This window comes from Streptomyces sp. NPDC051909 (assembly GCF_040681095.1).
Classification (GTDB): domain Bacteria; phylum Actinomycetota; class Actinomycetes; order Streptomycetales; family Streptomycetaceae; genus Streptomyces.
The window spans coordinates 113,314-169,434 of record NZ_JBFAYA010000014.1 but is presented as its reverse complement, the minus strand read 5'-3'; the positions used below and the strand labels follow the sequence as shown (position 1 = coordinate 169,434).

The window sequence follows — 56,121 nt, the reverse complement described above, 5'->3', positions numbered from 1 at the left end:
AGCACCCTCGTCCGGGCCGGCCACATCCGCGCCCACCACCCGGCCGCGGCCCACCGCGCCGACACCCTCTTCCGCGCCGACCGCTCGCCGCACTGCCTGCACTGGTTCTGACCGGCGCATGGTTCAGGGCGCGGGCACCGGCCCCGCGTAGCAGTGGATCGTCACCGTCCGCCCGGGGGACCAGCACTGGGTGGCCGTGGTGAGCAGTCGCCAGCCCGCGCGCTCGTAGAGGGCGATCGCCGCCGTGTCGGAGGCCACCACGTCCAGGACCGGGTGACGACCCAGGCGACGGGCCTCCGCCGTCACGTGGCGGAGGAGGCCTGCGCCGACTCCGTGGCCGCGTGCGGCGGGGGATACGAACAGACGTCCCACGACGGCCGGTTCGGCGCCGGTCCGCTCCCTCCACAGCCGCGCCGCGAGGTCGTCGTCTCCGGGCCGGGACAGGACCACATGGCCGGCGACCCGGCCGTCGAGCTCGGCCACCCATGAGCCGACGGTGTCTCCGGACGCGAGCCAGTCGGCGGGCCGCGCGGGCCAGTTCACCGGGTAGCCGTCCCGGTGGTGCACATCGGCGAGGAGTCCGATACAGGAGGGCAGGTCGGCGGCGGTGCGGGGGCGTACGGAGCAGGCGGTCCGAAGGGTCATCCGGGAAGGAAACCACATCGGCCCTCCGGCCCCGCGGCCGATAGGATCACCCACCCCGGCCGCCTGAAGACCCCCACGAAGGGAACAGCCATGCCGAAGCGGTTCGCCGAACTGTCCACACCCCTGATCGCCGACGCCTGCGTACGCCTCGGGGTGCCGCTGCGCGCCGCGCCCGCCGGCGTCGTGCCCGTCGTCCCCGGACAGCGGCTCGCCGGGCGGGTGCTGCCCGCACGGCACTACGGCAGCGTGGACGTGTTCCTGGAGGCCTTCACCCTCCACGCCGCACCCGGCGACATCCTGGTCATCGACAACGCGGGGCGCCGCGACGAGGCCTGCGTCGGCGACCTCGCGGTCCTGGAGGCCGAGGCGGCCGGCGTGGCCGGCCTCGTCGTGTGGGGGCTGCACCGGGACACACCCGATCTGGTGGAGATCGGGCTGCCGGTCTTCTCCTACGGGGCTCACGCGCCCGGCCCCGTACGGCTCGACCCGCGCGGGCCGGAGGCGCTGCGCAGTGCCCGCGTCGGCGAGCACACGGTCGACGCCGCCGACCTCGTGTTCGCCGACGACGACGGCGTCCTGTTCGTGCCCGCCGACCGGGCCGACGCGGTGCTCGGCACCGCCGCGGACATCTTCCGCACCGAACGCGAGCAGGCCCGGCGGATCAGGGCGGGGGAGACCCTGCGCGACCAGACCCGCTTCGCCGAGTACCTGGAGCGGAACGCGCAGGACCCCTCGTACACCTTCCGGAAGCACCTGCGCCGGATCGGCGGCGCCATCGAGGAGTGATCCGGGTCGGCCGACCGGGACCCCCGCGGGCCCACCGGGGGCCCGGTCTCAGCCGGCCCGGAAGCCGATCGAGCCGTCCGGCAGCACCGCCTCCACCTCGGCGCCGTGCTCCACGGTGCGGCTCACCGTGCAGTACTTCTCATGCGTGAGGCGCACGCCCCGGGCGAACACCTCGGCGGCCCGCGGGTTGTTGTCGGGCAGCTCGAACTCGTAACTCACCCGGATCCGCCCGACCCGGCCGTCGTCCTCCGGACCGACCACGCCCTCCACCACGATCCGCAGGTCGTCGTGGTCGACGGCCCGTGCCGTGCGGTCGATGACAAGTCCGCCGCAGCCACCCATCGCCGCGAGCAGCAGTTCCACCGGCGTGAACGACGGCTGCGCCGCCGTGTCGTCGGCGGCGGCGATCCGCACCTCCGCGCCCCGGTCGTTGCGGGCGGTCCAGGTGCGGTAGCCGGTGCGGACGGTCTCGATCCGGTACTCGTCGGCCATGGGGGCGGATCCTCCTCGATGCGGGGGCACGTGGGCGCGGTGCGGGCCCGCGGCTCAGGCGCGGGCCCGCACCCATCCCATCACTCCGGGCCGGACGGCGCCGGTACGGGCACGCGCGCGCCCCGAACGACGGCCCCCCACGCCTCCGCCACCGCGCCCCAAACCTCCCGCAGGCGCGGCTCCGCCTCCCGTACGGACAGCACGGCGGCCGACGGATCGAGCCCGGCGTCCCGGACGTGCGCGTCGTCGGCGTCGGCCCACACCGCCACCGTCGGGGCGAGGACCTCCGGATGGAACTGCACGCCCCACGCGTGCGGGCCGACGCGGAAGGCCTGGTACGGGCAGTCGTCACCGGCGAGCACCGGCACCGCCCCTGGCGGCAGGGCCTCGATCTCGTCCCAGTGCCACTGCGCGGCGAGCGCGCCCTCCGGTACGGCGCCGAGCACCGGGTCGTCGTCGGCGGCGGGCAGCCGACGCAGCGGTACGGCGCCCAGCTCGGGCCCCTGCGCGCGGCGGACCACCCGGCCGCCCAGCGCGTGGGCCATCAGCTGGCCGCCCAGGCAGATCCCGAGGACGGGGGTCGGGGCGGGGCCGGCGACCGCCTCGCGTATCAGCTCCCTGACGTGGGGCAGCCAGGGCGCGGCGACGTCGTCCTCGCAGTTCGCCGAGCCGCCCAGGACGAGCAGCCCGGCCCAGCCGTCGAGGGAGCCGGGCAACGGCTCGCCGCGCCAGGGGTGCACGGTCCGGACGTCGAGCCCGGCCGCCCGCAGCCGCGCGCCGACGAGGCCAGGCCCGGCGCCGTCCTCGTGCTGGACGACCAGGACGGGGGGTGTGGTGGTGTGGGTCAAGGTCGTCCCGCCTCCGCGCAGTGAGAGTGACCGGTGATCGGAGCAGCCTCCAGGGTCGCCGAGGAATCGTTTCCGCGAGGCCGATTTCGCGTACTTGTCGCCGGCCCTTGGCCGCGATCGACTGAGCCGATGGACATGCGGCACGGCAGGACGGCGGAGTCGGGACCTCTCGGCGCGGAACGGCCCGAGCAGAGCGCGTACATGCTGCGCACGGCGGCGATGGAGGCAGGGCGCGCGTACAAGGAACAGCTGCTCGGGCTCCTCGACATCCGGCCCGGCCAGACGGCCCTGGACGCCGGCTGCGGCCCCGGCACCGACCTGCCCGCGCTCGCCGCACGCGTCGGCGCGACCGGGCGGGTCATCGGCGTCGACCACGACCCGGCGATGCTCGCCGAGGCCCGGCGCCGGACCGCCGGAGTCGCGCACGTCGAACTGCGCGCGGGTGACCTGAACGCCCTTCCCGTGGCGGACGGTTCGGTCGACCGCGCCAAGATCGACCGCGTCCTCATGCACGTGCCCGACCCCGCCGCCGTCCTGGCCCGGCTGCACACGGCCACCGCGCCCGGCGGGCTCGTCGGCCTCGTCGAACCCGACTGGGACACCCTCGCAGTCGACTCCGAGGACCTGGACACCAGTCGCGCCTTCACCCGGTACACCGTCACCGAGGCGGTCCGCAACGCCACCGTCGGCCGTTCCCTGGGGCGGCTCGCCGAGCGGGCGGGCTTCACCGTCGAGACGGTGTGCGCCACGGCCCCGGTGTTCCGGGACTTCGAGGTCGCCGACTACACGCTCGGCCTCGCCCGCAACATCCGCAAGGCCGTCACCGCCGGATACGTGACGGAGGCGCGCGCCGACCGCTGGCTCGCGAGCCTCGCGGAGGGTCCCTTCCACGCCTCGTTCACGCTCGTCACGGTCCTCGCCCGGCGCTGAGCACCCGTGAGAGGCCCGGGACCTGAGTACCGGGCGTGAGTACCAGGCGTGGGTACCTGACGTGAGTACGGGGAGCGCGGCCGAGTGAGTACGGCGTCCGATGCCGGGGCCACCGCCCCGCTGCTGAACTGTTCCCATGACCGACGACGCCCCGCGCACCGCCCGCCCCCTCCGCACCGTCACCGCCACGGCCACCGCCACCGGTTCGGCCCTCGCGGTCGCGCTGCTGCCGGTCGTCGTCGGCGCGCTGTTCGCCCGCTCCATGGGCGGCGACCCGATGGTGTCCGTGAACGCGCTGATCGCGGGCGGCGGCCAGCGTGCCCGCCTCTCCCGTTCGCAACTGCGCGTCTCCCGGGGCCGCGCCGTCGCGCGGGCGCGCGGCGCATGGGACCGGTCCCCGCTGCGGCCGAGGCCGCGTCATGACGAGGTGGCGCGTCCCGCCTGCCGCCGGTAGACAATGGCCCACGCCCGGCGGAGCGCCGGGGAGGGCAGCGGAGGGCAGGGGTGGGGACGGAACCGATCGTGTGCGCGTCCGTGACGTACCCGGAGGCGTGCCCCGACTGCGGAGCGCGGCTGGTCGGCCACGGCGTCCAGGCGCTGGTGGGCGACCGCCTGCGCTGGGACGTCGAGTCCTCCTGCGTCGCCTGCGGATACGCCGTCGCCGCCTGCGACACCGGCCCGCCGCCGCCCGGGCACCGGGTACGGCTCCTCGCCGAGCACGGACCCGCCGTGCTGCGGCTGGGCGACGAGCCGGCCTCCGGGCGGGTCTCCGTCTCCGTCGTCATGCGGGTGCTGCGGGCCCTGCCCGGCTCGCGGCCGGACCTCGCGCAAGCCAGGGACGAGGCCCGGCGGATCCTGGCGGGGGAGTGGACGGGGACGCTCCCGGAGACCGAGCGCCTGGCGCGCGGGCTGCGGGCGGCCGGCGTCGCCGCCGAGGCCGTGCCGGCGACGGAGCCCGCCCAGCGGTCGGGGTGACCTGACGGGCGCCGCCCCCGCCGGCCCGCGCCCCGGCCACGTGTGGACTTGACGGTCCAGCGGTGAAAGCTGCGCGGTTCCGGCCCCGGCACGCACCCGAACGGGTGATGATCATCCCGGTCGCCGGACCGCCTTCCGCACACCCCGTCCCCGTCGAAAGGCCACCCCTCATGGCAGAGCAGGACCGCTCACCGCAGCCCGAACAGGACGCGCCGCCGCCACGCGACGGCCTGGGACGGCGCAGATTCCTGGGTTACGTCCTGGCGGCGCCGACCCTGACCGTCGCCGCCCGGATCGGCGCCGACGCCCTCGCGCCCACACCCGCCGCAGCCGCCGTCCCCGAGGCCGCGCCCGCCGTCGTCCCCTCGCTGCCCGGTCCCGCCGAGATCCTGGACCTCAACGACCTGCTCACCGCCGCGACCCTGCCCACGGCGAACCTCATCACCATCCGCCTCGACCCGGACGGCACCGCCCACTTCGCGCTGCCCCGCGCCGAGGTCGGCCAGGGCATCACCACCTCCACCGCGATGATCATCGCCGAGGAGCTGGACCTGCCCCTCGACCGGATCCGGGTCACCCTCGCCGACGCCCGCCCCGAACTGCTCTTCAACCAGCTCACCGGCGGCTCCAACACCACCGTCTCCACCTTCACCCCGGTCCGGGTCGCCGCCGCCGTCGCCCGCGGCCGGCTGCTGCGCGCCGCCGCCCTCGAACTCGGCGAGGCCGTCTCCACCCTCACCGCCAAGGCCGGAGTCATCACCTCCGCCGCCGGAGTCTCCCTCACCTACGGCGAACTCGCGGTCAGGGCCGCCACCCTGACGGACACCCAGGTCTCCGTCGCCCTGAAGGAGTCGGGCGACTTCACGGTGATCGGCACCCCGCAGCGGCGCCTCGACGCGCTGGAAGCGGTCACCGGACGTAAGAAGTTCGCCATGGACGTGCAGGTCCCCGGCGCCCTGCCGACGATGGTCTGCCGTCCGCCGACGATCAACGGCACCGTCCGCTCCGTCGAGAACGCCGCCGAGGTCGCCGCCCTGCCCGGCATCACCGACGTCGCCGTCGTGTCCACCGGAGTAGCCGTCCGCGGCCGCACCTTCGGCCAGTGCATCGACGCCGTCCGCGCCCTCAAGGTCACCTGGGGCCCCGGCACCGCCGAGGGCGCCTCCGACGCGACCGTCCTGGAGAAGCTGCGCCGCGCCGAACTCCCCCTCGTCGTCCCGCCGCTCGATCTCCTCACCAAGTCGGTCGACGTCCGCTTCACCTTCGCCTTCGCCAGCAACGGCGCCCTGGAGACCAACTGCGCCGTGGCCGACGTGCGCCCCGGCTCCGCCGAGATCTGGGCCAGCCTCAAGTCGCCGATCGTCGCCCAGGAGAAGATAGCCCTCCAGCTGGGCCTGCCGGTGAGCGCCGTCACGGTCCATGTCACCGAGGGCGGCGGCTCGTTCGGCCGCAAGCTGTTCCACGACGCCGCCGGCGAGGCCGCCGAGATCTCGCAGGCCATGGGCAAGCCGGTCCGCCTCATGTGGCACCGCACCGACGACTTCCGCCAGGGCCGTACGCACCCGATGGCGACCTCCCGGGTGCGTGCCACGTACGCGCTCGGCGAGGTTCTCACGTACGAGCAGCGGCACACCTCCGTCGCCACCGACTTCGGGCACGGCGTCGGCGAGATCATCACCTCGGAGGCGGCCAGGCTGCCGGTCGCGAACCTCACCTTCTCCGAGACGATGTTCCAGCTCACCCAGACCAGCCCCTACCACTTCGGGGTGACCACCCAGCTCCTGAACGAGGTCGACCACGGCTTCAACACCGGGTCCATGCGCAACATCTACTCACCCAACGTGCGCACCGCCCAGGAGCTGGTCGTCGACGAACTCGCCGAGCGCATGGGCCTGGACCCGCTCGCCTTCCGCCGCCGCTTCCTCAAGGACGAGCGGGCCCGCGCCGTACTCGACAAGGTCGCCGAACTCGGCGACTGGGGACGGAGGATGGAGCCCGGCACCGCGCAGGGCATCGCGATCCACCCCGAGTACCACTCCGTCGTCGCCGTCCTCGCCGAGATCGACTGCCGCCCGGCCACCACCGGCCGCCAGATCCCGAACGCGTACACCGGACCGCGCGTCACCAAGGTCGTCTGCGCCGTCGACGTCGGCCTCGCCGTCAACCCGCGCGGCCTGGAGGCCCAGATGATGGGCGGCATCAGCGACGGCATCGCGATCACCCTCAGCTCCGGACTGCACCTGAAGGACGGGCACTTCCAGGAGAGCAGCTGGGACAACTACTTCTACACCCGGCAGTGGAACACCCCGCCGGAGCTGCGGATCGTCGTCATGCCCTCGACCGGCGACACGCCGGGCGGCGCGGGCGAGCTCGCCGTCGCCGCGTCCGCGGCCGCCGTCGCCTGCGCCTACGGGCGGGCCACCGGCACCATGCCGACCAGCTTCCCGCTCAACCACACGGCGCCGCTGCCCTTCACCCCGACGCCGACCGTCCCGCCGATCCCCGCCGCCCCCGCCGACGGCCGCGACCAGATTCTCTGACGCGTCCCACGGCCCTATGACTCACTACGGAGCCACCGTGCCCCAGCACACCTTCATCCTCAACGGCAAGGCCGTCACCGCCGAGGTCGAGGACGACGTCCGGCTGCTCTGGGTGCTCCGGGACGTCCTCGGCGTCACCGGACCCAAGTACGGCTGCGGGGTCGGCGTCTGCCGGGCCTGTACGAGCCACCTCAACGGCCGGGCCTTCACCCCCTGTTCCGTCCCCGTGAAGGACCTCGCGGACACCGACGAGGTCACCACCATCGAGGGCCTGCCCGGCACCGTCGGCAAGGAACTGCACCCGATGCAGGAGGCCTGGCTCGACATCGACGTCGCCCAGTGCGGCTACTGCCAGCCCGGCCAGATCATGACCGCCGTCGCCGCCGTCCGGCGCGCCCACGAGGCCGGACGGGAGGTCGACGAGGCCGATCTCGACCAGATCCGCAACATCTGCCGCTGCGGCACCTATAACCGTATCCGTGAGGCCATCAAGGAGGGCGCCCGCCGCATGGCCTGATCCGTGCGCACACGCCGGCACGGCCGGCGGCCCTCCGCCACAGCAGGAGCCTCCGCGACCGCAGGGGAGAGCCGCCGGTGTCCGGAAAGATCGTCCAGTTCATCTCCATCTCGCTCGACGGGTACATCGAGGGTCCCGGCCACGACATCTCCTGGCACCGGGTCGACGAGGAGCTGCACGCGTACTTCAACCAGGAGATCGCCGCCATGGGACGCCTGATCAGCGGCCGGCGCACCCACATGCTCATGGCGGACTTCTGGCCGACCGCCGACGAGGACCCGGAGAACCCCCCGGTGATGCGGGAGTTCGCCGGGATCTGGCGCTCGAAGCCCAAGACCGTCTACTCCACCACGCTGGAGCGGGCCGACTGGAACACCACGGTCGTGCCCCGGGTGGACGCCGCCGAGGTCCGCGCCCTCGCGGCCGCCACCGACGGCGACCTCTGCCTCGGCGGCGCTGAGATCGGCGCCGCCTTCCGCGAACTCGACCTGATCGACGCCTACCACATCTGCGTCCACCCCGTCCTGATCGGTCGCGGCACCCCGCTCTTCCCGCCCACCGACACCACCGCCGACCTGCGGCTCGACCGCACGCGCACCTTCGGCAGCGGTGTCGTGCTGCTCCGCTACGAGCGCGACCGCGGCGAGTGACGGCCCGTTCCCCTGCCGGTTCCCTCGACCGGGCAGGGTAGGCTCCCGTGATCAACGATCACGGGGGGACCACCATGCTCACTTCTTCCTTCACGGCGTCGATACGGGGCGGCGCCGTCGCCCTCGCGGCCCTGGCCGCGCTCTGCGTGTCCTGCGGCGCCGAGCCCGAGCCGCAGCCGCTGCCCGGCGCCTCCGACTCGATCGCCACGGTGCCCACGTCCGCCGCGGAGGCGGCCGAGGCCGCTGCGAGCGCGGAGGCCGCGGCCGGCCAGACCACCCCGCCCGCCGAGCCGGATCCCACGCCGGCGCCGGAGAAGGTGCGGGACGCCTTCGCCGGGCTCCAGGCCACGCTGGACGACTCGTGCGCGACGAGCGGATGCGCGTACTTCCTGGGGCGGGTGCACGACGAACTCCTCCGCCTCGACCGCGCCATGAAGGCCGACCCCAAGGGGCCCGGGCACTTTCCCCGGCCGATCGAGCTGATCGCCGAGCTGGAGGCCGAACTCGGCGGGGACAGCTCCTTCGAGAACCTGAAGAAGCACGAGACCCTGCTGGTCGGCACCCGCGACAAGATCAACACCTGGATGCAGGACCACCCCGACGACTACCGCTGACGGGAAGCGGGCGGCGGCGGGACCGCGCGCTGCGGACCGGAGAAGGCCGCTGACAGCTTGCGGGCGTGGACCACTTCTCACGCGCGTGGAGCGCGCTGCGCGCGGCGGTCGCCGGACTCGCCGAGGAGGACTTGGGGCCTGGCCGGCGGATCATGGCCGTGCCCGCGTCGCCTGGCACGGCCCCTCGCCGCGTTGCCGATGGCGCCGGTGTACCCCCGATCACCCGTCATACCTGAGAGCCACCCTGGGAGTTGGCTCTCCGGCGGGACGCGGACCACACGCCCCGCTTCCTACCTTCCTTTCGCAGCGGAACTCATGCCGCCGACGCACCCCCGCTACGGAAGGAACCGCCCATGGCGCCGCCCCTCGCCCGGACCCCCGGCGACGCCCGCCCCCGACGCACCGCACGCCTCCGCCGCGGGCTGCTCGCCGCCCTCGTCACCGCCGCCGTCGCGCTGCCGGTCGCGGGCGCCGCGGGCCCCGCCGAGGTACCGGCACCCTCGCCGCCGCCCACCACCCCGCTGACCGCCGGAACCCCGGCCGAGCTCACCGCCCGGCTCGACGCCCGATACGCCGACCGGCGCGCGGCCCTGCGGGCCGCCGAGCAGACCGCCGACGCCTACGGAGCCCACCGACGGGCCGCCGCACTGCACGCCATGGCGCAGCCGGGACGCCGGATCCTCGCCTTCGACGGACGTGACGGCGGCCGCAGCGCCGAGGTCGTCGGCGACCTCGCCCGTGCCGACCGGATCGCCGTACTCGTCCCCGGCGTCGACACCGGCCTCGAACACTACGCCCGCTTCCGCGCCGGCGCCCTGGCGCTCCAGGACACCCTGCGCGAGGACACCGGCGGCGACCGCACCGCCGTCGTCGCCTGGCTCGGCTACCGCACACCCGCCACCGCCAGCGCAGCCTCCCTCACCCCGGGCCGCGCCGAAGAGGCCGCCCCCGCGCTCACCGCCTCCGTCGCCGAACTGCACCGCATCCGGCCCGCCGCCCGCATCACCCTGCTCTGCCACTCCTACGGCTCCGTGGTCTGCGCCCGCGCCGCCGCCGGCACGCCCGCCGCCGCGATCGTCCTCTACGGCAGCCCCGGCACCGGCCACGACGACGTGGCCGCCCTCCACACCCGCGCCACCGTGTGGGCAGGACGCGCCACGGACGACTGGGTGGCGCGGGTGCCCCACGTCCGCATATCCCTCCCGTCGCTCGCCCGCTGCGGCAGCGAACTCGGCTTCGGCGCCGACCCGGCGGACCCCGCCTTCGGGGCCCGCCGCTTCGCCGCCGGGGACGGCGGCCACAGCGACTACCTCGTCCCCGGCTCCGTACCGCTGCGGAACCTGGCCCGGATCGTCGAGGGCGAGGAGCCGGCCGATGCGTGAACTCGCCCGACGGATCGACGCGGCCACCCCACCCGGGCGCGACCGCGCCCTCGACGCGCTGCGCGCCCTCGCCATCCTCGGCGTCGTCCTCGGCCACTGGCTCGTCACCGCCCTGGTCGCCGACAGCGGCAGCCTGCGGGTCGAGAGCCCGCTCGGCCGGATGCCCGAACTCACCGGCGTCTCCTGGGTGTTCCAGACCCTCGCGGTGTTCTTCCTGGTCGGCGGCCTGGTCGCCGCCCGTGGCCACGCCGCCGCCCGGGCCCGCGGCGAGAGCCACCGCCGGTGGACCGCCGCCCGGCTCGCCCGGCTGTTCCGGCCGGTCCCGCCACTGCTCGCCGTATGGACGGCGGCGTCGGCCGTCATGCTCGCCTGCGGGGTGCCCTGGCAGACCCTCTGGACGCTCGGCAAGCTCGTTCTCTCCCCGCTGTGGTTCCTGCTCGTGCTCGCCGCCCTCACCGCCGCCACCCCGCTGGTCGCCCGCGTCCACCCGCTGTGGCCGCTCGCCGTCGTCCTCCACGTCGACCTGGTCCGCTTCGGCCTCGACGGCCCCGACTGGCTCGGCTGGATCAACCTGCCCGCCGGCTGGCTCGTCCCGTACACCCTCGGCGCGCTCGTCGCCCGGCGCGGCACCCCCACGCCGGGTGTCGCCTGGACCCTGCTGCTCGGCGGGGCCACCGCGACCGGACTCCTGGTCGCCTTCGCCGGCTATCCCGGATCCATGGTCGGCGTGCCGGGCGCCCCGGTCTCCAACCTCAACCCGCCCACCCTCGCCGCGGTCACCTTCGGCCTCGCCCAGTGCGGCGCGGCGGTGCTGCTCCTCGACCCGCTCCGCCGCGCCCTGCGCCGGCCGCGCGCCTGGGCCGCCGTCGCCCTGCTCAACCTCGGCGCCCTCACCGTCTTCCTCTGGCACCAGACCGCGATGATCGCCGTCACCACCGGCGGACTGTTCACCGCCCGCCTCCTCGGCCGCCCGCCGCTGCCCGGACTCCACACCCTCCCCGACGGCCCCACCTGGATCCTCGCCCGCCTCGGCTGGCTGCTCCTGTTCGCCTGCGCGCTGCTCGTCTGCCGGGCCGTCTTCCACCCCTACGAACGCACGCACACTGCCCGCGCCCCGAAGCCGCGGCCCGACTCGGGGAAGGAGACACGACATGCCTAGGCTGTGGCAGCGGGACGCACAGACGAGCGGGGGCACCACGGTGACGGACATCGCGCGATGGGAGGCGGCCCTGCGCGCGGTGCCCGGCGTCCTGCGCGCCGACCTGCGGCCGGGGCGCCGCGACCCGCTGCCCCGGCACCGCCATCTCGGCCGGCTCGCCCACGGGCACATCGTCCTGTTCTGCGTCGTCATGGGCATCTGGGACGCGAACGACTACGAGAGCTTCATGCAACCCGCCACGGGCGCCGTCTCGTTGCTCGTCGTCTTCCAGAGCGCCGCACCCGTCCTGGCCCTGAGCAGGCCCGTGGCCGCCCTGTGGGTCTCCTCGGCCGCGCTCACCCTGACCGCCGTGCTGACGTCAGCGGTGTTCGGCCTCGCGTGGCCGTGGAGCGTCCCGGGCATCGCTCTGCACACCCTCGTGCTGCTCCTGCTCGCCCTGCGGGTGCGCCCCGCCGCCTCCGTCGCGGCCCTCGGGATCTCCGTGCTCACCGGCATCGGCGCCGCCGTCCCCCACCCGGTGCCCGGACTGAACACCCTTCCCCAGGGCGTCGTCTCCTTCGCCCTCGCCGTCGTCCTCGGCTGCTCCCTGCGCGCCACCCGCGTCTCGCGCACCAAGCTCGTCGAGCAGGAGGTGCTCACCTCCGAGGAACGCGCCCGGCGCGCCCTCCTGGAGGAGCGCGGCCGGATCGCCCGCGAGCTCCACGACGTCGTCGCCCACCACATGTCCGTCATCTCCATCCAGGCACAGGTCGCCCCGCACCTGGTCGCCGACCCGTCCCCGGAGCTCCGCGAGAACCTCGCGGGCATCCGGCAGAACGCCGTCGACGCCCTCACCGAACTCCGCCGCGTCCTCGGCGTGCTGCGCGGCGAGGACGCGCGGGGCGATGCCGCCGCCGGCGTACGGCACGCCCCGCAGCCCACCCTCGACCGGCTCGGCGAACTCCTCGGCAACGTACGGGCCGCGGGCCTCGACGCGACCGCCGAGTCACGCGGCGAGCCCCGCCCGCTCTCGCCGGGCACCGAGCTCTCCGCGTACCGCATCGTCCAGGAGGCCCTGAGCAACGTGATGCGGCACGCGCCCGGCGCCCGCGCCACGGTCGCGACCCACTACCACCGCGAGGGCCTGACCGTACGCGTCACCAACACGGCCCCCGACGGAACGCCCGCCCCCGCCCCCACGGCCCCGCGGGCCGCGGGCGAACCCGGCCACGGACTGCTCGGCATGCGCGAGCGCACCGCCATGCTCGGCGGCGAACTCGCCGCCGGACCCACCCCCGAAGGCGGCTGGGACGTCACCGCGTTCCTGCCCGCTCCCCTCGACCCCAAGGACGGTTCATGAGCGACGCCGGCACCGGAGACATCAGGGTGCTCATCGCCGACGACCAGGTGATGGTCCGGCAGGGCTTCACGGTGCTGCTGAACGCCGAGCCCGGGATCACCGTCGTCGGCCAGGCCGTCGACGGCGCCGACGCCATCGCCAAGTCCGCCGAACTCGCCCCCGACGTCGTCCTGATGGACATCCGGATGCCCGGCACCGGCGGCATCGAGGCCACCCGGGTCCTCACCGCCGACGACGGCTCCGGGGCAGCGGTCAAGGTGCTCGTCCTCACCACCTTCGACCTCGACGAGTACGTGTACGAGGCGCTGCGCGCCGGGGCCGCCGGATTCCTCCTCAAGGACGCCTCGGCCGAGGAACTCGCCGACGCGGTACGGGTGGTGGCCCGCGGTGACGCGCTGCTCGCGCCGGGCGTCACCAAGCGGCTGATCGCCGAGTTCTCCCGGCTGAGCGCCGCCGCCCCGCGCGCCCCGCTGATGGACCGGGTGGGCGCCCTGACGGAACGCGAGACGGAGGTGCTCACCCTCATCGCGCACGGTATGTCCAACGCGGAGATAGCCGCCCGCCTGGTGGTCGCGGAGCAGACCGTGAAGACCTATGTCGGCCGCATCCTCACCAAGCTGTCGCTGCGCGACCGCACCCAGGCCGCCGTCCACGCCTACGAGACGGGCCTGGTCCGCCCCGGCGGCGGGCGCTGACCGGAGCCCGGAGCGCCACCGGCCCCCTGTCCTCCCGGCACGGGAGGACAGGGGGCCGGTGCTGGGCCACGGACCGGTCAGACGGCCGGCGGGACCCGGGGCGGGCGGCCGGAGCCGCGGGTCAGGACATAGCCGCCGATGCCGGCGAGGGCGGCGAGCACGCCGCCCGCCGCCGTCCACAGCCAGCGGTCCGACCACCAGCCGGAGGACCAGCCGTCCTCCGGGGCGCGGGCCTCGACGGCCTCCGGCTGCGTCGCGCCCGGCACCAGCGGCACGGCGAGCGCGCCGTCCGCGGCGTAGGCGCCGTCGAACTCGCGCGAGGTGGCGCCGACCAGGGCCGAGAACGGCTGGCCGGAGTCCTCCTCGGGCAGCCGGGTGGCGGTCAGCCGCACGAAGTAGGCGCCCGGCAGCGGGTCGTTCGACCAGGTGTCCGCGGCCGCCCGGACCGGGCGCAGCACACAGGCCAGCTCCACGGTCGCGGCGTCCTTGGCCGCCACCCGGGACTGCATCCCGTACATACACGGCTGGCGCCTGCGCAGCCCGTCGTACACGTCGATCCGCCAGGTCGAGGAGCCGTGCCGCAGCGCGGCCTCGGGCAGCGTCACGGTCGCGGTGACCGTCGGCCGCTCGTCGGTGTCGGCGGGGAACATCCAGTACAGGTAGTCGCCCGTGGACGCCTGCGCGGTCGCCTGCTGTCCCTGCTTGAAGAACGCGGCGGTGCGGAAGGAGGTGCCGGCCTCGGTCGGACCGGCCTGCTCGGCGGCCTCGCCGCTCGCGCTGCCGCTCGGGGTGGGGCCGGTCGGCGTCGCGGTGTCGGCGAGACCCGGCGCGGCGGCCGGGCCGAGCAGGGCGGCGCCCGCGAGCGCCACGGCCGCGAGCATTCTGCGTACGGTACGCATCAGTGGGTCCTCCAGACAGCGACGCGCCAGCGGGACAGCCAGCCCCAGATCAGACCGCCGAGGAAGCCGGCGAGGGCCAGGGCGCCGAGCAGCCACCAGCCGCGGCCGAGGCCGAAGGCGGCGAGGTCGGAGGCGGAGCCGGGGCCGTCGACGACGTCGATCGCCAGCTCGACCGGCATGCCCGGGGTGGTCTTCACCGACGGGGGAGCGGAGAAGGAGTTGCTGACCTGGAGGCAGACGGTCTCGGCCGCGGGCTTGGTGTCGTCGGCCAGGGCGTCCTCGTCCTCCTTCGTCGGATATCGCAGACCCGTCGAGATCACGTCGGTGCGTCCGTCGCCGGCCTCGGAGCCGCGGACGATCTCGCGGCCGTGGAGGGTGACGGCCCTCAGCAGCACGCCGTAGTCGTCGTTCACGGCCCGGTCGGCGGAGACGCTGACCGAGGCGCGCAGTTCCTGACCGGGCAGCACGTCCACCCGGTACCAGCGGTGCTGACCGAAGCTCTGCCGGTCGGTGTAGAGACCGGGCTTGAGGACGGGCGCGTCGGCGCAGCGCTCGGCGCCGTCGGTGGCGACCGGGGTGACGACCGGGTCGGCGGCGCGGTCGACCAGCTGCCGCACGCGGCCCGACAGCTCCTCGGTGCGGTGCACCGAGGTGTAGGTGCCGCCGGTGGCCTCGGCGATGCACATGAGCTGACGGCGGGTCTTGACGTCGGGGACGAGACCGAGGGTGTCGATGACCAGGTGGATGCCCTTGGCGGCGATGTCCCGGGCCACCTCGCACGGGTCGAGCGGGGCGCAGGTGTCCTCGCCGTCCGTGATCAGCACGATCCGCTTGGTCGCCTCGCCGCCCTTGAGGTCGTCGGCGGCGCCGAGCAGCGCCGGGCCGATCGGCGTCCATCCGGTGGGGGCCAGGGTGGCGACGGCGGTCTTGGCCTCGGTGCGGTCCAGCGGGCCGACCGGATAGAGCGCCCGGGTGTCCTTGCAGCCGCGCTTGCGGTCCTGGCCCGGGTAGTCGGCGCCGAGGGTGCGGATGCCCAGCCGCACCTCCTGCGGGACCGCGTCCAGGACCTCGTTGAAGGCCTGCTTGGCGGCGGCCATCCGGGACTGCCCGTCGATGTCGCGGGCGCGCATCGAGCCGCTGACGTCGAGCACCAGCTCGACCTTGGGGGGCTCCTTCACGGTGTCCGCGGCCACCGGGCCCGCGTCTGCGGCGGCGGTGGCGGCGGTGGCCGGAAGAAGTCCGACGGTCAGGGCGGCGAGCAGCGCACAGGCTCCGGTCGCCAGCCGTTTTCTCGTGATCATCGGAGGATCGTAGGGATGATCGTCCGAAGAACCAAAACGGGGTGGTGAACCCGTGGTGAAAGCCTCCTGAGCGGGGGTCAGGACCGGCTGTCGAGGAAGCCGATGAGGGTCGCGCCCCACCAGTCGAGCTGGCTGACGCCGGCCGCGGCGGCGGAGCGCGGCAGCAGCCGGCGCGGTACCGCGCCGCGCGCCCGGAAGTGGTCGAGGAGCTGGCCGATCCGGTGTGCCTGCAGAGCCGGCGTAAGTGCGGGTCTGTTCCACGCCTCCGCGCCCCATCGCCTCTCAGATACCTAGGGGGGTATTTGACAGCGCCGACGGAAGACGCTTACCGTCGAAGGCGTAATACCCAGGGGGGTATATGGAGGTGGATCTCGCTCATGGCTCGTGAAGTGGACCTGGATACCTTTGCCGCCGCCTGGAGTGCCGGCGCCGTCGTTCTCGACGTGCGGGAGCCGGAGGAGTATCGGGCGGTGCACGTGCCCGGTGCGCACCTCGCTCCGCTGTCGACGCTGGCCGCCGCACCGCCCCGCGTTCCCGAGGGGCGAACCGTGTATGTGATCTGTGCGAGCGGTAACCGCAGCCAGTGGGCCGCGGACCGCCTTGTCGCCGCAGGGGTGGATGCCCTCTCCGTCGCCGGCGGGACCCGGGGTTGGGTCGGTGCGGGGCGCCCGGTCGTGACGGGCTCCGCCCCCGGGGCGGTCTGACCTTCCCCTGTTCATGCGCCCGCCCCTCCGGGGAGCGGGCCACCTTTTGACCTCTCCGATACCCCCCAGGGTATCTGAGCCATCTCTGACGGAGGTTTCCGTGTTCTTCGCGCAGTACTACCTCGACTGCCTCTCGCAGGCGTCCTACATGATCGCCGACGAGACGACCGGCCAGGCGGTGGTGGTCGACCCCCGCCGGGACATCTCGGAGTACCTGGCGGACGCCGAGGCCCGCGGCTTCACCGTGGTCGGCGTGATCAACACCCATTTCCACGCGGACTTCGTCGCCGGGCACCTGGAGGTGGCGGCCGAGACGGGCGCGTGGATCGGCTACGGCCGCCGTGCCGAGACCGAGTACCCGATCCGCAAGCTGGCCGACGGCGAGACCATCAGCCTCGGCGATGTCACTCTGGAGATCATGGAGACGCCCGGGCACACCCCGGAGTCGATCAGCGTGCTGGTGTACGAGCGCGGCGCGGACACCGTCCCGTACGGCGTGCTCACCGGCGACGCGCTGTTCATCGGCGATGTGGGCCGCCCGGACCTGCTCGCCTCCATCGGCGTCACCGCCGACGAGCTCGGCGCCATGCTCCACGACAGCGTGCAGAACAAGCTGATGGCCCTGCCCGACGAGGTGCGGGTCTTCCCCGCCCACGGCGCCGGATCCGCCTGCGGCAAGAACCTCTCGACGGAGAAGCAGTCCACCATCGGACAGCAGCGCGCCACCAACTACGCGTGCGCGCCCATGTCGCGGGACGAGTTCGTGGCCCTCGTGACGGCGGGGCAGTCCGCCGCCCCCGGCTACTTCGTCTACGACGCGATCCTCAACCGCCGAGAGCGCCCGCTGTTCAACCCGGCGGCCGCGCCGAGGCCGCTGACCGTCGAGGACTTCACCCGCCTTCGTGCCTCCGGCGCTGTGGTCGTCGATGCCCGCGACCCGCAGGAGTTCGCCGCCGGACATCTGCGCGGCTCGGTGAACGTGCCGGCCGACGGCCGCTTCGCCGAGCAGGCCGGAACCGTCCTGCCCACGGACACGGACCTGCTGGTCCTCGCCCCGCAGAACCGCGAGGAGGAGATCGTCACCCGCCTGGCCCGGATCGGCTTCGACCGCGTGGCCGGCTACCTCCGCTCCCCGGACGACGCCCTGACCGCCCTGGCGGACGAGGTCGCCCCGGCCAGTCGCCTGACCGCCGCCCAGGTCCGCACCGCCCTGGCGGGCGACAACCCGCCCGTCGTCATCGACGTCCGCAACTGCGGCGAACGCGCCGAACACGGCTTCATCGACAGCGCCCTGCCCATCGCGCTGGGCGAACTGCCCCGGCGCCTCGATGAGATCCCCCGCGACAAGCCGCTCGTCCTGCACTGCGCGGGCGGCCACCGCTCCTCGATCGCCGCGAGCCTGCTGCGCCACCACGGCTTCACCGACGTCTCCGACATCCTCGGCGGCTACGCCGCCTGGGCCCTGTCCACCACCCCCGCCGCCGTCTGATCCGGCAGACCGCAGCAGCCGGCGCACCCGCGACGGGGCCCTCGACGCCCTGACGGGCACCGCCGGGGGCGCCGGCCCTCCCTACCCCCGCATATACCCCACCCCGTATTTCTGTTCGGGGTCGGTTCACCACGACGGAGATTTCATGACGACCGACGCCTCCCGCGCCGCAGGCCTCACCCCCGCCACCCTCCAGCAGCTGATCAAGGACGGACACGGACCTCGTGTGCTGGACGTGCGCACCCCCGGCGAATTCCGGACGGTCCACATTCCCGGCTCCTACAACGTCCCGCTGGACACCCTGCGCGAGCACCGCGCCGAACTCCTGGCCCACCTCGACGAGGACGTGGTCCTCGTCTGTCGCTCCGGGGCCCGTGCCGCCCAGGCCGAGCAGGCCCTCGCCGAGGCCGGTCTGCCCAACCTGCGCGTCCTGGACGGCGGCATGATGGCCTGGGAGGTCGCCGAGGCCCCGGTCAACCGGGGTGAGGCGCGCTGGGACATGGAGCGCCAGGTCCGCCTGGTCGCCGGCTCGGTCGTCCTGGTCACCGGCCTCGTCGGTGTCCTGGTGCCCGGTGTGCATCTGATCGGTACGGCGATCGGCGCCGGCCTGACGTACGCGGCGCTCAGCAATTCCTGCATGATGGGCGTCCTGCTCTCGAAGCTGCCCTACAACCGCGGCCCGCGCATCGACATCCGTACCGTGATCGCCTCCCTGCGGGACCGCTCGTGATCGCCCTCGTCCTCGTGGCGTCCGTCCTCATCGGCGTCAGTCTCGGCATCCTGGGCGGCGGCGGTTCCATCCTGACCGTGCCGATCCTGGTCTACCTGGCCGGGATGGACACCAAGGAGGCCATCGCCACCTCCCTGTTCGTCGTCGGCGTGACCAGCCTGGTCGGGCTCGTCCCGCACGCCCGGGCCGGCCGGGTGCGCTGGCGCACCGGCCTGATCTTCGGCGCGGTCAGCATGATCGGCGCCTACGGCGGCGGACGCCTCGCCGAGTACATCCCCGGCACCGTCCTGCTCGTCGCCTTCGCGCTCATGATGCTCGCCACGGCCTTCGCCATGCTCCGCAGGTCCCGCAAGCCGAAGGCGGCCAAGCCCGCCCACACCGAGCTGCCCGTCAAGCACGTGATCGTCGAGGGCCTCGTCGTCGGCGCGGTCACCGGCCTGGTCGGATCCGGCGGTGGATTCCTCGTCGTCCCCGCCCTCGCCCTGCTCGGCGGACTGCCCATGAGTGTCGCCGTCGGCACCTCGCTGCTCGTCATCGCGATGAAGTCCTTCTCCGGACTCGCCGGACATCTCTCCGGTGTGACGATCGACTGGAACCTGGCCCTGATGGTCACCGCCGCGGCCGTCGCCGGCAGCCTCATCGGCAGCCGCTTCGCCGGACGCATCCCCCAGGACACCCTGCGCAAGGCGTTCGGCTGGTTCGTCGTCGTCATGGGCGTCTTCGTCCTCAGCCGGCAACTGCCCACGGTGATCTGGGTCAGCCCCATCACCTGGACCGGCATCGGCCTCGCCGCGGCGACCACCATGGTCTGGGGCGCCGTACGGGCTCGCCGCCCGCGACCCACCACGGACGCGCCGCAGGCAGGCACCCGGGAATCGGCCGTACACCCCTAGCGTTATACCCCAAGGGGTATTCTTGAGTCGATGGTCGGTGAGAAGGAGGAACCCGGTGAAGGTGGAAGAAGAGGCGGCGACCGCGGTCCTCAACCGGCTGCGGCGCGCTCAAGGACAGCTCGCGGGCGTCATCGCCATGATCGAGGCCGGCCGCGACTGCAAGGACGTCGTCACACAGCTCGCAGCCGTCTCCCGCGCCCTCGACCGGGCCGGTTTCAAGATCGTCGCGAGCGGCATGCGCCAGTGCCTGGCCGAGAGCGAGGAAGGCGCACCCCCGATGAGCGAGCAGGACCTGGAGAAGCTCTTCCTCACGCTCGCGTGACACACGACGGCGGCCGGCGGACATCCGCCGGCCGCCGTCGCTGCGCACCCCGGCAGACGCGTGCGCGCCCGGCTTGCGACGGCTGGCGCCCTGACCGCATAGGTTCGCCGGTTGGCGGCGTCGGTGCTCGGACCGGCTGGGCTTGGTGTGGGAATAGTTGGAGCGTTCGCGGAGCCGAACGAACTATGCTCCCAGCGTGTCTGGTCCGACGTTGGTGATCGAGTTGACGGAACCGCCCTCCCCGGCTGCGCTGCGGCGGTTCCGTGCGTTGATGGTGGACCTCTCCTCCCACTTCGTCGAGAAGCGGCCCGGGTTCTTCGACGTCAACGTGCCCGCAGAGCGACTGGGTGTCGAGGGCGGGCGAGAGGGGGATCGGCGAAAGCCGTTCCCGCTGCCACTCCTCGGCGACACCTCCGCCTCCGTGGACGAGGAGCTCACGGCGCTGGTGGGATTCGATCCGCAGCGCGAGGACTGGCGTCGGCCCTTCCTGGTCCACTTGATGGGGCCGGGTGTCGGCGATGAGAGCCTCTTCGAGGCTGAGCACGCGGACGAGCCCGAGGTGGAGGCCAAGCTCGGCTTCAAGCCGACCCATGCCGTCAATGTCAGCGCCGGCTGCAATCGCGAGATCGACCACGTGGCCACGGCCCTGCTGACCGCCGCTGTCATGGATGTCATCGGGGGCGTGGCCAAAGCCGAGCTGCTGGACGGACAGGCGTCGGTCGTCGCGAGCCTTCCAGGGGTGGTGGGGATCGCGGACGACGACTGGATGGCGCTGGGGACGGCGGAGTTTCTGCGGGCCTGGGTTGGGCATCCCGCCTTCCGGCTGGTCAAGTAGCAGACGAATCGGCGGCGGAGCTGGTGCTGTGACCTGGAACATTCGCCCTGTTGCCTGATCACGCGGCGAGAGCGGGTCGCCCGCCCCAGCGGATGCCTTTCGCGCTGCGGATTCGGGCTCGTTCCGTCGCCCGGGGCGAGACGATCGCCGAGCTCCGCAAAAAAACGGCTTCGTGAGGCAAAGGCCGAGATCCCCGAACTGGCCACCTGCGCAACGTCGCCGCATCGTCCGTTCGGCGGATGAGCCGGAACGATCTCCGTGCCGAGGAAGGGAACGTAACGAAGACGCGCACGACACCGGTATCGCGGTCTTGGGCTCGGATGGTGTCCTGATCAGCCAGGTGCACTTCGAGAATATCTGGGGTGACGCCGTGGAGGCGGACCCCGGCGGAACCTGGGACTCGCAAGGCAGAGGCGTGGAGCGGCGACGTCACGCTCGTGAGGAACACGTACAGCAACGTGTACCTCGGACTCCTGGCAGCGGCAAGCAACATCGGCGTGCAACCCGGCCCCTTCGTGGTGCGTGACAACGTGCAGCCGGAAACCGACACCCCCGTCACATGCTGGCCCCAGATCTACATGGCCGCACCGACAAACAGCCTCGGCCCGGCGACGATCACCGGAAACAACCTGAGGACGCTGGCCTGGGGCATCGTGCTCGGCCGTGTGTCCCATGCCGACGTCGAGAGGAACACGACCACCTTCATCCCCGGCTTCGGATGCGGGGTCTCGACTGGGGTGGAACTGAACGATGTGCCGAGTGGCCTGATCACCCACAACACGTTCATCGGCGCGAATCCCGTCGCAACCCTCAACTCGTCGGCGGCCACCGTGTGCGGAAACCGCACGACCGCAAAGGGCAGGTACGACCAGCCTGAGCCCTGCTGAGGTGCCCGTCCGGAGGGGCGCCGAGGCGGCGGGGCTGTCGCCGACCCGGGTACACCGGCTCACAAACGGCGCCCACCTCGACGCCCTGGACGCCGCGCTCGGGCTGCTGCTTGCGGCGGGTCGGCCGGCCCCGGAAGACCCGGATGGCAGCGACGACGTGGAGCTGTCCGGCCGTGCGAGCCGCTGAGTGACAGACGTTCCTGAAACTCGGCAGCCCAGCCCAGCCCAGCCCAGCCCGACCCGGCGAACCCATGCGGTCACAGCAGTAGGTCACCGGTTCCCTCCCCATGACCAGACCGACAACTGACCGCCCAGCCCTGGGAAGGCCGGGCCCACCACGGTGGCACCGACCCGTCCGCGCGTGGGACTTCCGCCCCGCCGGCTACGTCACGCCGCACCGGACGAGGGTCCGTTGCCACCAACGGCCGGACCTCGCGGCGTACAACGGAAGTGTCGGGACCCGTGGGGTCACTTCAGGCATCGCCCGCCACCGGTCCAGCTACAGACAGCTGCCGCACCGCAGCTCGGACCGCGTCACCGACGGCACCCCGAGCCGGGCCTTCCTCGGTCGTATTCCCCAGGTCCGCGCTCGTCGCTCAACGGTGCTCGGGGTTCTCGAAGTCGAATCGGCAGCCGGCGTCCCACCCGGAGCGCTGGTTGCCGTACGCCGGGATGCCGCCGGCGTCCTTGAGCATCCGGGCGAGGTGCAGCAGGTTCCACGTCATGAACGTGGTGCTGCGGTTGGTGAAGTCGTTCTCCGGGCCACCCGAGCCCTCGTCCAGGTAGGACGGGCCTGGCCCGGCCGGGCCGACCCAGCCTGCGTCCGCCTGCGGCGGAATGACGTACCCGAGGTGCTGCAGGCTGTAGATCACGTTCATCGCGCAGTGCTTCGCGCCGTCCTCGTTGCCGGTGATCAGGCAGCCGCCGACCCGGCCGTAGTACGCGTACTGGCCACGATCGTTGAGGATCGACGAGCAGGCGTACAGACGCTCGATCACCTTCTTCATGACTGAGGAGTTGTCTCCCAGCCATACGGGTCCAGCCAAGGTGAGGATGTCCGCGGCCATCACCTTCGAGTAGATGACAGGCCACTCGTCGGTCTCCCAGCCGTGCTCCGTCATGTCCGGCCACACACCGGTCGCGAGGTCGAGGTCCACCGCCCGCAGCACCTCGACCTCGACGCCCTGCCGCTCCATGATCCCGGTGCTGATGTCGATCAGCCCCTGGGTGTGGCTGCGCTCCGGCGACCGCTTGAGCGTGCAGTTGATCACCAGCGCGCGGAGATCACGGTAGGACGTGTCGGTTTCGGTCATCGATGTGTTCCCCTGCGGACGAGTGGGCGTGGGGCGGCGAAACGCGCCCGGCTGTCGACGTCGATAGGGCCCCGGGTCGGTCCGGCCGAAAATCCGGTCCACTGTCTCGCCTCGTCGAGCGGAATGACCGGACGCCGCGCCAACGGCGGCGAAGTCGGCCGCCCGATCACCCGCGTGGCCCGCACCGCCGCACGTCGCCGAGGATCCGGCTACACGAAGAATCGGTTACGCAGTGTAACCCTTTGGTAGCGTGAAGTGACTTCATGCTGTCGGGCGGCGTCGGGCAAGAGCGTCCACGGCTGCCCCGGTCCAGAGGAGATGAGCGATGGTTGACCTCTTCCGCTACATCGAACACGACTTCGCGGTACCTGCGCGGACCGACGCGATCGATGCCACGAACCAGTCCACCTTCCAGGAGTCGCTGGAAGATGCCGCGGGCGGCGGAGGGAGTGGTACGGACGAGGGCCAGGACTCGGCGGCCGACGAGCCACCGCCCTCGCCGGCCGCGCAAGTACGGGCACTCGCCGAGAAGTTCCTGAAGGAGAAATTCCCTTCGCCCACGTCCGACCCCACACAGTTGGGTGCGAAGCTGGGCGGGCTGAAGGCCGCGATCGAGCAGCTGCCCATCGTCAACACCCAGAAGGTCCGCCAGTTGGTGGAGGAGATCTTCGGCGCGCCTGTCGGCCAGGTGGTCGCCGGACCCGCCTTCAAGAGCGACCTCGAACTCCTGCAGAACACGGTCGTGGCCGTGAAGCTCGCCACGGGGTACGGCTCGGTCGACACGGCGACAGTGGTGCGACAGCTGCGTGCCGCGTCCTTTCTGAAGCACCTGGCCACCGACGTCTCCGCCGCCGCAGCGGCTCCGGGCACGCCGGCCGATTCCACCCCGCCACCGGACAAGCTGAACCTCACGGAGGTACGGCGTCTGCTGGCCAGGCCGCTGAGGATCCCGCCCGGTCCGCTGGCGGCGGTCGCGCACCCGGCCGGCGAGCCGCGCCTGCGCCGGGCGCCCGACGAGGACACGGCCGCGGAGTACGAGCGCACCCACACGCTGCGACGGGAGCGGGACCGGCTGCAAGCCGCCTACGGCAAGCTGCTCGCCGTGCGCCCCGAGGAGTTGGAGGTCGTCATCTCCGAACCTCCGCCGCAGGGCACCGCCACGGCCCCGGGGACCGCCACCGGAGAGGACGGCCGCCCCGACGGGGGCGACGCCTCGGCGGCCGCCGCCGGTCCGGCCGTGCTGCTCCTGGCCGAGGCGGCGCGGAAGCGGTTCGGCGAGGAGGAGCGCGCTGCCATGGCGAAGCTGGGGATCAAGGTGGACCGGACCGCCGTCCCGGTGGCCCTCGACCGGATCGGGCAGCGACTCGTGCGGCTCAACGAGGAACTGCTGCCCCTGGAGGCGCCCACGACCGCCAAGGTCTACCGGATCGGCGGCCAGCTCTTCGCCGAGACCACGCCCGTGATCCCCACGGCCGACGTGGCCCGGGCCCGGGTCCCCGACTTCAGCAAGGCGATCACCCGCCCGGCCGGGGTGGGCGACCTGTTCGTCGTCCGCCAGGAGACCGTCGGGTACCGGGCGGGCGAGATCTCCCACATCGAGAACGTCCTGGAGCACGAACAGCTTCGCCGGTGGACGCGGCGCTCCGAGAGTTCGGAGATCATCGAGACCGACGAGACCTTCACCTCACAGACCGACGAGCGCGACCAGCAGTCCACCCAGCGCAACGAACTCGCCGCCGAGACCCAGCGGGAGTCGGGCCGGCAGAGCAGCAGGGCCGGCGAGGGCATGACCTCCTCCGACTACGGCCGGCTGGTGGAGAACAGCAAGACGAACTTCGCCCAGACCGTGGTCGCCAAGTCGGTCGAGCGGCGCACCTCGGAGGTGCGCCGGCAGCGGGTGAGCCGCGAGAGCCGCAGCTACGTCGAGCGGGTCGGTCACGTGCTCGACAACCACCAGGGCGTGGAGAAGATCCGCGGGATCTACCAGTGGGTCGACAAGGTCTACAACCTGCGGGTCCTCAACTACGGCAAGCGTCTGATGTACGACGTCGTCGTGCCCGAGCCGGCCGCCGTGCTCGTGCAGGCACTCAAGGACGCCGCCAAGCCCGAGCACTTTCAGCTGGTCAAGCCCCTCGACCCGGGCCTGACCCCCGAACAGATCAACGCCTCCAACTACATGTGGTTCGCCACCCAGTACGGAGTGACCGGCTCCGTCGCTCCGCCGCCCGCCGTCTACGCACGGATGGTCTCGCAGCCACAACTGATCGAGGGCAGCAAGAAGGTGGCCGCCTACGGCGGTGAGTCCCACGTTCCCCAGCCGGCTGTCTTCAAGTTGCCCGTTCCCGAGGGGTACAAGGCGGTCAGCGGCTATGTGCACACCACCAATACGTACTTCCAGAATCCGGCACCCGGAGCGACCCTCGAGGTCTTCGTCGGTGAGAACACCTATCGGCGGATCCAGGACGCGGCCAACCCCTACCTCAACGCCTCGTTCCCGATGGCGGGGGAGACCGGCGAAGTCCCTGTCAGTGTCAGCACGTTTCTGCACGTCACCTCCATGGCGTACGCCGTCGCGCTGGTCTGCCAGCGCACCGACGAGGCCTACGCCCAATGGCAGCTGAAGACCCACGCGACCATCGTCAGCGGCTACCAGCGCAAACTCGCGGAGTACGAGGAGAAGCTGGCCCGCTACGTCGCCGCCGCGCGGGCCCAGCTCGCCGCCGCCGGCGGCCTGGGACACGACCCGGCCGTCACCCTCCAGGAGCTCAAGCGGGCCTTCGTGTTCCTGCTGCTCGGCGAGCACCCGCCGACCTGGCTGCCGACACCGGCACCGGCACCAGCCCCACCGGGCGCGGGACTCCCCGATCCCCTCGCCGTGCGCGAGTGGGGCTCCGTCGTGGCGTTCTTCGAGCGCGCCTTCGAGTGGGAGAACCTGATGTACACCTGCTACCCCTACTACTGGGCCAGCCCCCAGCGGTGGCAGGAACTGTTGCTCACGCAGGACGCCGACCCGCAGTTCGAGGCCTTCCTCAAGGCAGGCGCGGCCCGCGTCGTCGTACCCGTCCGGCCCGGCTTCGAGGCGGCCCTGGCCCACTACCACGAGACGGGGGACGTGTGGATGGGGGAGGAGATCCCCGACATGTACGGCGACCACTACCTGTCGATCATCGAGGAGATCAAGGCCGCCAACCGCGCTCCCGGCGATGAGGTGTGCGTGGATCAGTGGGAGGTCACCCTGCCTACGACACTGGTTCTCCTCAAGGAGGACGCCACCCTCCCGACCTGGCCGGCCACGTCCTGCGGTCCGGAGTCCTGACGCCATGGCGGAGGACCTGCGCAAGGCGGTGCGACGCCGGGCTCTCTGGTTCTACGAGACCCAGATCCGCCTGCTCAACTACGACCACTTCCGGTCCCTGCGGCCCGACTCGCAGGACCCCAGGCTGGACCTGATCTCGGAGCAGCAGTTCACGGCCACGTTCGGGGGCGGCCCGAGCGGCCGGCTCAAGGAGACCGGCCGGGTCTACCTCGACAGCGGACAGCCGGTGTGGACCCAGGACGAGGAGGCACGTCACGGCACCTTCGGTGCCTCGCTCGTCGGAAGGATGGGCGACTGGCTCGGGGCCCACGAGCCCCGACGTCTCGCCGAGCGTCTCGGGGACCTGCGCACGGCGTACGAGGCGACCACCTACGCCTCGGCGTGGGACTCGCCGTCCGTGCTGGACCCCTTCCCGCGCGAGCACCTGGCCATGCCCACCGAGGCGAAGCCGGAGGGCGAGCGGGTGGCCTACGCGATCGCCCGTGCCGAACTCGCCGCCGAGAAACCCTGGCTGATCCCCGAGCTGTACAAGTCCGCGGGTGAGGACGTGAGCAAGGCTCCGGGCTGGCTCGACAGCCTGGAGCGCTACGTCGACGAGTTCGAGATCGAGCTCGGGCTGGCCGTGGGAGGCATCGGCGGCGTCCGGCCGCCGTTCGACCCGGACGCGCCCGGGGCGTACCAGGCCTTCCTCGCCGCCATGCTGGCCGCCGGCACCGAACGCCCCACGGGCGATGCGGTGAAGGTCCGGCTGCTCGACCTCACCAAGTCGAAGCCCGAGGACGCGGAGGCGACGTACCGGCACCGGCACTCGGTGGCGACCAACGGCGCACCGATGGGCCCGGTCACGGCGTTCCCGTTCTCCAAGCGCGTGGCCTATTGGAGCGGAGCGATCCACGCCCCGCTCGGTGAGTGCCTCTGCCTCAAACCCAACTCGGACATGGGCCTGTGCCAGCTGGTGCGGCTGCTCTACCGGTACGGGCCGCTGCCGTCCGGACTCGCCCGAGGGACGACCCCGCGCTGGCGCGTCCGCACACCACCCGACGAACGGTTCACCCGCTTCATGGCGGCCCGCGCCGCCGACGTCTCCGCCGACCCCGGACTGTCCGCCCGGTTCCGGTCCGCGGCGACCCGCCTCCGGTTCATCCTGGAGGCGACCGCCGCCAACCCGAGGAGTCAGGACCCGAGCTGGTCCCCGCTGGCGGGCGAGATCCTCAAACAGGGGCTCCTGTCGTACAAGTTCTGGCTGGACGAAAAGCCCCGTGCCCAGGACAACGAGCGGCTCAACAAGGTCAAGACCGGGCTTGGCGAAGGGAAAGCGGTCGACCAGGAGATGGAGTTCTGGTCGGAGAACCACTACATCATGTTCGCGTCCTCGGAGTACCTCCTCGGACAGCTCTGGGAGGACGACACCTTCCAACCGTGCGGGCTGTTCGCCGACCCGGGTGACCGGACCGGTGCGAAGACCGGGGCGCAGCGCCGCGAGCGCGGACGTGCCCGGGTGCTGAAATGGCTCAACAACCGTCTGATGTTCGGCTGGATGGAGTACAACTCCTCCGGCTACTACCGCGAGCACCTCTGGGCCCTGCTCAACCTGGTGGACTTCGCCCTCGACGACGAGGTCCGCAAGAAGGCCGAGATGGCGGTGGATCTGATGCTCTTCGACGTGGCGCGGTTCTCGCATCACGGGTCCATGGGCGCGGCCGGTGGGCGCAGCCAGTTCAAGTCCAAGAGCCACGGATTCGACAACGGCCTCACCGATGTCGTGGAGATCCTTTTCGGCTCGAAGGGGGTCTTCAACGAAGGCAACGCCCAGGTCGGCGCGAGCTTCGCCTCCTCCACGTACGCCACGACCGTCCCCCGGGTGCTTCTGGAGATCGGTTCCCACCCGCCAGGGTTCGCCTTCACCGACCGGTCCCGCGTATCGGTCACCTTCGACGAGGCCCCGAAGTACGGCATCACCTGGTCACAGAAATCGGTGGTGAAGGACTCGCTGCTGCGCGGATACGCCTCCAAGCGCGCCCGCCACTTCCCCCATCTCGCGGAGGTGAACCGCGACATCGCCCGCACCCACGAGGGGTACGGCGCGGTCGAGGACGACACCGTCTTCTTCTGGGGCATGTCGGCGTTCTTCAACAAGCAGGTGCTGCGGAACTCGCTGCGCGTGGTCCACCGCTTCGGCCTGGAGAAGTCCAAGGCCTTCGGTGCGATCCGCTGGATCGTCGAGACGATCATCCCACTGCTCCGAGCGCCGGCCGACGGCCTGCTCGATCTGCCGGCACTGGTCACGGCACCCTTCACGGGAGGCGAGGGCCCCGACCAACTGGACGAGCGGACGGCCGACGACCTGTCCCTGCTCCTCGAAGGGTCGACCCGGAGCCGCGCCAACATCGTGACCTACCGCTCACCCGGGGCGATGCTCTCCACCACCCAGAACTTCCGCTACGGCCAGCTCAACTTCCAGAACAGCGTCCAGCAGGCCACGCTCAACGGCGCGGTCAACGTATTCGTCACCGCCGGATTCGGCGGGTTCGACATCCCCGACGCGGCCGTCTTCGGAGCAGGCGCCCTGATCGGCGGACTGGTCCTCGGGCCTGTCGGCGCCGTCGGCGGCGGCATCGCCGCGGTCGCCCTGAGCAACGAATTCCTCGAGGGCGAGACAATCGACGACACGGACGGACCCGACTGGTGGACGGGGTACTGGGCGCTGCCGCGCGTGGTCCAGCACGGCGGCGCCGCGATCATGCTGTCCGAGTTCCACGACATCCAGGACTTCCTGGCCGAGACCGGCTCGCACGCCTGGTTCCCCAAGGCAGGGTTCGACCAGGTGGTGGAGCGGCGTACCTCCGCGTACGACGACGCCGATTTCCCGCTGCTCGACATCGGCCACATCGGACCGAAGGGATTCTGGCTGTTCGGCAAGGTGGTGCACCCGGTTCCCGAGGGTTCCACCGCCGAACCCGAAGAGGGGTATGTCGGGGTCTTCTCCAACAAGCGCCCCGAGTGGCTGACGAAGGAGTCCGACCCCTACGCGGTGCGCCTGGAGAAGCAGGGCGAGGAGGGGATCTGGAAAGACCCGCCGGACCTCTTCGCCGACAAGGACTGGTATGTCAACGGCAAGAACGTGTGGATCGTGCAGATCGGCTCCAAGAGCGAGTTCGGCAGCTTCGAGGCGTTCATGGACCGCGTCTCGTCCGCCCGCGTGCACGTGGACGACACCGGCGACCTGGAGTGCACCTACGACGTGCCCCGGCCCGGCGGCGGGTCGGACCGGCTGCGCATGACCAACGGGGACGGAGGGGAGTTCGAGCTGAACGGCCGGTCTCTGGGGACCGACCTGTTCCCGCGGTTCGAGAACCCGTTCGTGCGGGGCGGCCTCGTGGAGTGGGGGCAGCGGGCCTACTGCCTGGAGTGGAACGGGCGCACGCTGCTGCACGACTTCGGCGATTTCCGGAGTCCGGTCCGGCTGGAACAGCCCGAGCAAGGGCCGCGTGACGCCGATACGATCATCGCCCTCGTGATCCATCTGCGCACCGGCGACGAGGCGATGGAGGCCTTCACGGTGGCGACGGCGACGGTGGAGGTCGGCTGCCACCGCCTCACGACCGACCAGGTGGTCGCGGCCGGCCCCATCGGTGAGGACACCACCCATGACGCCGAGTGGATCTTCCTGGACCGGCCCGTGCGCCGCAGCCCCGACATGACCATGACGCTGACCCACCCCGCGTCCGGCGGTGACCCCTTCGACCCGAGCCTGCTCGGCCTGCGGGAGCCGCAGCTGCCGGACCTGTCCGACCCGCTGGACCTGCCGGACCTCGACCCGGCCCTGCTGCTCGGCCCGCTGGCGCTCTTCGGCGAGCTGGGCGACCCCGAGTGGAAGGCGTCGTACTCACTGAAGGCGCTCATGGGCGACTGGCGGCTACGGGACTGCTCGGTGCCCTTCGGAGGCGTGGACGTGGCCGGGGACCGCCGCGACACGGGGCCGCGCCCGTTCGCCGTGCGCGTGGGGGCGTGGGACGACTGGGCCGAGGTGCCGGGTGCGGTGCGGGCCCGACGCTGGCTGCCGGCCCGCCAGCCGGCGGCCGGATCCGTGTGGCTGGACCACCTCGACCTGTTCCTCGTCGACGGCGACGGGGAGCTCTGGCACAAGCGGGCGTCGTGCGGGATGAGCGTCGGCGTATGGGCGCGGGTGCGACCGGACGGGGACGCGCCGGTGTGGTCGCGCACTCCCTCGTGGGCCGCCGTCTCGGACGCCGGAGGGCGGGCGATCGTGTGGGCGCTGAGCGAGAGCCGCCTGCTGGCGCGGGTCAGCGACACGCAGGGCCACTGGGGAGAGGGATGGTCCGATCTCCGGCCGAAGGTGCGGAACGGACTCACCCTGGAGCCGGTGCCCCTCGGCCCGGGCAGCGCGCTGAGCGCCGTGCCGGGCGACGGCCTGCTGTCCGCCACGGCCGTCCTGTGTCTGACCGGCGCGGACGGCGAAGTCTATCTGCACAAGGGGTGGAACCCCGGTGAGAGCGGTGTGTGGGAACGCGTGGAGACCACCGGGTTCGACCTCGCGGCTGGATCCCCCGTGGGACTGGCCGGTGAGTGCCTCGTCGCGCGCTCGGCGCAGGGCGGGCTCTGGCTGCGGGACCCCGGCGCGGTGGTCCTGTTCGGCGGCCCCTGGCAGGAGCTGGAGGGACCGGGACACACCGTGACGCGCTGCGCCGTGGCGGGCGGCGGGGGCGAGCTTCTGATCGCGGCCTCCGGGGCCGCGGGCCGGATCAGTCTCGGTCGGCGTCGCGGTGCCGAGCCGGTGCGCTGGTTGCCCGCGCAGGCCGAGGACGGCTGGCAGCCGCGCCCGGGGGGCGAGGTGACCTGGGCCCTCCCGGAACCGGGCGTGGCCTGGGCCTTCGCCACCGGGACCGACGGGACGGTGCGTTCGGCCTCGGCGACGGACGGCGTGTGGCGCCCGGTCGGGCGCGTGCAGGGCCCGAGCGAGGGCTCGGGCGGCCGAGTGGGTGCCGTCTGCCGGATCCCAGGACAGGTCGAGGTGATCACCGACACCGAGGAGGGACTGCTGCGCTGGACGTGGTGGTCGTAGTCCCGCTGGGTCGACAGCGGCATCGTCGCCGGTCGGGGCCGCGGCGGCCGTCGGACGTGCGCGCCCCGGGCGGAACCGGGGCGCGCACGGCCCACCCCTGGTGCCTGCCGCCGCAGGTCCGGTCTCACAGTCCCGCGAGGAGACGCCCGGTGTAGCCCAGCATGACGGTCCAGAACAGGCCGGTGTACCCGCGTTCCCCGAGCTTGTAGTTGAACCGCCGGCCCAGGAACGTCGCGACCAGCATGAGGGGCACGCACGCCAGGGCGACGAGGTAGTCGCCGCCGGTGAGCAGGGCCGCGTCCGTCCAGACCGCCGTCTTCGTGACGTCGCCGACGAGTGACACCAGGGACAGGGCACCCACGAGGTGCATGCGGTCCAGGTGCAGCGCGCGGACGGCGAGTCCCTTCAGGGGACCTGACGTGCCACTGAACCCGGAGGTCGCGCCGGACGCGAACGCCAGCAGCGGGGACCCGATCCGCCGGAAACGGCTGAGGTCGAGGGATTCGACGAGGAACGCGAGGGCGAAGCTCAGGATGACCGCGATCGTCACCCACCGCTCGGGCGCCGAGACGAGCAACGTGGCACCCAGGAAGGCTCCGGCCATGACGAGCACGATCACCGGCGCCGTCTTGCGGTAGGGCAGGGTGTTCCGGTACGCGATGACCTTCACCAGGTTGTTGGCGGCCAGAAGCAGCGCCGCCAGGGCCACGCCCGACTTCGTGCCGAGCATGAGGGCCAGCGTCGGCACGAGGATGAGACTGCCTCCGAACCCTGCGGAGGCGGACAGCGCGAACGCGGCGAAGACCGCCGCGAACACGACCGGAAGCAGATACGGTTCCATCGGCGCTCCTCAGTCGGGTCGGCCCCCCACACAAGGCCGCCCGCCCCTCGTCGCGGTCGACAGCCTGAGCGGTGTGACCTCCTTCCTCCACGATGAAACCGTCCGCGCCGACGCGCCACAGGGGCGGCGGTCCGGGAAGTCGATCGCCCGAGGCGACCAATTCCCTTCCAGTCGAGCCCTGTTCCGTCCGTGGTACGGCCGCGGCGGGAAGCCTCGCCCTCTGCTCCACTCGGGCCTGAGGAATCGTTTCGGATTTCCCCGCACGGGTGACCCATGGCCTCAAACGCGCACCGAACCGCTCGATGTGGGGCACAACTGTCACGCCAGCGAAACGCTCCGCCGTGAGGGAATCCGCCGCATTGCCACTGCCGTCCCTGCCACCGAAGGTTCCAGATGGACGCTGACCCGAGGCGTGTCGTCGTCGTAGGAGACTGCCCGCTGATACGGCTCGGCATCATCCAACTGATCACCGGCGAACCGGATCTCCTCCTGGCCGCGGCCGTGTCCTCCGTCGAGGAACTGGACACGCATCCCGTCGACGCCGGAATGGTGGTGATCAACCTCCGGCTCGCCACGCTCGAACTGGCCCGTACCGTGTCCCGGCTCTGTGCCCGCGGCTACGCGGTCGTCGTCGTCTCCGCCGCGGCACACATCGACCTCGCGCCGGCGATCCGCGCCGGCGCGCGTGGATGCCTGGACAGCCATACCGAACAGGCGGAGCTCCTCTCGGCCTTACGGACTGTGGCCGCGGGCGAAACCTATGTGCCGGGCCCGCTCGCCGTGCATCTGCTCCTGGCGCCCCTCCACATCACGGAGCGGGAACGGGAGATCCTGGGGCGGGTGGCCAGCGGTGACACCGATCGGGAGATCGCCGTCCTGCTCGGCATCAGCGAACACACGGTGCATTCGCATCTGGACCGGCTCCGCGACAAGATCGGTGCCCGCCGGAGGGCCGATCTCACCCGCTTCGCCATCGAATACAGCCTCGTTCCACCCACACCGGGCCGGGGTAGATCTACCCACCCGGCACGGGGTGATTAGGCCCTTGGCAGAGCACGCCCCCTGACGAAGACTGAATCCGGACGGCCGAGAGGCTCATTCGGTGCTGAGGGACGGCCCTTCCGGTCCGCCATCGCGCCCCGTCCCCTGGAACGTCCCGTCCACGCGCAACTCGCGTGCTCCCAGCAGGCGTTCTCCTCAGGGGCCTCCTTCACCTTCATCCGCACCACAGCGGGGAGGTCGAGTTGATACGCAAACCCGCCGGTGTCCCGGACGACTCCGAAGAGGACCGCGCGGCGCGTCGGCTGGAGGAGTTCCTGCGGGCCAGAGGGCTCCAGGACGAAGCCGAAGCCGACGAGTCGGACGAGACGGACGAGACGGACGACCAGGCCACGGAGGAGGAGGCTGACGCCTCCGGGGCTCCAACGGACCCCGAGGACTGCCCAGATCCCGCCGAGGCCGGCCGGCCGAGTCGTGACGCGGGACCGTGACGGCACGAGGAGAACAGTGATGCGTGGGAATCCCCAGGACAACACAGTCGCGCAGGGCGATCGCCAAGAGTTCCCCGGTGGCAAGGCGTTGGCACGCCTCATGCTCGAACTGGCCCGCACCGGCCACGCCGACGCCGCCGTGGAGGCGGCCGTCCAGGCCCGCCCCGACATGGACGAGGCGGCGGCCCAGGCCCTGCTCGAAAGCGTGGCGGGCCCCCAGGGCGGCCCCTCCGGCGGCCATGAGGACGGAGACGGCGGCGAGCCGGGCGGCGGAGGCGACGACGGGGGAGACGGGGGAGGCGGCTCGGGGAGCTCGCAGTCAGCCAAGCCACCTCCCGCCGGTGGTGGCGGCGGGCCCGACGCGGGGATGGAACAGCTCGCCGCGAACTACATGGCCGTGGCCGAGACGCTGTCGACGACTCCGCCGACTCCCAGTGGCCCCAACTGGCGTTCGCTCGGACCGTGGACGATACCCAACGGACAGACCTACGGCACCGGTAGCGGCTCTCGGGTCAATGTCTCCGGACGGGTCTCCTCCGTGGCCGTCGACCCCGGCAACGTCAACCACCTGCTGGTCGGAGCGGCCCACGGCGGCATCTGGGAGAGCCGTAACCGCGGGGCGTCGTGGGCCCCGCGCACCGACCACGCGGCGACCCTCACCACGGGTGCCATCGCCTTCCATCCGACCACTCCGACCACCGTCCTCGCGGGCACGGGTGAAGGAGACTGGTGGTCCGGCTTCGGCACGGGCATCCTCCGGTCCACCAACGGGGGACTCACCTGGGCGAGCCTGTGCACCAACCCGTTCGTCGGCCAGGGCTTCTACGACCTGAAGTTCGACCGGGCCACCCCCACCCGGGTCTTCGCCGCGACGAGGGGCGGCCTCTACGTCTCCACGGACACCGGAGCGACATGGACGCAACGGCGCACCGCGAGGACCTGGTCCGTCGCGGTGGCCCCGTCGGGCGCCGAGGCACTCGCCGCGTGCGCGGACGGCCTGTTCCGTTCCACCGACGGCGGCGTCACCTGGAACGCCGTGACCCTGCCGAGCGCGCCCGCCACCTACAACAGGCTCGCCGTGGCCATCGCCCCGTCGGACCCCACCGTCGCCTACGTGTGGGGCGCCGGGACCACCGCCTATCTGGCCCGGCGCGCCGGGGGCACCTGGACCGCGATCGGCGCACCCACCGGGGTGAACATCGGCCAGGCCTGGTATGACTGGTTCCTGGCCGTCGCGCCGGACAACGCCGGCCAGATCTACTGCGGAGCCATCAGCGCCCACCGGGGCGACCTCTCCGGCACCACCTGGACCTGGACGGACATCGCCAGCAAGGCCTCGCCCGGCCAGTCCATCCACCCCGACCAGCACGCCATCGCCTTCGAGCCGGGCCAGCCCCAGGTCGTCTACATCGGCAACGACGGCGGTCTCTACCGCAGCCCGGACCGCGGCATCACCTGGCAGCACCTGAACAACGGCCTGGAGATCACGGAGTTCGAGTACCTCGGGCAGGACCTGGGTTCGTCGCGGTGGCTCCTCGGCGGCACCCAGGACAACGGCACCGAGCGGTGGACCGGTTCGCCCACCTGGCTGCACTCGCGGGACGGTGACGGCGGCGACTGCGGGGTCAACCGCACCGACCCGCGCACGGTGTTCCACAGCTTCTTCAACATGGGCGTGGAACGCTCCACCTCCCGGGGCGACTGGGGCAGCTGGAACTGGCTGCCACCGCCGGTCCCCTCCGGAGAGGGGTCGCTCTTCTATCCGCCGTTCGAGTCGAGCGCCACCAACGGCAACACGGTCGCCCAGGCCGGCGGGGCCCTCTACGTCTCCCGTAACAACTGCACCAACTGGACGCGGCTGGCCTTCCCGACGGCCGGCACCGCCTCGGCGATGTACATACCGACGGCCGACCAGGTGTACGTCGGAACCACCGGCGGCCTGCTCTACGTCACGCGGTGGAACGGGACCGCGTGGGGCGCGCTCACCGCGCTCACCACGCCCCGCGCCGGCGCCTGGGTCAGCGACATCCACGTCGACCCGACCGACACGAACCGCATCTGGGTGACGCACGCGACGCGCAACGGCGGCCGCGTCTGGCGGTCGACCGACGGCGGCACGAACTGGGCCGACCGCACGGCCGCACTCCCCAATCTGCCGCTGAACGCCATCGAGGTGCACCCGGGAAACCGCGACCGTGTCTGGGTTGCCGCCGACCTGGGCGTCTACCAGTCCGTGGACGGCGGCGCCTCCTGGCAGATGTTCTCCAACGGCCTGCCCAACGCCTTCGTCGGCGATCTGCTCTATCACCGGCACGCCAGGGTGCTCCGGGCCGGCCTGCGCAACCGGGGCGTCTGGGAGATCCCGGTGGACGGCTGGATGACCCAGCCCGTGTGCGGCGTTCAGTGGACGGGCACCGTCGCGGCCAACTCGACCGGTCGCTGGTTCACCTGGGGCTGGCCCGCCACCTGGCACGTCCTGTGGACGGTCATGCCCACCACGATCCGCCCAGGTGCCGAGGAGCTGACCTGGAAGGTCCAGGTGGAACGAGGGGACGCCGAGTACGTCACGTACTGGATCTCCGTCACCAACCTCACCCCCGTCCCGGTCGCATTCGAGGGCCGGTTCGCCATCCTCAGCCGCTACTGAACCGGGAGAAGCGCGATGTGGACCAACGTTCATTACACCGGATCGCTCGGAGCCAACGCGAGCGTACGTCTCTTCACCTACGGATGGCCGGCGTCCTGGCACGTCGTCTGGTACCTGGTGCCGACCAATCCGCAGTCCGGTGCTCCGCAGGTGGACTGGGACGTGGCCGTCGAGCGCTATGAGGCCGGCTACGTGACGTACTGGATCACCGTGAAGAACCTCACCGCGGCCACGATGACCTACGAGGCCAGGTACGCCGTCCTGAACTGAGCCACTCCCCGCCGTACACGGAAGGACCGAGCCATGCGCATCACCATCGACATCGACGGCGCCGCCGAGCAGTCGTCCTCCCAGGAATGCTCCCCTCCGGTGCCGCGTCCCGAGCCCGCGGCGGGAGTGGACATGGGACCCGCCCCGAACTCCGGTGCCCCCATGGGGCAGCCGCCCACCGACCCCGGTCAGTCGCTGCCCTCCACCGACCAGCCGTACACGACCGACACCTCGTCGACCGGGACCGACCAGGCGGCCGGCGCCGCTCCCGCGATGTGACCGTGGATCGCAAGAGCCGCGGCCGGAGTCTGCGCCGAACGGGTTCTCGCGCCCCCGGCCCCGCCTGTCGGGCCGGGGGCGCGGCCGGCCCACGACTAGGGTGCCGTCCGTGGTCCCCATCGACGAGGAGACGTTCCCCGGCGGTGTCCTCCACGGAGGCACGGCACGGGACATCGCACGGCTGACCGACCCCGGGCTGGCCGCGGTCATCCTGGCCCCGCCCGAACGACCGGACTGGCTGGCCGAGTTGGCCGAGCTGGTGGTCTCACGGCGGCTCGTCATCGCCCGTACGACTCTGACCGCGGTCTCCCGCGACGAGTTCGCCGACTGGTCCCGCACCGCCCTGGCCGACGCGGACAGGGCGGTCGCGCATGCGCTCCTGGACGACATGGCGGGGATCGTGGAACAGGTCATGGCCGCGGCGGACGTCACGCGCGTGATGGTGCGGGTGTTCACCGAGGCCCCCACCCGGCGCTGCGGATTCCACGTCGACACGGTCCCGCCGCAGGCCCCCACCACCGGTGCCGTACGGGTCTACAACGGTCCGACGACCGAGTACGTGTCCCGCGACGACGTGCGGAGCACGCAGGACTTCTACGCCTACCTGTCGCGCCGGGAGCGGCTGTCGCGGGAGGCGGGGGCCGGGACCTGTGGCGACGAACCGGCCGGTGCGGCGCTCGGCCCGCTGATCGCCATGGACGAGACCCCTTCGTTCCTGCGGCCCCACGCTCCTGTCCACCGGGTGCCGCCGGACGCGACCGTCTACTTCAAGCACCTCGACGTACGGCGCCACTGGTCGCCGCATCCCGTGACGGACGCGTGGATCCACCGCTCGCCCATGGAGGGCCCTCCGAGGCTGGTCCTCAACGTGTCCCCGGCAGAGCGGGTTCCCGCCGCCCCCCGTCGGATGCCGGTCCCCGGTCGGGGGCCAGCAGCACATGGCTGAGTGCGGGCAGCGAGGGATCCAGGGAACGCAACAGCCGCAGGACGCGCTCGCCCGCCCGCGCGGGCCCGTGATGGGCCGTGAACCAGGACCTCGGTCCGCCCGCGGCACCGATCGTCCCCAGAACGGCCGGCACCACGTCCTCCACGCCGTCGAAGAAGGCCCCGGTGAACGCGTTGACGTACTGCCAGCCGCCGAGGATCGCCCGGTTGACGACGACGGGCACGTCGAGGCAGAGCGCCTCCGCGAGCACCCTCGGCGACGCGTCGAGGACTGCCGGTACGAACAGGCAGCGCGCGGCGGCGATCACGGCGAGCAACGACGGCCACTCCAGCGGACCGGACGATCTGACGCCCGGCAGCGTCCCGGCGCCGGGCGGGGCGTCGACGACCAGGACGCGCAGGTCCGTCTCCTCGGACAGCCGGCGCAGGCAGCGTGCGGCGAGCGGCCAGTTCTTGGCCCGTTGCCGCCAAGGTTCCGCGCCGGACACGTGGACCACGTCCGCGACCAGTTCCGGCGGCAGGGCCCGTGCCACCAGGCGGGGGTCGACACGGCGCGGGTCGGTGAAGTCGGACTCGCTCACCCGAACCCGTGGCCCGTTCGGCGGCAGGTGGCGTTCCGGCTCACGGAAGCAGTGCAGCCACGCCTCGCAGAGCAGCCCGTAGTCGCGCTCGTCACGGAACCCCGCCCCCGGGAAGCCCAGATAGCTGGTGGCACCGACGAAACGACAGCCCTCGTCCGCGAGCCGGTTCAGGCGTGCGTGCTGGTCCCGGGTGACGACGGGAGCCCGTACCACCACCCACGGCAGTACGTCGCCGCCCGGCCCGGTGACGCGCAGGAGCGGCGCGCCCGCGGAGAAATCCACCCGTCGTCCTCCCCACCGGGATCGATCGACACAGCGACAGGACAGGAGAGGCCATGACCGAGCCCATCAGACGCGACTTCTTCACGGAGCGCAACGGCGCCACGCGGATCGAGATCTTCGACGAACTCGGTGACACCGCGAAAGCCGCCCTGCACACCTTCTTCCGGCGGACCGGCGCACCGCACCTGATGGACGAGGTGGTCCTGCCGCAGTTCCGCGACGGCGACTCGCAGATCTTCGCCGCGGTCCGCGACCGGCCGTGGCCGCCGTGGGGCCTGGGCGCGCGCAACATCATCGGCGTCCTGCAGACGCACCTGGTCTCCGACGGATGCTGGGGGCTGAGCCCGGTACACGTCGCCGACGAGGACCTCACCAACACCGGCCTCTGCGCCGCCCTCTACAAGGAGGCCCTGGAGACACTGGCCGTCGACCCCGGCGCCGAGGTGCACTATCTCCTCGCCGAGGAGTCGAGGCTCGCCGACCTGGTCATGCGCCGCGTCGGCTTCGAGCGCACGGAGGACGTCTTCCTCACCGAGGCGGCGCGGTACCTCACCTATCGCGCCCCGGCCCGCGAGCTCCTCAAGAACCTGGGCCTGGCCGGGGCCGACTCGGTCGACCTTCTCGCGGGCGCGGTCGACGACGAGGTGTACGAGCGCAACGCGCTCTTCCACGGGACCGTCTACCTGGGATCGCGCTTGGAGTGGACGGCGGACCGCGTCACCGTCCCCTCCGAGATCGCCCGGCTGGTCCGCGGCGGCCACTACAGCAAGCCGGCCGGGGTGCCCACGGGGACGGGCCGGTTCGAGCGAGACGTGATCGCCGAGGTCGCCCAGGGCGTACGGGAACTCCTCACCGACGCGGAGCAGGACGATCTCCTCCGGTACGTCCTCGACAACGAGTCCGCGTTCTCGGCGGCCACGATCCAGCCGTACGGGACGGGAGCGGCGGTGGTGGACGAGCGGGTCCGCAGCAGCGCGGTCCTCCACGACCTCGGTCGCTTCGAGGCACTGTTCACGGAGCGCATCAAGGAGCAGTTGGAGACGGTACGCGCCCGTCTGGGCCACCCGGCGTTCCCGCTGGACCGCATCGAGCTCCAGGTCACGGCCAACGGCGACCGGGACTACTTCGGCATGCACCGTGACAGCGACGGCGGGGACACCCGCGAGCTCACCTTCGTCTACTTCTTCTCGGCCGAGCCGCGCCGGTTCTCCGGCGGGGAGCTGCGCGTCTTCGAGACGGTCGTCGAGGACGGGCGGGTCGTCCCCACGGACCGCAGCCAGACCATCGTGCCGCGCGCCAACCTCGCGGTGTTCTTCCCGAGCCGGCACGACCACGAGGTGCTGCCCGTCCGTGTGCCGGCCAAGGCCTTCGCCGACAGCCGGTTCAGCGTGACCGGCTGGATCCACCGCAAGTGAGCGGCCGACCGGGAGGGAGGGAATCCGGCGGGCGGGCCGGGCGCGAGGAGCCGTGGGAGGAGCCGTGGGAGGAGCCGAGGGAATGCGCCGCGTGGTCCGTGGAGGGCCATGTGGCGCTCCCGTCCGGCCGCGCACGGCGAGCCGTGCGCGAGACCCACCACGGCCCCTTCCCCGACGCGCCGGAGCTGCTGTCCCGCGCCGTGCGCGCGGACGCTCACGGAGTACGCGCCCGCTACCTCTTCGCCTCGGGCACGGCAGCCGCCGAGTTCTCCGCGGCCAGGGACCCCGCCCTGACCCGGCTCGGGACGGTGCTCACCGGACCGGTGCGCGCCGTCCCCGAGGCCCCGCTCGCCGCGCCCGTGATCGTCGTCTCCCCGCCGCGCTCGGGCAGCACCGCGCTGTTCGACGCCCTGGCCCGCAGCCCCGCCCTGTGGACGGTCGGCGGAGAGAGCGAGGGAGTGATCGAGGGCGTGCCCGGACTCCACCCGGCGGCCCGCGGCTACGCCTCGCACGCGCTGGACGCCGACGACGCCGACACCTGGGGACATGCGGTACGGGCCGGTTTCCTCGCCGATCTGCGCGATGCCCGAGGGCGGCGCCCGCCCGGGAGCGGTGTTCCCCGGGACCTGCCCCGCAGGCTGCTGGAGAAGACCCCCGAGAACAGCCTGCGACTCCCTTTCCTGCTGCGGCTGTTCCCGGACGCCACGGTCGTCCGTCTGCACCGCGACGCCCGTGACACGGTGGCCAGCATGGTGCGGGCCTGGACCCACCCGGGCTTCGTCAACATCCCGGACCTGCCCGGCTGGCCACGGCGGGCCTGGCACCTGCTGCTGCCACCGGGCTGGCGATCCTGGACGGGCGAGGATCTCGCGCGGATCGCGGCCCGGCAGTGGGCCGCCGCCGTGGAGGCCACCCTCGACGCCCGTGACCTACGGCCCGACGTCTCCTGGGTGGACGTCGACTACGCCGAGCTGAGCGCCGCACCGGCGCGGACGCTGCGGCGGCTGGAGGCCGCACTGGACCTGCCCGCCGCGACGTGGGGCAGGGACCTCCCCCTGTCGGCCACGACGATCAGCCCGCCACGCCCCGGCAAATGGCGCGACACCCCCGGCTTCGCCCCGGCGGCGCTCGACGTCGTGCAGCCCACCCTGCGGCGCCTCACGAACGGACGCACCACGATGCCCCAGTCCACCCCGGTCCCCCGGGCGACCCGAGCCGCCCCGGAGGCCGCGCGCCGTCGCCCCGCCTTCGCCTGCTGGCTCCACGACGCGGACGCCACCGCATCGGGCACCGACGATGCCTTGGGCGGGGGCGACGGCGCGGTGCTCGATCCGACCGCGTTGCTCCAGACCGGGGTCACCATCCCTCTGGGGATGGCGCGCCGGGCCCGCTTCCGGGACCGCTTCCTGACCGGCAGCCCCCTTCTGTGGACCGATGAGCCCGAGACGGGGGCGCTCGTACCCTTCTGGGTACGCTTCGAGGACTTCTGGGCGCTTCGCGAACTCGTCCCGGGCCGCCCCCTGCCACACGGCTTCCCGCCCCGGCTGCGCGCCGCACTCGCCCGGGCCGGTGCGCTCGGGACGACGGAGCTGCGCGCGCGGCGCACGGCCCTGGCCGATGCCGCCGTGGCCGACGCCGCCGGGGAGTTCGCGCGCTCGGACGTCTGCGGCATGGGCCGCCTGGTGCGCCCCGGGCACCGCGAGGCGCTGCTCGACTACTACGAGCGGCTCATCTCGACCGGCTCCTGGCCGCTCGGCGACGCACAGGTCAAGGGGCGATACGGCTGGTACAACGAGTCGTTGTCCCGCTTCTTCCACCATCAGTTCCGCACACTGGTGAGCCGCCTCGCCGGACGACCGGTGCGACCCTCGTACTCCTACGTCTCCGCCTACCGCGCCGGCGCCGTCCTCGACCGGCACGTCGACCGCGAGCAGTGCGAGTACACCGTGTCCCTGCTGCTCGGGGAGTCGGGACCGGCCATCTCGGACGGTTGGCCGCTGCTCCTCGACACCGCCCACGGGTCGCTCTCCCTGGTCCAGCGTCCCGGCGAAGCCGTGCTCTTCCGGGGCACCCGCGTACCGCACTGGCGCCCGCCGCTGCCCGACGGGAGCACCCACACGTCCCTCCTGTTCCACTACGTCCCGGCCGAGTTCTCCCGGACCCTGTACTGAGGCGGCTACTGCGGATCGAGGAGGCCGACGTGCCGGGCCTCGGCCTCCGAGACCCTGGGCGCGATCCGTTCCCACCGGGTGACCGTCCGCCGGCCCTCGGGACGTACGGCGCGCAGACGGGTACGGGTGAAGCCCTCGGGCGCCGGTCCCGCCCCGAACATCACCTCGGTCGCGGGGGCGGTCAGCAGCATGTCCCACACCAGGTGGATCCGGTCGGTGGCCCCGGCGTTCTCCGCCGCGTGCACGCACCCGTGATTGACCAGGTAGACGGTCCCGGCCGCCAGGTGGTGGAGGTCGCCGTCGAGCACCACGGTGGCCTCGGGGCCGGTGACGAGCGGCAGGTGGAAACGGGCCCGCACCCCCACGGTGCCGGAGTCCGACCGTACGACGCTGTGCTCTTCGTGCGGTGCGAGCGCGGCACCGGGACCGAGCACGTTGATCCGGAAGTTGACCAGATGCGGCAGCGCCTGCGCCAGCGCGGAGAGCGCGGGGCAGTACGTGCGGTGGTGGAACCGCTTGCCGAAACAGGACAGGTCGTGGTCCCGGGAGAAGTCGTCACAGCGGCCCGACGCGTTGAACAGACTGAACTGCTCCACACGGCCGCGCGGACCGGTCCAGGCCGTGACGTGGCCGGGGTCGCCCGCCAGCGAGGGGGCGTGCCGGGTGCGCAGTCCCTCCGCCTCCGCCACGAGTTCCCGCAGGGTCGCGGCGTGGGCGGAGAACAGTCGCATGCACCGGATGCCGGGGCGATGGTAGTTGGCGTCCCGGATGCCGCGCAGGAGCGACAGCGGATCGTGGTGGGTCATCGGAACGGACACCTCTCCAGAAGGAGGTCCAGGTCGGGGAGGTCCGCCGGGAGCGTCGCGAAATCGGCCAGCGCGACCGGGTCAAGGCCGGCACCGACGGGGCCGACGGGCACCGGCGGAGGTACCGGCAGGCCGACGGAGAGGAAGTAGTCGTGGAATTTGCTGTCGTCGCCGCCGGGCAGGGGCCGAAACCGGACCCAGGCGGCGGGAATCCCGTACGCGTGACTGAGGATGATGCCGTGCAGGCTCGACGAGGCGACCAGACTGGCACCCGTCAGCTGTTCGACGACGTCCTCGACACCGCCCTGTACGTCGACGATCCGCCAGCCCTCCGGAACACCCCGCCGGGCCCGGGCCTTGTCCGCGAAGTGCGGTACGACCGCGGGCCGTCCGCCCGCCCGGACCGGGCGCACTGGCAGGAACCTGGGCACCAGCAGCCCGGGGTCACCGTAGACCGGCGGGCAGACGACACCCGAGCGCAGGGCCGCCTCCCGGGTGAGCGGCCCCCGGACGGCGAGCAGTTCGACCCGCGGATCGACGGACTCACCGGCCTCCATCACGCCCGCCCCCCACACCACGGCGCCCGCGCTCGCGAGCGCGACCACGCTGCCGGTGACGAAGTGCTTCCGGCCCGGGGCGTGCGGAGCGACCCACCGGGCCGGCGCGCCGGAGATCCGGCGGATCAGCCAGGGAGTGAGCCGGTCACCGACATTGCCCTGACTGGGCACCCGGCACCAGAACGCGGGGACGGACTCGGACACGTCCGCCACTGTAGCGAGCGGACGGCGCTTCTCATCCGCACCTACCACCGGGATGTCGCGTGGTTGCGCTACGCGCTGGCGGCCGTCGAGCAGTGGTGCCACGGGTTCGCGGAAGTGGTCGTGGTGTCGCCGCGCACCGGATCCGCCGCGGTACGCCGGGCGATCGGCGGCGACGTACGGCTGACGGTCTGCCCGGACTACCGGGACGACTACCTGGGCCAGCAGGTGACCAAGTTGTACGCGGACGAGTTCACCGACGCCGATCTCATCTGCCACGTCGACTCGGACGTCGTCTTCGACCGTCCCGTCTCGCCTGCCGACCTGCTGGACGCCGGCCGCCCGTGGATCGTCCGCAGGGCGGTCGCCCTGCTCGGTCGGCACCGGCCCTGGCTCACCCCGACGGAGGAGTTCCTGGGCCGGCCGGTCGCCTACGACTTCATGCAGCAGCCGCCGTTCACCTACCCGCGCGCGCTCTACCCGGAGGTACGCGCCCTGTGCCTGGAACGTCACGGAATCCCGCTGTCCCGCTACGTGGCCGGGCGACCGCCCCGAGGCTTCTCCGAGTTCAACGTCCTGGGCGCCCACGCCCACACCGCCCACCGCACCGCTTTCGCCTGGTACGAGGCGGACACGCCGGCGGTTCCGCGCCTGTGCAGGTGGTACTGGAGCAGGGGCGGCCTCGACGGCGCCCTGCGTCGGGAGCTGGACGGGATCGTCAGCGGCGCGAGCGACACCGCTGAGCACGCCTGAACACACTTGGGGCGCTGGTCAGGAGTGGGACAGCAGCGGGAGAGAAGGGGAGTTGCACCGCACGGCCCTTCTCGCGATGGCCGACGCGGCTGATGGTCGCCTGCCACGTCGAACACAACGGTCGCCATTCGCCGGATGCCGGACGGCAGGACGATGAACGGGATGGCGTGAGCGACGGCCCGGGCCCAGCGCGGGACCCCCGCGACAGGCCTGTGAGCAGCCCGCCACGCGCCACGCCATCCGGTCCGCGGTGTCTCGTCGACGGCGGTCGGTACGGCGGGCGTCCGAGGTGGTTCTCCTCCGGCACGAATCGGTTTGACGTCGGGGTGGTGGGTCGACCGTTTGCGTCCTGGCGACGGCCTACGGGGTGGTGCGGGCGCGGATGACGTCGTAGAGGTGGGCGCCGTGTGCCCATCTCTTCAGGTCCTCGCGGCCGACGGTGATCAGACGGTGGCGGGAGGCGAAGTCGAGGGCAGGCTGCGTGAAGCCGTTGCCGACGGCCAGGGCCAGTACGGCGTACAGCAGGAACTTCAGAGGCGGGTCGAGAGAGCCGTCTTCATCGAACACCGTCCGTCCTCCCTTCGGGCGCGTTCCGTTCGTACGGCGCGGCGAACTGGGGCCGGCGAGCGCCGGGGAGCCGTCGGCGGGTGAGGGCGGGAAGCTGCAGGATCTGGTGGAGCGGGACACCCAGCTCGGCCCATGCGCGCAGCCGTTCACGGTCGGTCCAGCCCACGGCGTGCCGCTCTCCCCACTCCCTGGCGTCGCGGGTGAAGCCGCCGTTCGTCACGACCGTCGCCGCATTCGCCCGGTGGGCGGGGCCGGCTGTCCCCTTCACCTGGTACATCACCTGGGAGCCGACCTTCGCGGCGACCTTGGTGTGCTTGGCCTGGACGACGAGGCGCCCGTACGCCGGGTGGTCGGCGATGACATCGGCGGCCTGATCGCCCTGCTGCCCGACCTGTCGGGCCGACCAGCCGTCCCGGATCAGCAGGTCCCGCAGCGCGAACTCGAACTGCCGATCGTCCATCGCGTCGAGCTCCGCCAGGCTGAACCGCAGAACCGACAAACGCCGTGCTCGCGCTGAGTGTTCGTGCGAGGCCGCCACAGCACGCCAGACGCCGGCCGCGAATCCCAGTAGAGCGAGCACAGCCACGATGGGCCACCACCGCACCAGCACCTCGCCCACCCATACGAGCAACCGCACCACCAAGGAGGCCACCGCCGCGGCGACCAGGGTCGCGGCCCCGTACTCGACCGCGCCGCGCGGCCGACGGATCGCTAACCGCCGCCGCACCATCAGCGGCCCGCCGACGGCGTTGCCGTCACCCCGGGCGCGGGGGACTGTGCCGGCGCCGCCCCCTCGAGTCCGAAGAACTGCGCCCACAGCACCACCACGGCGGCGATGCCGCCGATCAGCCACGGGCTCATCTTCTTCGCAGACCGACGGGTCGGATTCCGGCGGATGTGGCCCCGCACCCGGTGATAGCCCTCAGGCGTCATGAACTGTCCCCTCCCGACATGAGGGCCGCACCGACGCGAACCCCCTGACATGGATGTAGCAGCGGCCACCGACACTGACCCGGGAGAACCGCACCGCGATCACTCCAAACCGGCCATCCCCGTCAACGACCTCCCCTGAGCGGTCGAACATGAGGTGAACGGCCAGGTGGCCACGGAGAACCGATCGCCGCCCCGGCCGAGTCCGCACCGCCCGGGCACCACACCGCAGCTGGAGAAACCCCTGTTCACAGCACCCTGCCCGGTGGAGCGAAGTTGGCGGGAAAGACAGGGGGCACGCTCCCCGCGTACGCGCGTGTGCGCCCCCACGCGCGGCCGGCTGGACGCAGTGCCGGGCAGATCTTCTCTGCAGGACGGGCGCCCGGTGGGGGTGGGTGCCGCAGTACAGCGGATCGCGGGATCGCGGTGAACCTATACGAAAGAGGCGTAGTAAGTTGAAGGTCATGACTGCGGGCAATCGGACAGAGGCCGCTGCGACGGACCCGCCGATGGTGACGGTGGGCATCGACCTGGCCGGCTACTCCGGCTGGCTGTGGCCAGTTGGTCGGACTGGGTTCCGCTGGCCGCCGCCGAAGCGCCGACGTCGCCGGGCGTCTACCTCGCCCGACGGGGGGCGAACGGCCCGGTGGTGTACGTCGGCATGGCCGGGGAACGCCAAGGTAAAGGGCTGAACGGCCGGTTGCGGCGCTACACCAGCGGCAAGGCGCTGGCTTCCGGACTCGGCGAAGCGGTCTTCGACCGAGCCCTGGCGGATCCCGCCTGGCTGCGGGAGAGGGTGGCGGAGGTCGAGAGCGGTAAGCCGATGCGAGCGACCGGCTGGGGCAAGGCTGCGCTGGCATGGGCGGACCTCCACGTCTGCTGGGCCACTACCGACAGCCGCGAGACAGCCATAGCCCTGGAGAAGAGGGTGCTGGCTATGGAAACCGTGGACTGGTGGAACCGCGACCGCTGACCTTGCAACAGCCGACCAGCGGCATCGGACCGAAGGCCACGCCGAATCCCCCATCGACGATGTTGATCAATCTCGGTGCTCCTTCTCTGCAGCGCAACCACTCACACCGGGGAACGCTTGTCGCGTGCCCCGGCGCGAGCCGGTGGGGACTACCAGATCGCCTCGACCCACTCCGGGTGGTCGACGAACGGATTGCGGTTGCCCTGGTAGGTGTTGAAGATGATGTCGTTACGGCGCTCCTCGAAGGCGCTCGGCGGGTCCTGCTCGTTCCACTGCTTGAGGACCGAGATGCGGCCGAGGAAGGGCACGCTGCCGTTGGTGGTCGAGTCGTTGGCCTCCAGGTCGGGGAAGCCGTCGCCGCCCTCGTACCGGACGGCCATGTAGAGGACCATCCGGGCCACGTCGCCCTTGTCGGAGTCGCGCGGCTCGAAGGAGTTGCTGTCCGTGTAGCTGCCGGGGGCGCCGCTGACCGGGCTGCCGCCGTTGTCGAAGTCCTTGTTGCCGCGGATGCTGTTGACCTGGACGTCGGCCGCGCGCAGGTGGTGCAGATCGGTGCCGGGGCCGGCGGAGGTGCCGAAGGAGCCGTGCGACTGCGCCCACACGTGCTCGCGGTTCCAGTCGCCGACGTCGCCGCCGTTGAGGGTCTTGCTGCGCGAGGTGCCGCTGTAGAGCAGCAGCACGTTGGCGCTGTTGGCCGGGTCCTGGTCGGCGGTCTTCAGGGCGTTCCACACCGCGTCGTAGGAGATCTTGCGGGTGTTGGCGCTGATGATGGTGTGCAGCGAGGACTTGAGGTTCGTCCCGGTCTTGCCGACGGCGTTCTTGTAGTACGTGCTGTCGTAGGTGTTCGTCGTGGCGCCGGCGGGGGCGGCGGCGAGGGTGGGGAGGACGAGGCCGGCGAGGGCGGCGGATATCGCGGCCCAGGTCTTGAGGCGGCGTCGCTGCGTGACGGACATGGGGGGTCCCTTCTGGCGGGGTGGCAGGGCGGAGTGGCCCGCGCCGCACGGACGGGCGGGTCCGTGCGGCGGGGACTTGTGAGGGGGCGTGGGGGGGTACGGGGGTGGGTCAGCCCACGGTGAGCGACGTGTCGTCGATCACGAAGGAGGTCTGGAGCTGGGAGCCCTCGGTGCCGGTGAACCGCAGGGTCACGGTCTGCCCGGCGTACGCGGCGAGGTCGAAGCCGCGCTGGACGTAGCCGCTGGACTTGTTGAGGTTGGAGTACGTCGCCAGCGTGGACAGGACCGTGCCGGAGCTGTTCAGGACCTCGACCTTGAGCTTGTCGTACGCCGTCGTCGTGGTGGTCTCGGCGGTGTCGATCCGGGTGTAGAAGCTCAGCGCGGCCGTGGTGCAGCCGGCCGGGATGGTCACCGTCTGGGAGAGGGTGTCGGTGTGCGCGGAGCCGTAACCGCTCAGCCAGGCCTTGTAGGAGCCGGTACGGGCCGGGCGGCTCGTGTCGTCGGTGATGACACCGGACGAGGCGGTCCAGACGGTGTCGCCCGACTCGAAGCCGGGGTTGCCGAGCAGCTGACCCGCGGTGCAGGTGCCGCCGCCTCCGCCACCGCCGCCGGAGGCCTCGGACAGCCAGTCGGTGGCGTTCAGCGCGAGTGCCGCGTTGGTGCCGGCGGGGTCGTTCCAGCCGTCGTACAGCGTGTTCCCGGACTGGCCGGTGCCGTCGTCGACCGGCGAGCTGTCGCCCCAGAACGCGACCCGGCCGGTGCCGAAGGTGCTGGTCGCGAAGAAGGCGCCGGTGTTGCCGGAGTACCCGGTGCGGTAGACCAGGCCCTTGACGGACGGGTTGTCGGCCGGCTTGAGGGTGGCGGTGGTGCCGCTGCGGATGATGCTGCCGGTCACCTTGCCGAAGGCGCCGTTGATGACCGGGTCGGTGGTGCTGGAGATCGCCCGCGGGTTGTCGGTCTGGATGTTCAGCACGTCGACGCTGAAGCCGAACGGGTCGGTGTTGTCGACGCCGTTGTCGGTCATCAGGTCGTTGATGATGGCGAGCGCGTCCCAGCCGTCGTTGTTGCGGTCGGCCACCGTGTGGTCCGAGACCAGGAAGAGGCCGCCGCCGTTCTGGACGAACCTCATCACGGCGGTCTTCTCGCTCGCGCTGAGCCGGATGTTGGGCTCGGGCAGCACGAAGGTGTCGAAGTTCTGCAGGTCGGTGGCGGCCGTCGTGCCGTAGGTGATGGTGCCGCCGGACGGCAGGGTCTTGAGCGAGTAGCGGCCGGTCTTCTGCAGGGCGACACCCCAGGCCGAGATCGCGCCGGTCCAGTCGGTCTCGACGGTGGGCGTGGCGTCCTGGGTGAGCGGGTCGGGCTGGCCGGTGCCGATGATCCAGTCGGCGTTTCCTGCGGTCTCCGCCTTGGAGTTGTCGAAGAGCACGCGCGCCGGCGTCGCCGTCGCGGTGGCGGTGGCGGACTGGGCGGTGTCGGCCGCGGCCGGGGCGGCGACCGCGGGGGAGCCGAGGGCACCGGCCGCGGCGGCGACCAGGGCGCCGCACGCGGTGAGTGCGGCGAAGCGGCGGCGGGTGGACCTCATGAGTCCGGGCATCCGTCAGACCTCCGTGGGGGCTGGGGCGGTGGGGCGGAAGGCAGTGCGGGTGGCCACTCTGCGCGCGTAGAACGTCGGGAACGAGTCGCTCACCGCACGCGCGGTTGAACCGTACATGACCAGATCCCGCCCATGGAATGCCCGACTCCGTGCGGAAGTTGAGATTCCGGTGCCGGATCAGCGCTCCACGGGCAGACCTCGTGGCTCCTTGACCCGCTTCATGATGATCTGCGAGTTCACCTCGGTGACCCCGACGAGCGTGGTCAGCCGCTCGATCCACAGCCGCTCGTACGCGGAGAGGTCGGCGACCGCGATCCGCAGCAGGCAGCCCGGGCTGCCGAAGAGCCGGTACGCCTCGATCACGTCCGGGATGTCCTGGAGGGCCTCCTCGAAGGCCTCCACGGTCTCCCGGTCCCGCTTCACCTCGACCGAGACCAGCACCTCGAAGCCGCGGCCCACGGCCTCCGGGTCGATGATCGCGCGGTATCCCCGGATCACCCCGTCCTGCTCCAGCTGGCGCACCCGCCGCATGCAGGGTGACGGGCTCAGGCCCACCCGCTGGGCCAGTTCCTGGTTGCTCAGCCGGCCGTCTGCCTGGAGCTCGCGCAAGATATGGAGATCGATTCGGTCCATGGCGCGATTATCTACCACGGAATTCATAATTCCGGGTTGAAGTGGCAATCGCCTTGCGCGCCGATTGACCTATCGTTGCGGCGCACCCCAGGGAAGGACAGCAGCATCATGAAGTGGACGCGCGACACCCGGCAGCGCCGCATCGTGGTCATCAGCACCGGCGGCACCATCGCCAGCCGCTGGACCGGCAGCGGCTATGCCGCCGACGCCTCCGGTGACGACGTCGTCGCCACCGCCGCCGTACCGGACAACATCGACGTCAAGGTCCTCGACCTCTTCAACGTCAACAGCTCCCGGATGACCACCGACCGCCAGCTCACCCTGCTGCGCGCCGTCCACGAGACCCTCGCCGACCCCGGCGTCGACGGCATCGTCGTCACCCACGGCACCGACACCCTCGAGGAGTCGGCCTTCTTCCTGGACCTGCACCACTCCGACGCCCGCCCGGTCGTCTTCACCGGCGCCCAGCGCCCCTTCGGCACCGGCGACGGCGACGGCCCGGGCAACCTCTACGACGCCCTCCAGGTCGCCGCCACCGTGCACGGCCTCGGGGTCCTCGTCGTCTTCGACGGCCTCGTGCACGCCGCCCGCGGCACCGTGAAGACCAAGACGCTCGACTCCGACCCCTTCGCCGACCCGTCCGGGCGCCGGGTCGGGCGCCTCGGCTTCGGCCGGGTCGACGTCGAGCGCGAGCCCGAGCGCCCCGCGGCCCTGCCGCTGCCCGCCCCCACCACGGCCACGCCGCGCGTCGACATCGTCATGCACCACTCCGACGGCGACGCGGTCCTCTTCGAGGCGGCCGTCGCCGCCGGCGCCCGCGGCATCGTCCTCGTCGGCACCGGCGCCGGCAACGCGACCCCGGAGATAGCCGAGGCGGTCGCCCGCGCCGTCGACCAGGGCGTCCACGTCGTCCTCTCCACCCGCGTCTCCTCCGGCACCGTCGCCGAGGTCTACACCGGCGGCGGCGCCGTCGACCTGGCCGCCGCGGGCGCCGTCCTCGCCGGCACCCTGCGCCCCGGCCAGGCCCGGATCGCGCTGCTCGCCGCGCTCCTCGCCGACACCACCGGCCCGGAGCGCCGCACCCACCTCCTGCGCACCCTCCTGGAAGGCCCGGTCCGCGCGGAACCGGTGCTCGCGGCGACCCACTGACCCGAACGGGGCGGGGCGGCCGGGCGCGGGGCGCCGCACCTCGTCCATACGGGCGGGGTGCCGTACCCCGTCCGCGCCCCCACTCCTCCCCGTACCCCGCGCACCGCACCCATCGAGGAAACGGCACTGTGAACTCCGCTCCCGTCCCCGCCCCCGCGACCGCACCGACCGAGACCGCCGCCGTCCGTCCCACCCGCCGCGAGCACGACCTGCTCGGCGACCGGGACGTGCCCGCCGAGGCGTACTGGGGCGTGCACACCCTGCGCGCCACCGAGAACTTCGCCATCACCGGCACGCCGATCTCCGTCTACCCGCAGCTCATCGACGCGCTCGCGGCCGTCAAGGAGGCCGCCGCGCTCGCCAACGAGGAGCTGGGGCTGCTGCCCGTGGCCAAGGCGCGGGCGATCGTCGCGGCCTGCCGGGAGATCCGGGACGGCGCGCTGCACGGCGAGTTCGTCGTCGACGTCGTCCAGGGCGGCGCCGGCACCTCCACCAACATGAACGCCAACGAGGTCGTCGCCAACCGGGCGCTCGAACTGCTCGGCCACCCGAAGGGCGCCTACGAGGTCCTGCACCCCAACGAGGACGTCAACCTCGGGCAGTCGACCAACGACGTCTACCCGACCGCGATCCGGATCGCCGCCATCGGCGCGGCCCGCGAACTGCTCCTCGCCATGGCCGTGCTCCAGGACGCCTTCGCCGCCAAGGCCGTCGAGTTCGGCGGGGTCGTCAAGATGGGGCGCACCCAGCTCCAGGACGCCGTGCCGATGACGCTGGGCCAGGAGTTCTCCACCTACGCCGTGATGCTGGAGGAGGACCGGGGCCGGCTCGCCGAGGCCATCGAGCTGATCCACGAGATCAACCTCGGCGCCACCGCCATCGGCACCGGACTCAACGCCGCGCCCGGCTACGCCGAGACCGCCCGCCGCCATCTCGCCGATCTCACCGGCCTGCCGCTCGTCACCTCGGCCAACCTGGTCGAGGCCACCCAGGACTGCGGCGCCTTCGTGCAGCTCTCCGGCGTCCTCAAGCGGATCGCCGTCAAGCTCTCCAAGACCTGCAACGACCTGCGGCTGCTCTCCTCCGGTCCGCGCGCCGGGTTCGGCGAGATCAACCTGCCGGCCGTGCAGGCGGGATCCAGCATCATGCCCGGCAAGGTCAACCCGGTCATCCCCGAGGTCGTCAACCAGGTCGCCTTCGAGGTCATCGGCAACGACATGACCATCACCATGGCGGCCGAGGGCGGCCAGCTCCAGCTCAACGCCTTCGAGCCGGTCATCTTCCACGCCCTGTCCAAGAGCCTGACCTCGCTGCGGGCCGCCTGCCTCACCCTCGCCGAGCGCTGTGTCAGCGGCATCACCGCCAACACCGAGCACCTGCGCGCGAGCGTCGAGAACTCCATCGGCCTGGCCACCGCGCTCAACCCCCACCTCGGCTACACGGCGGCCACCGCCATCGCCAAGGAGGCGCTCGCCACCGGCCGCTCGGTCGCCGAACTCACCCTGGAGAAGGGTCTCCTGCCGCCCGAGCGGCTCGCCGAGCTGCTCACCACCGAGTACCTCACGGGCACCACGGGGCGCGCGCTGCCCGCCGTGTGACGCACCGGCTCAGGCCTTCAGTACCGCGAAGTTGAAGTCGCCGGTGCCCAGGATGCCGAGCAGGCGCAGCCAGAGCGGCAGCAGCAGCTCGGCGCCCCGGGCGCCGGACAGGTCGCCCAGGTCCAGGATCCGCGCGTCCGGCCAGCCGAACGCGCGGAGCAGACCGATGACGACCTCCTTGGCGGCATGGTCGTCGCCGCAGACGAACACACAGTGCTCGCCCGGCACCCGCGCGGGATCCACCATCACCGCGTTGTTCATGGTGTTGAGGGTCTTCACCACCCGTGCGCCGGGGAAGGCCCGCTGGATCTGCTCGGCCAGGCTGCCGCCGCCGGGCGTGAGCACCTTCGGCGGCATGCCCTGGGAGAAGTCCAGCGGGTTCGACACGTCGATCAGGACCTTGCCCGCGAGGTTGTCCGCGCCCGCCGACTCCAGGGCGGCAAGGGACACCAGACCGCCGGTCGCGTTCACCACCACCTCGGCGCCGTGCGCGGCGGCCGCGAAGGTGCCGTGCGCGGCGTGGTGCTCCGCCGCCCAGGCCGTGGCGCCGGCGTGGTCCGCGCTGCGGGAGCCGAGGGTGACCTGGTGACCGAGCGCGACCAGCTTGGTCGCCAGCCGTCGGCCGACCTCGCCGGTGCCGAGTACGGCGATCTTCATGAGGTGCTCCTTCGCGGGGACTGTGTGGGCTCTTGTCCGTGTGGCGATTCATGTGCGTGCAGCGACTCAAGTTCGAGTGCAGTAAAGCCGACATTCTTACCGATACCGGTATGAATCACTCGTGGAGTCGCCCGCATGCCGAGCACCGCCGCAGCCCCGAGCACCCCGCCCGCCCCCATGACCCCCGAGGCCCTCGACCGCGAGGCCGCCGCCCTCCTGGAGACCGCCGCCTGGCAGGACCTGGTGGCCCGGTGGACCGCGACGCCGGAGCCGGTACGGGAGGAGGACGCCGACTGGCGGCGCCTGCTGTCCGTCCCGGTGGACCGGCTCGTCGCGCAGGCCCTCGACACGCTTCCCCCGCCCCCGCCCGCCGAGCGACCGCTCCCCGGACGGCTCGGCGCGATCCTGCCCGACCGGCTGCACGTCTGGCGCCGGATCGGCAGCCCCGACGTACGCCCCTCCGTCCATCTGGCCCACGCCCGGCGCGTGCTCACCGAATGGGGCTGGCAGAACACCCCGTACAGGCTCCGCGACGCCCGCGGCGCGCGCTGCGTCTGCGGCGCCATGCTCGCCGCCCACCGGCTCGGCTTCGGTAGCTCCGCCACCATGAACGAGGCCGGCGCCTGGATGCTCCAGGAGCTCCGCTCCCGGGGCTGGCACCAGCTCATCGGCCCCTGGAACCGCGCCCCGGGCCGCACGGCCGAGGAGGCCCTCGCCCTCGTGGACGCCACCATCCACCGCGCGGCCCGGGCCGGTCGCTAGGACCTGTCCGGGACCCCCCGAAGCCCGGCGGACTAACCTGGGGGTATGGGCAGCGGTCTGACCGGTCTGTTCCTCTGCGGCGATGTGATGCTCGGCCGGGGAATCGACCAGATCCTTCCTCATCCCCTCGATCCGGCCCTCCCCGAGCAGTACGTCCACGACGCACGGGACTACGTCGCCCTCGCCGAGGCGCTCAGCGGACCGGTGCCCCGCCCGGCCGCCCCGGCCTACCCGTGGGGCGAGGCCCTCGGTCTCCTCGACGCCGCCCGCCCGGCGGCCCGGGTGGTCAACCTGGAGACCTCGGTGACCAGGAACGACATGCCGTACCCCGGCAAGGCCGTGCACTACCGGATGGATCCGGCCAACCTGCCCGCGCTGACCGCCGTACGCCCCGATGCCGTCGTCCTCGCCAACAACCACGTCCTCGACTACGGCCGGCGCGGCCTCCTGGACACCCTCGACGCGCTGGCCGCCGCCGGACTGCGCACCGCCGGCGCGGGCCGGGACGCCGAGGAGGCCCGGCGGCCCGCCGTCGTCCCGCTGCCGGGCGGACGCCGGCTCCTGGTGTACGCGCTGGGGCTGGCGTCCAGCGGGGTGCCCCGCGACTGGGCCGCGACCGCCCGGCGCGGCGGCGTCCACTTCGCGGCGGGGCCCGACGCCCCGGCCGCGGCCCGGCTCACCGCCCGGCTGCGGGCCGCCCGCCGCCCCGGCGACCTCGTCCTCGTGTCCGTCCACTGGGGCTCCAACTGGGGCTACGCCCCCGCCCGCGCCGAGGTCGCGCTCGGCCACGCCCTCGTCGACGCGGGCGCCGACATCGTGCACGGGCACTCCTCGCACCACCCGCGGCCCCTGGAGGCGTACCGGGGCAGGCTCGTCCTGCACGGCTGCGGCGACCTCGTCAACGACTACGAGGGGATCACCGGACAGCAGCAGTACCGCGACGACCTGCGGCTCCTCCATCTGGTCTCGGTCCACGACGAGGACGGCGGCCTGGCGGAGGTGCGGCTCGTGCCGTTGCGCAGCCGACGGCTGCGCCTGGAGCGGGCCGGGGAGCGGGACCTCGCGTGGCTGCACGACGTGCTCGGCCGGATCAGCCGCCCGTACGGGATGCGGATCGACCCCGCGCCCGCCGGGACACCCGGCGGACCGGCCCTGACGGCCACGCCCGTGTGACGGCCCGCCGGGCCGTGCACGGAGACGGGCAGGAAGGCGAGCGGACATGTACTTCACCGACCGCACCGACGCGGGCAGGCAGCTCGCCGAACTCCTGGCGGGGGTCGTGGGGGAGGACCCGGTGGTGCTCGGGCTGCCGCGCGGCGGGGTGCCCGTCGCCGCCGAGGTCGCCGACGCGCTCGGCGCTCCGCTCGACGTCTGCCTGGTCCGCAAGCTGGGGGTGCCCTACCAGCCCGAGCTCGCCATGGGCGCGATCGGTGAGCACGGCGTGCGCGTCGTCAACGACCACGTGGTCCAGCAGACCGGCGCCTCCGAGCGCGACCTCGCCGAGGCCGAGCGCCGCGAGCGGGCCGTCCTCGCCGAGCGGTCCCGGCGCTACCGGGGCGCCCGCGAGCCCGTCGACATCCGCGGCCGCACGGCGGTGGTGGTCGACGACGGCCTCGCGACCGGCGCCACCGCGCGTGCCGCCTGCCAGGTGGTACGGGCCAGGGGCGCCGCCCGGATCGTGCTCGCCGTGCCGGTGGCCCCGCGCGGCTGGGCCGAGCGGGTC

General features: G+C 72.3%; 55 protein-coding genes (2 of these 55 cut by a window edge). 38 read left to right on the top strand and 17 right to left on the bottom strand.

What is annotated here, in order from left to right; all coding sequences use genetic code 11:
- Positions 1-111 carry the 3' portion of a GNAT family N-acetyltransferase gene (locus tag AB0M18_RS23085; RefSeq protein WP_365760901.1) on the top strand. 1,107 nt of this gene lie to the left of the window's left edge, so 111 of the gene's 1,218 nt are visible here — the last part of the coding sequence; its start codon lies beyond the left edge, outside the window; the stop codon is at positions 109-111.
- A 12-nt stretch (positions 112-123) separates the two neighbouring features.
- Here the strand turns inward: AB0M18_RS23085 and AB0M18_RS23080 are convergent, their stop codons facing one another.
- Positions 124-645, bottom strand: a complete 522-nt coding sequence (locus AB0M18_RS23080; protein ID WP_365760899.1) for a GNAT family N-acetyltransferase — start codon at positions 643-645, stop codon at positions 124-126.
- A gap of 90 nt (positions 646-735) precedes the next feature.
- Here AB0M18_RS23080 and AB0M18_RS23075 point away from each other — a divergent pair, with 90 nt between their 5' ends.
- Positions 736-1,431, top strand: coding sequence for an RraA family protein (locus AB0M18_RS23075; RefSeq protein WP_365760897.1), 696 nt, complete (start codon positions 736-738; stop codon positions 1,429-1,431).
- Positions 1,432-1,479: 48 nt separating this feature from the next.
- Here AB0M18_RS23075 and AB0M18_RS23070 read toward each other — a convergent pair whose 3' ends face one another.
- Both AB0M18_RS23070 and AB0M18_RS23065 read right to left on the bottom strand, forming a co-directional pair.
- A complete protein-coding gene (locus AB0M18_RS23070; protein WP_365760895.1) occupies positions 1,480-1,923 on the bottom strand; it encodes an OsmC family protein in 444 nt (147 codons plus the stop codon).
- Between the two features lie 80 nt (positions 1,924-2,003).
- Positions 2,004-2,771, bottom strand: coding sequence for a type 1 glutamine amidotransferase (locus AB0M18_RS23065; protein ID WP_365760893.1), 768 nt, complete (start codon positions 2,769-2,771; stop codon positions 2,004-2,006).
- 129 nt (positions 2,772-2,900) lie between these two features.
- Here AB0M18_RS23065 and AB0M18_RS23060 point away from each other — a divergent pair, with 129 nt between their 5' ends.
- The 11 genes from AB0M18_RS23060 to AB0M18_RS23010 all read left to right on the top strand — a co-directional run bounded on the left by AB0M18_RS23060 (position 2,901) and on the right by AB0M18_RS23010 (position 13,572).
- Complete coding sequence (locus AB0M18_RS23060; RefSeq protein ID WP_365760891.1) at positions 2,901-3,701, top strand: methyltransferase domain-containing protein; 801 nt, start codon at positions 2,901-2,903, stop codon at positions 3,699-3,701.
- Positions 3,702-3,837: 136 nt separating this feature from the next.
- A complete protein-coding gene (locus tag AB0M18_RS23055; RefSeq protein WP_365760889.1) occupies positions 3,838-4,155 on the top strand; it encodes a hypothetical protein in 318 nt (105 codons plus the stop codon).
- A 50-nt stretch (positions 4,156-4,205) separates the two neighbouring features.
- Positions 4,206-4,676: a hypothetical protein gene (locus AB0M18_RS23050; RefSeq protein WP_365760887.1), complete on the top strand. Its 471-nt coding sequence runs from the start codon at positions 4,206-4,208 to the stop codon at positions 4,674-4,676.
- Between the two features lie 170 nt (positions 4,677-4,846).
- On the top strand, positions 4,847-7,216 hold the full coding sequence (locus tag AB0M18_RS23045) for a molybdopterin cofactor-binding domain-containing protein (protein WP_365760885.1): 2,370 nt from the start codon (positions 4,847-4,849) through the stop codon (positions 7,214-7,216).
- 37 nt (positions 7,217-7,253) lie between these two features.
- The gene (locus AB0M18_RS23040; RefSeq protein WP_365760883.1) at positions 7,254-7,733 is read left to right on the top strand and encodes a (2Fe-2S)-binding protein; all 480 of its coding nucleotides are present in this window, start codon (positions 7,254-7,256) and stop codon (positions 7,731-7,733) included.
- Between the two features lie 77 nt (positions 7,734-7,810).
- Positions 7,811-8,383: a dihydrofolate reductase family protein gene (locus tag AB0M18_RS23035; protein WP_365760881.1), complete on the top strand. Its 573-nt coding sequence runs from the start codon at positions 7,811-7,813 to the stop codon at positions 8,381-8,383.
- A gap of 74 nt (positions 8,384-8,457) precedes the next feature.
- Positions 8,458-8,997, top strand: a complete 540-nt coding sequence (locus tag AB0M18_RS23030; RefSeq protein ID WP_365760879.1) for a hypothetical protein — start codon at positions 8,458-8,460, stop codon at positions 8,995-8,997.
- 353 nt (positions 8,998-9,350) lie between these two features.
- Positions 9,351-10,379 (top strand): alpha/beta hydrolase, encoded by a 1,029-nt coding sequence (locus AB0M18_RS23025; RefSeq protein WP_365760877.1) that lies wholly within the window; start codon positions 9,351-9,353, stop codon positions 10,377-10,379.
- Positions 10,372-11,538 (top strand): acyltransferase, encoded by a 1,167-nt coding sequence (locus AB0M18_RS23020; RefSeq protein ID WP_365760875.1) that lies wholly within the window; start codon positions 10,372-10,374, stop codon positions 11,536-11,538. Before AB0M18_RS23025 ends, AB0M18_RS23020 begins: the two co-directional genes overlap by 8 nt.
- A complete protein-coding gene (locus AB0M18_RS23015; RefSeq protein ID WP_365760873.1) occupies positions 11,531-12,877 on the top strand; it encodes a histidine kinase in 1,347 nt (448 codons plus the stop codon). Before AB0M18_RS23020 ends, AB0M18_RS23015 begins: the two co-directional genes overlap by 8 nt.
- The gene (locus AB0M18_RS23010; protein WP_365760871.1) at positions 12,874-13,572 is read left to right on the top strand and encodes a response regulator transcription factor; all 699 of its coding nucleotides are present in this window, start codon (positions 12,874-12,876) and stop codon (positions 13,570-13,572) included. Before AB0M18_RS23015 ends, AB0M18_RS23010 begins: the two co-directional genes overlap by 4 nt.
- Before the next feature lie 77 nt (positions 13,573-13,649).
- Here the strand turns inward: AB0M18_RS23010 and AB0M18_RS23005 are convergent, their stop codons facing one another.
- Positions 13,650-14,471, bottom strand: coding sequence for a hypothetical protein (locus AB0M18_RS23005; protein ID WP_365760869.1), 822 nt, complete (start codon positions 14,469-14,471; stop codon positions 13,650-13,652).
- A complete protein-coding gene (locus AB0M18_RS23000; protein WP_365760867.1) occupies positions 14,471-15,772 on the bottom strand; it encodes a VWA domain-containing protein in 1,302 nt (433 codons plus the stop codon). The genes AB0M18_RS23005 and AB0M18_RS23000 overlap by 1 nt, the downstream gene beginning before the upstream one ends.
- 377 nt (positions 15,773-16,149) lie before the next feature.
- On the opposite strand from AB0M18_RS23000, the gene AB0M18_RS22995 reads away from it, so the two are divergent.
- The 8 genes from AB0M18_RS22995 (at position 16,150) to AB0M18_RS22960 (ending at position 21,819) form a co-directional block, all read left to right on the top strand.
- Positions 16,150-16,476, top strand: a complete 327-nt coding sequence (locus AB0M18_RS22995) for a rhodanese-like domain-containing protein (protein WP_365760865.1) — start codon at positions 16,150-16,152, stop codon at positions 16,474-16,476.
- Positions 16,477-16,576: 100 nt separating this feature from the next.
- Positions 16,577-17,965 carry a rhodanese-like domain-containing protein gene (locus AB0M18_RS22990; protein WP_365760863.1) on the top strand — a complete coding sequence of 463 codons (1,389 nt, stop codon included), beginning with the start codon at positions 16,577-16,579 and terminating at the stop codon, positions 17,963-17,965.
- 145 nt (positions 17,966-18,110) lie between these two features.
- Positions 18,111-18,695 (top strand): rhodanese-like domain-containing protein, encoded by a 585-nt coding sequence (locus AB0M18_RS22985; protein WP_365760861.1) that lies wholly within the window; start codon positions 18,111-18,113, stop codon positions 18,693-18,695.
- Positions 18,692-19,588 carry a sulfite exporter TauE/SafE family protein gene (locus AB0M18_RS22980; RefSeq protein ID WP_365760859.1) on the top strand — a complete coding sequence of 299 codons (897 nt, stop codon included), beginning with the start codon at positions 18,692-18,694 and terminating at the stop codon, positions 19,586-19,588. Before AB0M18_RS22985 ends, AB0M18_RS22980 begins: the two co-directional genes overlap by 4 nt.
- Positions 19,589-19,643: 55 nt before the next feature.
- Positions 19,644-19,910 (top strand): metal-sensitive transcriptional regulator, encoded by a 267-nt coding sequence (locus tag AB0M18_RS22975; RefSeq protein WP_365760857.1) that lies wholly within the window; start codon positions 19,644-19,646, stop codon positions 19,908-19,910.
- Positions 19,911-20,106: 196 nt separating this feature from the next.
- Entirely contained in the window at positions 20,107-20,745 is a 639-nt protein-coding gene (locus tag AB0M18_RS22970) for a DUF6368 family protein (RefSeq protein ID WP_365760855.1), read from the top strand.
- Between the two features lie 458 nt (positions 20,746-21,203).
- The gene (locus AB0M18_RS22965; RefSeq protein WP_365760853.1) at positions 21,204-21,632 is read left to right on the top strand and encodes a hypothetical protein; all 429 of its coding nucleotides are present in this window, start codon (positions 21,204-21,206) and stop codon (positions 21,630-21,632) included.
- A gap of 1 nt (position 21,633) precedes the next feature.
- Positions 21,634-21,819, top strand: coding sequence for a hypothetical protein (locus AB0M18_RS22960; protein ID WP_365760851.1), 186 nt, complete (start codon positions 21,634-21,636; stop codon positions 21,817-21,819).
- A 409-nt stretch (positions 21,820-22,228) separates the two neighbouring features.
- On the opposite strand, the gene AB0M18_RS22955 is transcribed toward AB0M18_RS22960, so the two are convergent.
- Positions 22,229-22,945, bottom strand: coding sequence for a flavodoxin family protein (locus AB0M18_RS22955; protein WP_365760849.1), 717 nt, complete (start codon positions 22,943-22,945; stop codon positions 22,229-22,231).
- Positions 22,946-23,270: 325 nt separating this feature from the next.
- On the opposite strand from AB0M18_RS22955, the gene AB0M18_RS22950 reads away from it, so the two are divergent.
- Positions 23,271-26,261, top strand: a complete 2,991-nt coding sequence (locus tag AB0M18_RS22950) for a hypothetical protein (protein WP_365760847.1) — start codon at positions 23,271-23,273, stop codon at positions 26,259-26,261.
- Positions 26,262-26,265: 4 nt separating this feature from the next.
- Positions 26,266-31,344, top strand: coding sequence for a hypothetical protein (locus AB0M18_RS22945; RefSeq protein ID WP_365760845.1), 5,079 nt, complete (start codon positions 26,266-26,268; stop codon positions 31,342-31,344).
- A 124-nt stretch (positions 31,345-31,468) separates the two neighbouring features.
- On the opposite strand, the gene AB0M18_RS22940 is transcribed toward AB0M18_RS22945, so the two are convergent.
- Positions 31,469-32,185 (bottom strand): sulfite exporter TauE/SafE family protein, encoded by a 717-nt coding sequence (locus tag AB0M18_RS22940; protein WP_365760843.1) that lies wholly within the window; start codon positions 32,183-32,185, stop codon positions 31,469-31,471.
- Between the two features lie 393 nt (positions 32,186-32,578).
- On the opposite strand from AB0M18_RS22940, the gene AB0M18_RS22935 reads away from it, so the two are divergent.
- The 6 genes from AB0M18_RS22935 to AB0M18_RS22910 all read left to right on the top strand — a co-directional run bounded on the left by AB0M18_RS22935 (position 32,579) and on the right by AB0M18_RS22910 (position 37,817).
- Complete coding sequence (locus tag AB0M18_RS22935; RefSeq protein ID WP_365760841.1) at positions 32,579-33,226, top strand: response regulator transcription factor; 648 nt, start codon at positions 32,579-32,581, stop codon at positions 33,224-33,226.
- 203 nt (positions 33,227-33,429) lie between these two features.
- Complete coding sequence (locus AB0M18_RS22930) at positions 33,430-33,675, top strand: hypothetical protein (RefSeq protein WP_365760839.1); 246 nt, start codon at positions 33,430-33,432, stop codon at positions 33,673-33,675.
- Positions 33,676-33,694: 19 nt separating this feature from the next.
- Positions 33,695-36,322 (top strand): hypothetical protein, encoded by a 2,628-nt coding sequence (locus tag AB0M18_RS22925; protein ID WP_365760837.1) that lies wholly within the window; start codon positions 33,695-33,697, stop codon positions 36,320-36,322.
- Positions 36,323-36,337: 15 nt separating this feature from the next.
- The gene (locus AB0M18_RS22920) at positions 36,338-36,592 is read left to right on the top strand and encodes a hypothetical protein (protein ID WP_365760835.1); all 255 of its coding nucleotides are present in this window, start codon (positions 36,338-36,340) and stop codon (positions 36,590-36,592) included.
- Positions 36,593-36,625: 33 nt separating this feature from the next.
- Positions 36,626-36,871, top strand: a complete 246-nt coding sequence (locus tag AB0M18_RS22915; RefSeq protein WP_365760833.1) for a hypothetical protein — start codon at positions 36,626-36,628, stop codon at positions 36,869-36,871.
- 109 nt (positions 36,872-36,980) lie between these two features.
- Entirely contained in the window at positions 36,981-37,817 is an 837-nt protein-coding gene (locus AB0M18_RS22910; RefSeq protein ID WP_365760831.1) for a DUF1826 domain-containing protein, read from the top strand.
- Here AB0M18_RS22910 and AB0M18_RS22905 read toward each other — a convergent pair.
- Positions 37,735-38,679, bottom strand: coding sequence for a hypothetical protein (locus AB0M18_RS22905; protein ID WP_365760829.1), 945 nt, complete (start codon positions 38,677-38,679; stop codon positions 37,735-37,737). The two genes, AB0M18_RS22910 and AB0M18_RS22905, sit on opposite strands and share 83 nt — an antisense overlap.
- A 53-nt stretch (positions 38,680-38,732) precedes the next feature.
- Here AB0M18_RS22905 and AB0M18_RS22900 point away from each other — a divergent pair, with 53 nt between their 5' ends.
- Positions 38,733-40,094 carry a 2OG-Fe(II) oxygenase gene (locus tag AB0M18_RS22900; RefSeq protein WP_365760827.1) on the top strand — a complete coding sequence of 454 codons (1,362 nt, stop codon included), beginning with the start codon at positions 38,733-38,735 and terminating at the stop codon, positions 40,092-40,094.
- Positions 40,091-42,265, top strand: coding sequence for a sulfotransferase (locus tag AB0M18_RS22895; RefSeq protein ID WP_365760825.1), 2,175 nt, complete (start codon positions 40,091-40,093; stop codon positions 42,263-42,265). The genes AB0M18_RS22900 and AB0M18_RS22895 overlap by 4 nt, the downstream gene beginning before the upstream one ends.
- A 5-nt stretch (positions 42,266-42,270) precedes the next feature.
- On the opposite strand, the gene AB0M18_RS22890 is transcribed toward AB0M18_RS22895, so the two are convergent.
- The gene (locus AB0M18_RS22890) at positions 42,271-43,071 is read right to left on the bottom strand and encodes an aspartyl/asparaginyl beta-hydroxylase domain-containing protein (RefSeq protein ID WP_365760823.1); all 801 of its coding nucleotides are present in this window, start codon (positions 43,069-43,071) and stop codon (positions 42,271-42,273) included.
- Positions 43,068-43,832, bottom strand: a complete 765-nt coding sequence (locus tag AB0M18_RS22885) for a polysaccharide pyruvyl transferase family protein (protein ID WP_365760821.1) — start codon at positions 43,830-43,832, stop codon at positions 43,068-43,070. Before AB0M18_RS22885 ends, AB0M18_RS22890 begins: the two co-directional genes overlap by 4 nt.
- Positions 43,833-43,895: 63 nt before the next feature.
- Between AB0M18_RS22885 and AB0M18_RS22880 the strand changes: the two genes are divergently transcribed.
- The gene (locus AB0M18_RS22880; protein ID WP_365760819.1) at positions 43,896-44,582 is read left to right on the top strand and encodes a hypothetical protein; all 687 of its coding nucleotides are present in this window, start codon (positions 43,896-43,898) and stop codon (positions 44,580-44,582) included.
- Positions 44,583-44,942: 360 nt separating this feature from the next.
- Here AB0M18_RS22880 and AB0M18_RS22875 read toward each other — a convergent pair whose 3' ends face one another.
- Genes AB0M18_RS22875 through AB0M18_RS22865 form a run of 3 tightly spaced genes read right to left on the bottom strand, consistent with a single transcriptional unit; the run spans position 44,943 to position 46,082 of the window.
- A complete protein-coding gene (locus tag AB0M18_RS22875) occupies positions 44,943-45,149 on the bottom strand; it encodes a hypothetical protein (protein WP_365760817.1) in 207 nt (68 codons plus the stop codon).
- The gene (locus AB0M18_RS22870) at positions 45,139-45,879 is read right to left on the bottom strand and encodes a restriction endonuclease (protein WP_365760815.1); all 741 of its coding nucleotides are present in this window, start codon (positions 45,877-45,879) and stop codon (positions 45,139-45,141) included. The genes AB0M18_RS22875 and AB0M18_RS22870 overlap by 11 nt, the downstream gene beginning before the upstream one ends.
- Positions 45,879-46,082 carry a hypothetical protein gene (locus AB0M18_RS22865; RefSeq protein WP_365760813.1) on the bottom strand — a complete coding sequence of 68 codons (204 nt, stop codon included), beginning with the start codon at positions 46,080-46,082 and terminating at the stop codon, positions 45,879-45,881. Before AB0M18_RS22865 ends, AB0M18_RS22870 begins: the two co-directional genes overlap by 1 nt.
- 550 nt (positions 46,083-46,632) lie before the next feature.
- Here AB0M18_RS22865 and AB0M18_RS22860 point away from each other — a divergent pair.
- A complete protein-coding gene (locus tag AB0M18_RS22860; RefSeq protein WP_365760811.1) occupies positions 46,633-47,052 on the top strand; it encodes a hypothetical protein in 420 nt (139 codons plus the stop codon).
- A 149-nt stretch (positions 47,053-47,201) separates the two neighbouring features.
- Here the strand turns inward: AB0M18_RS22860 and AB0M18_RS22855 are convergent, their stop codons facing one another.
- The 3 genes from AB0M18_RS22855 to AB0M18_RS22845 form a co-directional block, all read right to left on the bottom strand.
- On the bottom strand, positions 47,202-48,005 hold the full coding sequence (locus AB0M18_RS22855) for an endonuclease (protein WP_365760809.1): 804 nt from the start codon (positions 48,003-48,005) through the stop codon (positions 47,202-47,204).
- 109 nt (positions 48,006-48,114) lie between these two features.
- Positions 48,115-49,599, bottom strand: a complete 1,485-nt coding sequence (locus tag AB0M18_RS22850) for a hydrolase (protein ID WP_365760807.1) — start codon at positions 49,597-49,599, stop codon at positions 48,115-48,117.
- Positions 49,600-49,776: 177 nt separating this feature from the next.
- Complete coding sequence (locus AB0M18_RS22845; RefSeq protein WP_365760805.1) at positions 49,777-50,232, bottom strand: Lrp/AsnC family transcriptional regulator; 456 nt, start codon at positions 50,230-50,232, stop codon at positions 49,777-49,779.
- A gap of 108 nt (positions 50,233-50,340) precedes the next feature.
- Between AB0M18_RS22845 and AB0M18_RS22840 the strand changes: the two genes are divergently transcribed.
- Complete coding sequence (locus AB0M18_RS22840) at positions 50,341-51,381, top strand: asparaginase (RefSeq protein ID WP_365760803.1); 1,041 nt, start codon at positions 50,341-50,343, stop codon at positions 51,379-51,381.
- 128 nt (positions 51,382-51,509) lie between these two features.
- Positions 51,510-52,979, top strand: a complete 1,470-nt coding sequence (locus AB0M18_RS22835) for an aspartate ammonia-lyase (protein WP_365760801.1) — start codon at positions 51,510-51,512, stop codon at positions 52,977-52,979.
- A 9-nt stretch (positions 52,980-52,988) separates the two neighbouring features.
- Here the strand turns inward: AB0M18_RS22835 and AB0M18_RS22830 are convergent, their stop codons facing one another.
- The gene (locus AB0M18_RS22830) at positions 52,989-53,636 is read right to left on the bottom strand and encodes an NAD(P)-binding domain-containing protein (RefSeq protein ID WP_365760799.1); all 648 of its coding nucleotides are present in this window, start codon (positions 53,634-53,636) and stop codon (positions 52,989-52,991) included.
- 135 nt (positions 53,637-53,771) lie between these two features.
- On the opposite strand from AB0M18_RS22830, the gene AB0M18_RS22825 reads away from it, so the two are divergent.
- The 3 genes in view from AB0M18_RS22825 to AB0M18_RS22815 are tightly spaced (at most 46 nt apart) and all read left to right on the top strand, a layout consistent with a single transcriptional unit that may run on beyond the window.
- Complete coding sequence (locus AB0M18_RS22825; protein WP_365760797.1) at positions 53,772-54,398, top strand: hypothetical protein; 627 nt, start codon at positions 53,772-53,774, stop codon at positions 54,396-54,398.
- A 45-nt stretch (positions 54,399-54,443) separates the two neighbouring features.
- Complete coding sequence (locus AB0M18_RS22820; RefSeq protein WP_365760795.1) at positions 54,444-55,571, top strand: CapA family protein; 1,128 nt, start codon at positions 54,444-54,446, stop codon at positions 55,569-55,571.
- A 46-nt stretch (positions 55,572-55,617) separates the two neighbouring features.
- A protein-coding gene (locus AB0M18_RS22815) for a phosphoribosyltransferase family protein (RefSeq protein ID WP_365760793.1) crosses the window boundary here: on the top strand, positions 55,618-56,121 show its 5' portion. 765 nt of this gene lie beyond the right edge of the window; only the first 504 of its 1,269 coding nucleotides appear in the window; it begins with the start codon at positions 55,618-55,620; the stop codon falls past the right edge of the window.

Bases quoted from the DNA above. Each gene is read 5' to 3' on its own strand.
- AB0M18_RS23075 (WP_365760897.1), top strand. From the start codon at position 736: ATGCCGAAGCGGTTCGCCGAACTGTCCACACCCCTGATCGCCGACGCC.
- AB0M18_RS22940 (WP_365760843.1), bottom strand. From the start codon at position 32,185: ATGGAACCGTATCTGCTTCCGGTCGTGTTCGCGGCGGTCTTCGCCGCG.
- AB0M18_RS23020 (WP_365760875.1), top strand. From the start codon at position 10,372: ATGCGTGAACTCGCCCGACGGATCGACGCGGCCACCCCACCCGGGCGC.
- AB0M18_RS22925 (WP_365760837.1), top strand. From the start codon at position 33,695: ATGCGTGGGAATCCCCAGGACAACACAGTCGCGCAGGGCGATCGCCAA.
- AB0M18_RS23060 (WP_365760891.1), top strand. From the start codon at position 2,901: ATGGACATGCGGCACGGCAGGACGGCGGAGTCGGGACCTCTCGGCGCG.
- AB0M18_RS22900 (WP_365760827.1), top strand. From the start codon at position 38,733: ATGACCGAGCCCATCAGACGCGACTTCTTCACGGAGCGCAACGGCGCC.
- AB0M18_RS22890 (WP_365760823.1), bottom strand. From the start codon at position 43,071: ATGACCCACCACGATCCGCTGTCGCTCCTGCGCGGCATCCGGGACGCC.
- AB0M18_RS22950 (WP_365760847.1), top strand. From the start codon at position 23,271: ATGGTTGACCTCTTCCGCTACATCGAACACGACTTCGCGGTACCTGCG.
- AB0M18_RS22915 (WP_365760833.1), top strand. From the start codon at position 36,626: ATGCGCATCACCATCGACATCGACGGCGCCGCCGAGCAGTCGTCCTCC.
- AB0M18_RS22935 (WP_365760841.1), top strand. From the start codon at position 32,579: ATGGACGCTGACCCGAGGCGTGTCGTCGTCGTAGGAGACTGCCCGCTG.
- AB0M18_RS22855 (WP_365760809.1), bottom strand. From the start codon at position 48,005: ATGTCCGTCACGCAGCGACGCCGCCTCAAGACCTGGGCCGCGATATCC.
- AB0M18_RS23025 (WP_365760877.1), top strand. From the start codon at position 9,351: ATGGCGCCGCCCCTCGCCCGGACCCCCGGCGACGCCCGCCCCCGACGC.
- AB0M18_RS22865 (WP_365760813.1), bottom strand. From the start codon at position 46,082: ATGACGCCTGAGGGCTATCACCGGGTGCGGGGCCACATCCGCCGGAAT.
- AB0M18_RS22850 (WP_365760807.1), bottom strand. From the start codon at position 49,599: ATGCCCGGACTCATGAGGTCCACCCGCCGCCGCTTCGCCGCACTCACC.
- AB0M18_RS23045 (WP_365760885.1), top strand. From the start codon at position 4,847: ATGGCAGAGCAGGACCGCTCACCGCAGCCCGAACAGGACGCGCCGCCG.
- AB0M18_RS23015 (WP_365760873.1), top strand. From the start codon at position 11,531: ATGCCTAGGCTGTGGCAGCGGGACGCACAGACGAGCGGGGGCACCACG.
- AB0M18_RS22845 (WP_365760805.1), bottom strand. From the start codon at position 50,232: ATGGACCGAATCGATCTCCATATCTTGCGCGAGCTCCAGGCAGACGGC.
- AB0M18_RS22945 (WP_365760845.1), top strand. From the start codon at position 26,266: ATGGCGGAGGACCTGCGCAAGGCGGTGCGACGCCGGGCTCTCTGGTTC.
- AB0M18_RS22995 (WP_365760865.1), top strand. From the start codon at position 16,150: ATGGCTCGTGAAGTGGACCTGGATACCTTTGCCGCCGCCTGGAGTGCC.
- AB0M18_RS23005 (WP_365760869.1), bottom strand. From the start codon at position 14,471: ATGCGTACCGTACGCAGAATGCTCGCGGCCGTGGCGCTCGCGGGCGCC.
- AB0M18_RS22870 (WP_365760815.1), bottom strand. From the start codon at position 45,879: ATGGTGCGGCGGCGGTTAGCGATCCGTCGGCCGCGCGGCGCGGTCGAG.
- AB0M18_RS23000 (WP_365760867.1), bottom strand. From the start codon at position 15,772: ATGATCACGAGAAAACGGCTGGCGACCGGAGCCTGTGCGCTGCTCGCC.
- AB0M18_RS23070 (WP_365760895.1), bottom strand. From the start codon at position 1,923: ATGGCCGACGAGTACCGGATCGAGACCGTCCGCACCGGCTACCGCACC.
- AB0M18_RS22825 (WP_365760797.1), top strand. From the start codon at position 53,772: ATGCCGAGCACCGCCGCAGCCCCGAGCACCCCGCCCGCCCCCATGACC.
- AB0M18_RS22830 (WP_365760799.1), bottom strand. From the start codon at position 53,636: ATGAAGATCGCCGTACTCGGCACCGGCGAGGTCGGCCGACGGCTGGCG.
- AB0M18_RS22955 (WP_365760849.1), bottom strand. From the start codon at position 22,945: ATGACCGAAACCGACACGTCCTACCGTGATCTCCGCGCGCTGGTGATC.
- AB0M18_RS22985 (WP_365760861.1), top strand. From the start codon at position 18,111: ATGACGACCGACGCCTCCCGCGCCGCAGGCCTCACCCCCGCCACCCTC.
- AB0M18_RS23055 (WP_365760889.1), top strand. From the start codon at position 3,838: ATGACCGACGACGCCCCGCGCACCGCCCGCCCCCTCCGCACCGTCACC.
- AB0M18_RS23030 (WP_365760879.1), top strand. From the start codon at position 8,458: ATGCTCACTTCTTCCTTCACGGCGTCGATACGGGGCGGCGCCGTCGCC.
- AB0M18_RS22820 (WP_365760795.1), top strand. From the start codon at position 54,444: ATGGGCAGCGGTCTGACCGGTCTGTTCCTCTGCGGCGATGTGATGCTC.
- AB0M18_RS23010 (WP_365760871.1), top strand. From the start codon at position 12,874: ATGAGCGACGCCGGCACCGGAGACATCAGGGTGCTCATCGCCGACGAC.
- AB0M18_RS23080 (WP_365760899.1), bottom strand. From the start codon at position 645: ATGACCCTTCGGACCGCCTGCTCCGTACGCCCCCGCACCGCCGCCGAC.
- AB0M18_RS22840 (WP_365760803.1), top strand. From the start codon at position 50,341: ATGAAGTGGACGCGCGACACCCGGCAGCGCCGCATCGTGGTCATCAGC.
- AB0M18_RS22920 (WP_365760835.1), top strand. From the start codon at position 36,338: ATGTGGACCAACGTTCATTACACCGGATCGCTCGGAGCCAACGCGAGC.